Origin of the sequence: Pseudorhodobacter ferrugineus DSM 5888, assembly GCF_000420745.1 — a bacterium.
GTDB lineage: Bacteria > Pseudomonadota > Alphaproteobacteria > Rhodobacterales > Rhodobacteraceae > Pseudorhodobacter > Pseudorhodobacter ferrugineus.
In genome coordinates this window covers 1-51879 of record NZ_ATVN01000021.1, presented here as the reverse complement: position 1 = coordinate 51879, position 51879 = coordinate 1, and the positions used below count along the sequence as shown (strand labels likewise).

Here is a 51879-nt window from a genome sequence, read left to right as displayed (position 1 = left end):
ACGTTGACCACGGCAAAACGACGTTGACAGCTGCGATCACGAAGTATTTTGGCGAATTCCGCGCCTATGACCAGATCGACGGCGCACCCGAAGAAAAGGCACGCGGGATCACGATCTCGACTGCGCACGTGGAATATGAGTCGGAAGCCCGTCACTACGCCCACGTCGACTGCCCCGGCCACGCTGACTATGTGAAAAACATGATCACCGGTGCGGCGCAGATGGACGGCGCGATCTTGGTTGTGAGCGCGGCTGATGGCCCAATGCCACAGACCCGCGAGCACATCTTGCTCGGCCGCCAGGTAGGTATTCCCTACATGGTCGTTTACATGAACAAGGTTGACCAGGTCGACGACGAAGAGCTGCTGGAACTGGTGGAAATGGAAATCCGCGAGCTTCTGTCCAAGTACGATTACCCCGGTGATGACATTCCGATCATCCGTGGTTCGGCCTTGCACGCAATGAACGGCACGCGCCCAGAGATTGGTGAAGAGTCTATCCGCGCGCTGATCAAAGCGGTTGACGAGTATATCCCGACCCCTGCACGCGCTGTTGACCAGCCGTTCTTGATGCCAGTTGAAGACGTGTTCTCGATCTCGGGTCGTGGCACTGTTGCCACGGGTCGTATCGAGCGCGGCATCATCAAAGTCGGCGAAGAGATGGAAATCATCGGCATCCGCGACACCAAGAAAACCGTGTGTACCGGTGTTGAAATGTTCCGCAAGCTGCTGGATCAGGGTCAGGCTGGCGACAACGTGGGTCTTTTGCTGCGCGGTGTTGACCGTGAGGGCATCGAGCGCGGTCAGGTTCTGTGTAAGCCAGGTAGTGTTAAGCCGCACACCAAGTTTGAAGCAGAAGCCTATATTCTGACGAAAGAAGAAGGTGGCCGTCACACGCCATTCTTTGCGAACTACCGTCCACAGTTTTACTTCCGCACGACCGACGTGACGGGCACAGTAATGCTGCCGGAAGGCACTGAAATGGTTATGCCTGGCGACAACCTGAAGTTCGAAGTTGAACTGATCGCCCCAATCGCCATGGAAGAAAAACTGCGCTTCGCCATCCGTGAAGGCGGCCGTACGGTAGGGGCGGGGGTCGTTTCGAAGATCATCGCTTAATTTAAGCGAGAGCTTTCGGAGAAAGATCAGGGCGCGTGAGGGGAACCTTGCGCGCCTTTTTTGTTCGCGCGCGGACATTTTCGTAAACACTTGTTTCAAAACGATAACCTAAATAAAATTAACTAAATTTTAATGCAAACAACACGCGTTCGAGTCAGCGGGGATGACAATGCCCCTGCACCCCGTTTAAATTGCCACCAGGTTTTGGCGGGATCGGATGGGTCTTGCCAATACAATGCGTCGCGCCCGAGAACGTTTCGATATAAACTTGAAACACGGCGCGACATAGAACGCATTGACGTCTTTGAGGACTGGCAGCGTTATGTGGCTGAAGTTTATAGCAAAACGCTTTTGACAAGGAGGGTCTATGCCAAGCCCGGTTTTGACCGCCGATGGGCAGCACGCCATGCGTCTTGAGCAGGGGCGCGAAGGCCTTTGCATGGTGAATTTGGCCGCAGCGATTGATCGCCTGACAATTGCGCCGGACCGCCATCGCCGGGCGGTTGATTTCAACCCGCCCGGCGATGTGGCGGCCCTGATGCGGTTCAAAAGATGAGGGTTTTGGAGGGCCTGTGCTTTGCGCCCGAACATAGGTTGGTTTTGGATGCCTATTGCCCGACCGGACCGGCCCGCGCAGTGGTTTTGTACCTGCACGGCGGCGGGTTTTTAAAGGGAAGCCGGAATGAGCCGATGGTGCATGACTTGGCCAAAAGGCTGATCCCGCAAGGGGTGGCGGTGGTATCGCCCGACTACCGCCTGCGCACTGGATTGGCGGCGTTCTCAGTGCAAGACGCCAAGCAAATTGCCGCGATGCAGGCACGGTCAAAGGCCATTGGGTTGACACTGGCGGCGCGGCTGTGCGGGCCTGCGATGATAGCGGCGATGCGCGACATCGGGGCTGCGATGGCTGCGTTGCAGGCGGGTTTGGTGCCAGAAGTGGCGGGGCTACCGATGGTTTGTGTTGGTGTTTCGGCCGGCGGGATTGCAAGCCTGTCATTGGCCTATCCGCCGCCACACGAAACCTTGCCCCGCCCCGATGCTGTGCTGTCAATTGCGGGGGCGATGGTGCAACCGTGGCGGCTGGCCCCAAACGGGCCGCCTTGTGTCATGCTGCACGGCAGCAAGGACCGTGTTATCGGGCCGGAAAACCCGAGGTTTGCGGCGCAGCGCGCGCAAGGGCAGGGGGCAGACCTGCATCTGATCGAGACAGGTATCGAAGGGCACAATCCACAGATCTCGGCGTTTCTGAATGGGGTGGATGCGCAAGGGCAGCCCTATTTTGACCTTTTGACCAGCCTTTTGGCGCAGGTAACGGCAACGCATAAACCTGCATCCGATTGGACAGATGCCCCTTGATTTCACCAAGGCTTTGGCCTATTCCCCGCATCAGGCACAGGAGTTTAGCTCAGTTGGTAGAGCATCGGTCTCCAAAACCGAGGGTCGTGGGTTCGAGTCCCCCAACTCCTGCCAGCCTTTTCAATCACTTAGGTAGAAGATAGTCCCCGACCACCTCCGCAGTTGGGAGGTCAGTTGGGAGTTTTTGTTCTCGCATCAAGCGTTTCCCGCTTCCTCAAAGCCGATTCTGCCATGCGCGGATCACGGTGCAAATAGTGCGCATCAAGTATGCGGTCGATGTCTTCAAGGCTGTGGCCAGTGAAGCTTGCGATCTCGGCATTCGTACAGCCGCTGAGTGCCAAGCGTGTAACGGCGGTCCCCCGCAGATCGTGAAATGTCGGACCAGTGATCCCAGCGTTCTTCGCAGCCTTTCGCCAAGACGTTTTGAACCCATCCGTGGTCCAAGATGTCTTTTTCGTGGTGGTAAGAATGGTGATGGCTACTTTTGATGTTGCATCAAGGGCGGCCTTGAGAGGGGTAGCGACAGGGATTTTTATGCGGGCTTTGGTTTTGCTTTGTTTGAGGGTGATGTGAGTGCCGTCATAAGCGGCCCATGGTAGCCGTAGGAGGTCGCCTTGGCGTTGCCCAGTCCACACTGCAAGCAGATAGGCCAGGCGCAGCCTCTGGGGCGCTGTGGTGAGGAAGGCAGCCTCGTCCGCCTCGGACCAGATGATGTCTGCACGGTCGGCCTTATAGAGCCGCCCAGGGCGTTCACACGGGTTCAATGGCACCAAGCCACGATCATTGGCCCATGCCAGAATTGCCGCTAAGGTCGCATACACATAGTCAGCTTGACGGCGAGATTTTGCGGCAAGGCGATCACGCCAAGCAAAGAACTCTCCTCGGCAGCGGCGATCTGTCAGGGCCTCAATCGGAAATGCGCTGAATTCTGCTTCGATCTGGCGGATGTTGGGAATGTAGTCTTTGCGGGTGCGATCCGCCAAATCGGCGAATTTTGGGGATGCCTGATAGGTGTTCAATATGGATTGAAGTGTTCCCACTGGCTGTTCAGTTTGAGTGGCGATGGCCTCATTGTAAGCGGTGATGAATGCGGGGTCGCCGGGCTTTCCAGGAAGCCGTGGCCCACCTTTCCATGCGTAGTAGTAGGTGGCTTTGGTGCCATCAGCCAAACGCTTGGCAACCTTGTTGATGCCTTTAATTTTGACGCGCATGGTCCACCTTCCATTGGTCGAATGGTGAAGCTGAGGCAATTGCACCTGTATCAGCGACAACAACACGGATTGTCCCATCGGGCGTAATTTCAACGGTTCCAATGGCAAGCCCTGCGGCTTGGGCCGCCTTGACCGCTCGTGCCACATCAGATTGCCGAAATGTTGAAAGACGCCGTGTCATGGTTCAAGCTTCCTTGGGTTGGAATTGCAGAGGGTCGTTTATGTTGAGGTCTTCATCTGGTTCAAGCTCTGCCAAGAAGGCACGACACTCGTTTTCGCCAGTTGCGATGACCTCAAAACTGCGGCTGCTGTTGAAAGTGAAGACAACCTCGCTTTCATGTTCAAACCTCGCCAGCGTTTCGCTCTTGTCGCTGCGGGTGGACAGGATGAATGCATCACCCTTTTGCCCCATCCTGCGGTCAGCAAACCATGCCGCTAAGCCAAGGTCTTCAGTCCAGCACATGCCAGAGGCAAGTTTACTCGGTTCAGATGTGAACCCACCACGATATACGAGCTTATGGGAAGGCGTTTTCAGTAGTGGACTGGCCTTGGCCATACCATTTTTGCCAGAAGCCCGAAACATTTGTGTGGTAAAGTTAGGGCCGTAAATGGATATGCAACTGCCGCCGTGATTGCCAGCCTGGTGGGCCATAGCAACCAAAAAGCCCAAGACCTGTGGGCAACATGGTTTAAGCCTTTGCCAAGCATAATCGAGAAGTTCGATTTTCATCCAGTCATGCTCGATCAATTGACCGGACCAGAGTTTTTCGGTGGCTTTTACGCCACGGCAGGTATCGATAACGAGGTATGCATCCAGAATAGCTTGCGCTGAAAAGATAAGTTGAGTTGCTCGAATTCCCCAAGCCATCGCGTCATTTGGCCCATGCATCTGAGCCGCGCTTTGGCCACATGCGATCAGGATTTGATACTGGTCGAGCAGGGCAACATTGCGAAGTCTATCCACCGAGTTTGCCAGCAAGCTGAGCGAATGCGCTGACATCCCTGATCCTCTTTTAGTGAAAGTTTCAACAGCAAGGTCGGCAATCTTCTTAATCAGAGCAATGTCGCTGGAAACGGAAATAGGTGGCGTCTATGGTAGGGGGGCAGTCATGTTCATGGGGTAACCGCCCTGTTACTTGCCGATGCCCCTGAAGGTGTCGACCATATCAAGGGTGTATCTTGGGCGGTATTTGACGGGCAGGCCGTGGCATTCTGGGCAACAGGGCGCGCGGGCTTGGGTAACTTGCACCACTATCGCGGCGGCAAAGGCTGGCATGAGCAAAAGTTGGAGTTAGCGCAATGACCAAAGCAAAAACCACAATCGACCGCGCCTATAACCTTATGAGCCTTCTCAAGGTTCTATCATTGGCTGTTGATGGCGAGGACGTAGCGGCGGCAACCTTGGGCCACGTTGGCGGCGGGCGCGTTCTGGATATGGCGGCGGAATTGGCTTTTGACATTCTGGCCGATTTGGAGCGGGCGGAAACGGCAAGCGCGGGATAAGCGCGACACCCTAAGATTACCCTAAGGTCTAAACCGCCCAGATGCCCCGCCCAGCGCGGGGCTTTTACGTTGTGAGGGCCTATAAAGGCGCGCGGGCCGAAAATACGGACAGATACGGGCATAAAACTGAGTCGTGTTTCTGCAAGGTGGGGGAGGGAGTGGGGGGTGAATCTCAAGTAAAATTAAAAAATATAGCGTTTTCAATTACATAAGCGGTGTGGTTGGCGGAGGCGGTGGGATTCGAACCCACGGTACGGTTCCCCGTACGCTCAGTTAGCAACCGAGTGCTTTCGGCCTCTCAGCCACGCCTCCGACGTAGGTCATTTAACAATGCACAGGCGCGTGGGCAAGGGTGAAAACACGGGGATGCGGAATTAGCGTTGCATGGCCATGGTCAGGGTGTAGCGCAGGGTTTGGGTGACCTTCTCAGCATTTGTGACCATAGCTGCCGCGGCAGTGTTTATTTCCTTTAGGGCGTGCTCGTGTCTGGCTCGGCGCATCCCAATCAGTGATTTTCCCAAAGTTGTCGCTGGTCCGGCATCTAAGGCAGCGTTGTATTGCTTAGAGTTTTCGCTAAAACGCAGCACCACGATATCGGCGGCACCAATCGCATGGCGGGTGCGGTTTGCGCTCGGTTTGGCACATTTTTGGTTGTACCAAAATTTCGACGTGTCGGGGCCCAAAAGGGTGACGCCGCAATCACCTGAAGCCTCGTGGTCGGTGGGGTAAACGCTGAGAGACGTAAGCTGACGCATGAGATTGATCGGGTGGTCACCAAATACCCGTTGCCCGGGGGGCACATGCACGAGCGGGCAGTGGACAACATCTTCATCGAATGGCGCTGCGATGGCTGAAGTTGGAGGCCGTTTACCTGCATGAAGCCACCAACGGTGTCCAAGCAAACCGGAGTATCAATATCTGGATTGAGTTCTGGAATGCGGAGTAGCCGCATACGGGCCTTGATAAGCGAACACCAGACATTGCATACCGTGGCAAGGCGGAGACACGAAGCGCGGCACGAAACCGCACCAGAGGCATCTTAGACAGGCCGCAGGTCTGCCCTGAAATGCGCGGCCATCTCTCTTGGCGGGGTTGGTTCAACACTCTTGGCAGCAAAAGGAGGACGAATATGGGTTTTGCAGGGCAAACGGCGATTGTGACAGGGGGTGCCCAAGGCATTGGCCAAGCGGTCGCCGCGGCATTGGCGGGCGCGGGCGCGCGCGTGGCAATTTGGGACATGGATGTGGAGTTGGCCAGAACAACGGCGACGAATTTGGGCGGAGATGCCATTGCGGTGCAGGTTGATGTGGCCGATTGGGCCTCGGTTCAGGCAGGGTTTGCGCAAACCGCACAGGCCTTTGGTCGGGTTGATGTTTTGGTGAATGCGGCAGGGATTGCCGGTATGAATGCGCCCGTAGCTGAATATCCGGTTGATGAATTTGCGCGGATTGTGGCGATCAACCTGAATGGCACCTTTTTGGTTAACAAGGTGGTTGTGCCGATGATGACGGCGCAAAACTATGGCCGGATCGTCAACATCGCCTCGGTTGCGGGGAAAGAGGGCAACCCAAATGCCTCGGCCTATTCGGCGTCCAAAGCGGGGGTGATTGGCTTTACCAAATCGTTGGGCAAGGAACTTGCAGGCCTGAATATCGCGGTGAATTGTGTGACCCCTGCCGCCGCGAAAACCCGCATTTTTGATCAGATGAAGCAAGAGCATATCGACTATATGCTGTCAAAAATTCCGCGCGGGCGTTTTTTGGAGTTGGACGAGGCAGCGTCAATGATCTTGTGGCTTGTGTCAAACGAGAACAGTTTTACCACCGCAGGGGTCTTTGATCTTTCGGGAGGGCGCGCGACCTATTGAGCGGGTCAGTTGCCAACGGCCAAGCAGAGACTGTGGCACAGGGGGGCAGCGCTGCGCAGATCGTGCGAAAAATCAAAAGGCCGTTTGTGACGCGGCCGGTTTTGCTGTGGCGCATAAAACCGGTCTGATTGGGGGACTGATCGCTATACTGCAATATTGCGATCTGAAAAGCGAAAGCCCCCAAATTTGGGGTGGCGAACCGCAAAAATGACCGTCGAGGCGATGCAAATTGCTCTCCCGAGCCAGAGCCAGAGCCCGAGGACGGTCAAAACCCCGAGCGTTTCTGTGATGCGCCCAAGTGCGAGCTTTTGAGATGGCTGCAACGTGGCGATCGCGGTCAGTCTTCTGGTATGGTCGAAGCCGCGATCTGCACGCCGCGCGGACGTTGCACGCGCTGTCGAACGGTGTGGCGCTGGCCCCCGATATACTGGCCTCCGATATACTGGCCCCCGATATACTGGCCTCGGTATACGCCACACTTGCCCAAGGTGCAGACCTAACCCGTGACCAGATCGGCGTGGCTGTTTTTTGGGTTTTTCCAACAATCATGCTTTTTCCGTAGTCTGGTCGCGGCTATCCGCTGGCACAGAGCAACAGGGGACGGGCCATCGGCCGCACTGCCTGCAAACTGGTCTTAAATATGCGTTGCGTCTGGCCCTACGTCTGGGCTTGGCAAAGCGCGATTATTGGGCAGATATAAACGATCTTCATCCCTTACCGGCTGGCCTTGCCACAACCGGATTTCGCAAAAGGTGTTCCCATGGAAACGATGACCCATAGCAACGATATGTCCGGCGTGATTGAGGCGGACCGCGCCCATATGTGGCACCATTTGGTGCAGCACAAAGGGTTTGAGGTGAATGACCCGCGCATCATCGTTGAAGGCAAGGGCATGCGCGTTTGGGATGCCAAGGGCAAAGAGCATCTGGACGCCGTTGCAGGTGGGGTGTGGACGGTTAATGTCGGCTATGGCCGCGAAAGCATGGCGCGTGCGGTTTATGATGCCATTTTAAAGATGAACTTTTATGGTGGGTCCACGGGGACTGTCCCCAGCGCGATCTTTGCCGAGCGCCTGATCGAAAAGATGCCAGGCATGAGCCGCGTGTATTACGCCAACTCCGGCTCGGAGGCGAATGAGAAAGCCTTTAAGATGGTGCGCCAGCTTTCGGCCCGCCATCATGGGGGCCGGAAATATAAGATCCTGTACCGGAACCGTGATTACCATGGCGGCACCATCGCCACCATGTCGGCGGGTGGGCAGTTTGAGCGTAACGCCCAGTATGGCCCCTTCACACCCGGTTTTGTAGAGGTGCCGCATTGCCTTGAATATCGCAAGCAGTGGGACGTAGAGGATTATGGCCGCCGCGCTGCGGATGCGATTGAAGAGGTGATCTTGCGCGAAGGGCCCGATACTGTGGGCGCTCTGTGTCTGGAGCCGATCACGGCGGGGGGCGGGGTTATCGTGCCGCCTGCGGGGTATTGGGAGCGGGTGCAGGAAATTTGCACGAAGTACAACATTTTGCTGCATATCGACGAAGTCGTCTGCGGCATGGGGCGTACGGGAACATGGTTTGGCTATCAGCATTATGGGATCAAACCGGACTTCGTGACCATGGCGAAGGGCTTGGCCTCGGGCTATGCGGCGATTTCCTGCATGGTGACGACCGAGGCGGTGTTTGAGCAGTTCAAGGATGATGCCAACGACCCGCTGTCCTATTTCCGCGATATTTCGACCTTTGGTGGCTGCACGGCGGGGCCTGCGGCGGCGTTGGAGAATATGCGGATTTTGGAGGATGAGGACCTGCTGGGCAATACTGTCCGGATGGAGCAGCGGTTGATGGGGAACCTTTATAATCTGATGGACAAGCATCGGGTGATCGGGGACGTGCGGGGCAAGGGGTTGTTCTGCGGGGCCGAGCTGGTGGCGGACCGCGATACCAAAGAGCCTGCGGATGAAAAGAAGGTCGCGGCGGTGGTGGCCGATTGTGCGGCCCAAGGGGTCTTGATTGGCATGACAAACCGGAGCCTGACAGGGCTGAACAATACCTTGTGCCTGTCGCCTGCTTTGATTGCCACGGCGGATGATATTGATCAGATCACCCATGCGATTGACAAGGCGTTGACCAAGGTCTTTTCCTGATAGGGAAAGACCCCTTAAAAAGGTCTTTTCCTGATAGGGAAAGACCCCTTAAAAAGGTCTTTTCCTGATAGGGAAAGACCCCTTAGAAAGGTCTTTTTCTAGCTTCGGTTTTTGAAACCCGTGAAAACAGCCCGAATGTTCGCGCGCGGACATTCGGGCTGTTTTATTGAAAACAAAGACTTAAGAAATTCTGTTTACCAAATTTTAATGCGGACGCGGACTTTGGGGCGCGGTTCGGGGTGCATTCGGCTTGCCCCGCGCGCAAGCCGAAGCCGGAAAACTGCTCTTTTTTGAGACGGTTGGGGCCTGCATTGAAGCAGGGTTTCGCGCCTGCAAACGCTGCCACCCGATGGCCCCGATGGCCGAGGTGGACCCTGCGATCAAGACGCTGACCAGCTATGGCGGGGGTTTGTGGCGCAAACAATGAATGATTGAAATTAAGCGGCACTATGCGCGCTAACGGGAGAAAAAAATGATGAACGACAAGGCAAAGCAGTTTCACGCGTTGCATCAGCGGGGCAATCCGCTTGTGCTTTATAACATCTGGGACGCGGGCAGTGCCAAGGCTGTGGTCGATGCAGGGGCGGTGGCCGTTGCCACGGGCAGTTGGTCGGTTGCGGCGGCGCAAGGGTACAGTGACGGCGAGGCCATTCCGCTGGCGCTGTTGGTGCAGATTGTGGGCCGGATTGCGGCCAGTGTTGATGTGCCGTTGAGCGTAGATTTTGAAGGGGCCTATGCCGTGGACCCCGACCGCGTTGCGCAAAACGTGGCGCAGATTGCGGCTGCGGGGGCGGTTGGGATAAACCTTGAGGACCAGATTATCGGGGGCACGGGTTTGCATAGCATTGAGGTGCAGGTGGCGCGGATTGCGGCGGCCAAGCGCGGCGGGGACCTGTTTATCAACGCGCGCACGGATGTGTTTTTGCAAGAGCCGGACGTGGGGCGGCATGCGGGTTTGGTGGATGCGGCGATTGCGCGGGGCGTGGCCTATGCAGGCGCGGGGGCGGACGGGTTTTTCGTGCCCGGATTGACCGACAGCGCGCTGATTGGCCGGATTTGTGCGGCAGTTGACCTGCCCGTGAACGCGATGCGCAAGGGGGATATGCAGATCGCTGATTTGACCCGCGCAGGTGTGGGCCGGCTCAGCCACGGGCCAGGACCGTACCGCGAGGCGATGGGTGCGTTGACCGAGCGATGCACAGCGGCGGTTGGCTGAGGCGGTACTTGTTGGGGGGGGCTGCGTAGGTATTTAGGCCAAGATGAAATTAAAGCGTTTCGACTTAAATACGAATCACATATCGCTGCCTGAAATAAAAGATTTCAATGCGTTATGTGATGCGCACTGTTTCATGTTAACGTCGAAAAGCAATAGGCCGCTTGACAAGGCGGTTGGACGGGCGCGCTATAGGTCCAGATTTGTTTTGATTTGAGGCCAGAATGGCGATCCCCCCCGAAGCGTTTTTCTTGCATGGCAATTTGAACGGCACTTTGCAGCAGCGTATCCGGCAATTGGTGGCCGAGGGCATTGTGGCGGGGCGGTTTCGGGTGGGTGACAAGATGCCATCCAGCCGTGGCTTGGCGGCGCATCTGGGGGTCAGCCGGATCACGGTGACGCTGGCCTATACCGATTTGGTGGCGTCGGATTATCTGATGTCACGGGGGCGGTCGGGGTATTTTGTGTCCGAAAGCGCGCCGTTGCAGCCCGAGTTTGAGGTGGGGCCGCGTTTGCCTGCCGATCAGGTGGATTACGGGGCGTTGACGGGGCAGCGGTTTTCAAGTGCCGAGCATTTGCAGCGGCCTGCGAATTGGGCCAGCTTTCGCTATCCGTTCATTTACGGGCAGGCGGATGCCAGTTTGTTTGACCATCAGAATTGGCGGCAATGTGCGTTGCGGGCGCTGGGCAAGCGGGATTTCGAGGCGCTGACATCGGATTACTATGACCGCGATGACCCGTTGTTGATTGAATATATCCTGCGCAACATCCTGCCACGGCGCGGGATCGAGGCGCATGCGGGTGAGGTGTTGCTGACGATGGGGGCGCAGAATGCGCTGTGGTTGGCGGGGCAGGTTTTGACGGGGCCCGGCGTGCGGGCGGTGGTGGAAAACCCCGGCTATCCCAGTTTGCGCGGGATTTTGCAGCAGGCGGGGGCGGTCGTTGATTGGGTCGATGTGGATGCCGATGGCCTGCCGCCCGAGGCTTTGCCCGAGGGTGTGAGGGTGGTGTTTACCAGTGCCAGCCACCATTGCCCGACCAATGCGACCATGCCTATGGCGCGCAGGCGGGCGTTGTTGGAGGCGGCGAGCGCGCGGGATTTTGTGATTGTCGAGGATGATTACGAGTTCGAGATGTCGTTTCTGCGCGCCGTATCGCCTGCGCTAAAGTCGATGGATCCCGAGGGGCGGGTGATTTATGTGGGCTCCTTTTCCAAGTCGATTTTTCCGGGGTTGCGGTTGGGATATATCGTGGCACCTGAAGGCTTTATCCGCGAGGCACGGGCGCTGCGGGCGCTGACCTTGCGCCATCCGCCGGGGCATATTCAGCGCACGGCGGCGTATTTCCTGTCGCTTGGGCATTATGATGCCTTGGTGAACCGGATGAAGCAGGCGTTCAAGCGGCGGCGTTTGGCGATGGCCGAGGCGATAGAGGCGGAAGGTTTGGTGGTTGCGGGGCAAGGCGGGGTTGGCGGGTCGAGTTTTTGGATGGTGGCGCCGGAAGGGGTGGATACCGAAGTCTTGGCGCAGGATTTGCATGCCCAAGGCGTGCTGATCGAACCGGGCCGCGTGTTCTTTGACCCCGCCCGCGCGCCGCGCAATTATTACCGTTTGGCCTATTCCACCATCCCTGTGGGGCGGATTGCCGAAGGGGTGGGGTTGATCGCGGCGGCGATTGCAAAGGCTGGACCTAAGGCAGCGGGGTAACTGGCCCTACTAGGGGGAATATGTGCCAGCGTAATCTGGTGCCAACGCGGCGTGATTGCCGCCCCCCATTGCCGGAGTTTGCGCCATGAAGATGACCACCGAAGAAGCCTTTGTAAAAGTGTTGCAAATGCACGGAATCGAGGATGCCTTTGGCATTATCGGGTCGGCGATGATGCCGATTTCCGATCTGTTTCCGGTGGCGGGGATCAACTTTTGGGACTGCGCGCATGAATATACTGCGGGCATGATGGCCGATGGCTATGCCCGCGCGACGGGCAAGATGAGCATGATGGTGGCGCAAAACGGCCCCGGCATTACCAATTTTGTGACGCCTGTGAAAACCGCCTATTGGAACCATACGCCGCTGTTGCTGGTCACCCCGCAGGCCGCGAACAAAACCATCGGGATGGGCGGTTTTCAGGAAGTTGAACAGATGGCGCTGTTCAAGGACATGGTCGCCTATCAAGAAGAGGTGCGCGACCCAAGCCGTATGGCCGAGGTATTGAACCGCGTGATCCTGAAGGCCAAGCGGGCAAGCGCCCCTGCGCAAATCAACATTCCCCGCGATTTCTGGACGCAGGTGATTGATATAGACTTACCAAAGATCGTTGAATTTGAACGGCCTGCGGGCGGCGAGGATGCGATTGAGCGTGCCGCAAAGCTGCTGTCGAACGCCAAGTTTCCGGTCATTCTGAACGGCGCGGGCGTGGTGCTGGCGGGGGCTATTCCGGCGTCAATGGCCTTGGCGGAACGGCTGGATGCGCCCGTGTGCTGCGGCTATCAGCACAATGACGCGTTTCCGGGGTCGCACCCGCTGTTTGCCGGGCCGCTGGGGTACAACGGGTCCAAGGCCGGGATGGAGCTGATTTCACGCGCCGATGTTGTGCTGTGCCTTGGCACGCGGTTGAACCCGTTTTCGACCCTGCCGGGCTATGGCATCGACTATTGGCCGAAATCGGCGGCGATTATTCAGGTCGATCTGAACCCCGACCGCATTGGCCTGACCAAACCCGTGACCGTGGGCATTGTGGGGGATGCGAAAAAGGTGGCCACCGCGATTTTGGAGAAACTGGCGGCGGGCGCAGGCGATGAGGGTCGCAAGGACCGAAAAGCCACGATTGCGCAGACCAAATCGGCGTGGATGCAGCAGCTATCCTCGATGGACCACGAGGAAGATGACGTGGGCACCACGTGGAACCAGCGGGCGCGTGATGCGAAACCCGACTGGCTGTCGCCCCGCATGGCGTGGCGCGCGATCCAGTCGGCCCTGCCGAAAGAGGCGATTATCTCCTCCGACATCGGCAACAACTGTGCGATCGGCAATGCCTATCCCACGTTTGAGGAAGGGCGCAAATACCTTGCCCCCGGTCTGTTCGGGCCGTGCGGTTACGGCTTTCCCGCCATCATGGGCGCGAAAATCGGGCGGCCGGATGTGCCGGTGGTAGGCTTTGCCGGTGACGGGGCGTTCGGGATTTCGATGAATGACATGACAGCGATTGGCCGCGATGAATGGCCCGCGATCACGATGGTCATTTTCCGCAACTACCAATGGGGCGCGGAAAAGCGCAACACGACCTTGTGGTATTCGGACAATTTTGTCGGCACCGAGTTGGATGAAAAAGTGTCCTATGCGGGCATTGCCAAGGCCTGCGGGTTGGGCGGTATTGTTGTGCGCAGCATGGAGGAATTGACCACCACGCTGCACAAGGCGATTGCCGACCAAAAGGCAGGCAAAACCACGTTTATCGAGGTGATGATCAACCAAGAACTTGGCGAACCCTTCCGCCGCGATGCGATGAAGGCCCCTGTGGCTGTGGCAGGCATTTCCAAGGAAGACATGCGCCGCCAACCGCTTGCCGGATAACATCGGGTGTACCTGCCCTTTGATCTCACACCGCTGACCGCCGCCTATATGGCGGTGGTCTTGTTTGGGGCGGCCTTTGTGCGGGGCTATTCCGGCTTTGGCTTTGCCGCTCTGACGGTGACGGGGGCATCGCTTGTCACCAGCCCGCTGCATATGGTTGGCGTGGTGTTGATTTTGGATTTTCTGATGATTTTCCAACAATGGACCGGCATTTCGCGCGATGTGGATTGGCGGCGCGTTGGGCCATTGGTTGCGGGGGCAGCGGTGGGTGTGCCGATTGGCCTGTGGGCGATAACGCAGGTTCCCCCCGATGCGGCGCGGGCCGTCATGGCGGTTTATGTGCTGGTGATGTGTGCGGTTTTGCTGCGCGGTTTTGTCATTTCGCGGCCGCAGGGTGTGGGGCATCATGGTGGCATGGGGGTGATATCGGGCCTTGCCAATGCGGTGGGGATGGGCGGGCTGCCCGTGGCCACGTATTTCACCGCCCAAGGGCTGGGCGCGCGCGGGTTTCGCGCCACGCTGATTGCCTATTTCGCGCTGTTGGACGGGGTGACGGTGCCCTTGATGTGGTGGCACGGGCTGATCGGTTGGGATACGTTGGTTGCTGTGGCTGGGGGCCTGCCGATTGTGGTGCTGGGCGCGTGGCTGGGCGGGCGGCATTTCTTTGGCACTGATCCGCAGGAATTTCGGCGCTTTGCCATTGGGCTGCTGGCGGTGCTGGCGGTGCTGGCGCTGATCAAAGCGGCAGTGTGAAGGGGAACTATGCGCAAGATTTTGGTGGTCAATGCGGGGTCATCCTCGGTCAAATTCGCGGTGTTCGCGGATGGGGTTGAGGTGGCGGCAGGCGCTGTGGCCGAAGTGGGTGGTGCGGCGCGGTTAACCTTTGGCGGCGCGGTTGGGCCGGTGGATGCGCCCGATCACCGCGCGGCTGTGGCGGCGTGTTTGGTGGCCTTGGACAGCGCGGGGCACGGTGTTGGCACCCTGACGGCGGCGGCGCACCGCGTGGTGCATGGGGGGGCTGCGTTGGTGGCCCCGTGCCGGATTGACGATGCGGTTATCGCGGGAATCGAGGCCTGCGTACCGCTGGCCCCGCTCCATAACCCCGCCAATCTGGCCGCCATTCGCGCGCTTGGGGTTTTGGCACCGGATTTGCCGCAATTTGCCAGTTTCGACACCGCCTTTCATGCGGGCCAGCTGGATGTCGCCACGCGCTATGCCGTGCCGCAATCGGTGGCCGATCTGGGTATCCGGCGGTACGGCTTTCACGGGATTTCCTATGCCAGTCTGGTGCAGGCGGTGGCGGTGCGGGGGCCTTTGCCGCACCGTTTGCTGGCCTTGCATCTGGGCAATGGCGCGTCACTTTGTGCTATTCTGGATGGGCGGTCGGTGGCGACCACCATGGGCTATTCGCCGCTGGAAGGGTTGACGATGGGGACGCGCAGTGGCGGCATTGATGGCAACGCCGTGCTGCGTTTGGCCGAGGTGCATGGCATCGCGGGCGCGAGCCGGATCTTGAACAAAGAAAGCGGGTTGCTGGCCCTTGGCGGTGCGTCCGATATGCGGGCGCTGTCACAGGCGGGCACGGCGCAGGCGCGGTTTGCGCGGGACCATTTCGCCTATTGGGCGGTGCGCCATGCAGGGTCGATGATTGCGGCGATGGGGGGCATTGATGCACTGGCCTTTACCGGCGGGATCGGTGAACATGATACCGGAATGCGGGGGCAGATTATGGCGGGATTGGCCTTTACCGGGTTGGTGACGGGCGATGGTACAACGGGAGATTTCTTGCATGATTCCAAGTCTTTAGTATCCGCTTGGGTCATCCCCGCAGCCGAGGAAGCCTGGATCGCGGTTGAGGCCGCAGGCGTGATGGACAAAGGGGTTTAGGATGGCACAGCCACAGATTGATACATCGCCGAAAGTATCGGACGAGGTGCGCCAGACCACCTGCTACATGTGCGCCTGCCGCTGCGGGATCAATGTGCATCTGAAATCTGGCAAGGTTAGTTATATCGAGGGCAACCGCGCCCATCCGGTAAACAAGGGCGTTTTGTGTGCAAAGGGGGCCAGCGGCATCCGGCAAGTCAATGCGCCGTCGCGTCTGCGCGCGCCGTTGCGGCGTGTCGGCCCGCGCGGGTCGGGGGCGTTTGAAGAAATTTCTTGGGATGAGGCGCTGGGGATCGCGGTGGAATGGCTGGGGCCGCTACGGGATAAAGCGCCCGAAAAGCTGGCGTTTTTCACGGGGCGCGACCAAAGCCAGAGCCTCACCAGCTTTTGGGCGCAAAACTATGGCACGCCCAACTATGCAGCCCATGGCGGGTTTTGTTCTGTGAATATGGCGGCGGGCGGGATTTACACCGTGGGCGGTGCGTTTTGGGAATTTGGCCAACCCGATTGGGAACGCACCAAGCTGTTTATCCTGTTCGGCGTGGCCGAGGACCATGACAGCAACCCGATCAAAATGGGCCTTGGCCGGTTGAAAGAACGCGGCGCCAAGGTGATTGGCGTGAACCCCATTCGGACGGGCTATAACGCCATCGCGGATGACTGGTTTGGTGTGACACCCGGTGCCGATGGGTTGCTGATTTTGGCGCTGATCCATTGCTTGCTAGAGGCGGGCAAGGTTGATCTGGATTACCTTGCGCGGTTCACCAATGCGCCTTTATTGGTGCGGTCGGATGAGGGCGCGGAAAAGGGGCTGTTTTTGCGCGATGCTGACGGCAAGGCGCTGGTGATGTCGGGTGGCAAGCTGGTCCCGTTTGACGAGGCTGGTGTTGTGCCCGATCTGGGCGCGACCTTTGAAGGCCACCGCACGGTGTTTCAACATATGGCCGAACGGTATCTTTCCCCCGACTATGCCCCCGAAAAGATCGCAGGCCGCGTTGGCATCGACGCCACACGCATCCGCGCCTTGGCCGCCGAACTGGCCCGCGTGGCCTTTGACGAGGCGATTGAGATTAAGCAGGAATGGACCGATTTCAGGGGCGACCACCACGCCACAATGATCGGGCGGCCTGTGTCGTTCCATGCCATGCGCGGGATTTCGGCGCATTCCAACGGCTTTCAAACCGCCCGCGCGCTGCACTTGTTGCAGGTCATCCTTGGCACCGTGGAAACCCCCGGCGGATACCGTTTCAAACCGCCATACCCCAAACCACCCGAGGCGCACCCCGCGCCGCATTGCAAGGTGACACCGGGCAAGCCCTTGGACGGGCCGCATTTGGGCTATCCGCGCGGGCCGGAACACCTTTGCCTTGACGCAAACGGCAACCCTGCGCGGATCGACAAGGCGTTTTCATGGGAAAACCCGATGTCGGCGCATGGCGTGATGCATATGGTCATCGCCAATGCCCATGCGGGCGACCCCTATAAAATCGACACGCTTTTCCTTTATATGGCGAATATGGCGTGGAATTCGTCGATGAATACCACCCGTGTGATGGAGATGCTGACGGATAAGGACGCGGATGGCGAATACGTCATTCCCCGTATCATCTATTCCGATGCCTATGCGTCTGAAATGGTCGCCTATGCCGATCTGATTTTGCCCGACACGACCTATCTGGAACGGCATGATTGTATATCGTTGCTGGACCGCCCGATTTCCGAACCCGATGCGGCGGGCGACAGCATTCGCTGGCCTGTGATTGAACCCGACCGTGATGTGCGGGGCTTTCAATCCGTGCTGATCGACCTTGGCGCGCGGTTGGGCCTGCCGGGGTTTGTGACCCCCGACGGTGCGCCGCTCTACAAGGATTACGCCGATTATATCACCAACCACCAGCGCCGCCCCGGCGTGGGGCCGTTGATGGGCTTTCGTGGTGAGGATGGTGAAGGCGTGGGGCGCGGTGCGCCGAACCCGGACCAGTTGCAACGCTATATCGACAATGGCGCGTTTTATCAGGCGCATGTGCCAGACGGGGCCGATTTTTACAAACCGTGGAACAAGGCCTATCAGGATTGGGCGGTGAAAATTGGCCTTTATGACGCGCCGCAGCCGTATCTGTTTTCAATCTATTCCGAACCGATGCGCAAATTCCAACTTGCCGCCGAAGGGTTTGGCGACCGCCAACCACCCGAAGCTGCCCGCGCGCGGTTGCGCCACGCGATGGACCCGCTGCCGATTTGGTACGCGCCGTTTGGCGATGATGCCACCGATTATCCGGTCCATGCGCTGACCCAAAGGCCGATGGCGATGTACCATTCTTGGGGCAGCCAGAACGCGTGGTTGCGACAAATTCACGGGTATAACCCGCTCTATGTGCCGACCAAAATCTGGAACGCCAACGGGTTTACCGAAGGCGATTGGGCGCGGGTGACATCACCCAATGGTGAAATTGTGGTGCCCGTCGCGCATATGGCCGCGCTGAATGAAAATACGGTTTGGACATGGAACGCGATTGGCAAACGCAAGGGCACATGGGGGCTGGACGATGACGCGCCCGAGGCGACCAAGGGGTTTTTGCTGAACCACCTGATTTCCGAACTGCTGCCGGAAAAGGGCGACGGCATGCGGTGGAGCAATTCGGACCCCGTGACGGGGCAGGCGGCGTGGTTTGACTTGCGCGTGAAGATTGAAAAGGCCGATCCCCCGACCGAGGCGCAACCCGCCTTTGGGGCGCTGAATTTGAAAGGGGTGCAGGTATGACATGCCTTCCAGGACATACGGAAAAAAAGCTGGGGCTGGCCATTGATCTGGACACTTGCGTGGGCTGCCATGCCTGTGTCACGGCCTGCAAAGGCTGGAACGATCAGGGCTATGGCGCGCCATTGTCGGACCAAGATGCGTACGGCGCCGACCCTTCGGGCACCTTTCTGAACCGTGTGCATTCCTATTCTGTGCAACCCGATCAGGGTGCTGCGCAGATCATCAACTTCCCAAGGTCCTGCCTGCATTGCGAGGATGCGCCTTGCGTGACCGTTTGCCCGACGGGGGCGAGTTACAAGCGGGTCGAGGATGGGATCGTTCTGGTGAACGAGTCCGATTGCATCGGCTGCGGGCTGTGCGCCTGGGCCTGCCCTTATGGTGCGCGCGAGATGGACGTGGACGAAGGCGTGATGAAGAAATGCACCCTGTGTGTGGACCGGATTTACAACGAAAACCTGCCCGAGGAAGACCGCGAGCCTGCCTGCGTGCGTGGTTGCCCGACAGGCGCGCGGCATTTTGGTGATTTTGCGGACCCTGACAGCAAGGTCAGCCAATTGGCGGCGAAACGCGGCGGGTATGATTTGATGCCCGATATGGGCACAAAACCGACGAATAAATACCTGCCGCCACGGCCCAAAGACAAAAGGCTCGACGCGTCGCTTCTCGCGCCGCTGTTGGATATTGAGGCCAAGGGTTTTGCCGGTTGGCTTGACCGCGTATTGGGGAAAATCTGATGCATCCGGCACCGTCTGTTATAATCTTTTCCGTTCTGTCCGGTCTTGGGTTCGGGTTCATGTGCTTTATGGCGCTGGGCTTTCTGCCCCTGCGCGGGATGTGGGCGTTTTGGGCTTGGGGCATTGGCTATGCGCTGGCCGTGGGCGGGCTGTTGGCCGCCACGGCCCATTTGGGCAACCCGCAACGCGCGATCAAGGCGTTCAGCCAATGGCGCAGCAGTTGGTTAAGCCGTGAAGGTTGGGCCGCCGTCTTGGCGCTGTTGGCGATGGCCCCGATTGCGCTGGGCGATTGGTTGGGGTTTGGCGTGCCGTTTGTCTGGCGTGGCTTGGCGGCGGGTTTGGCGCTGGTGACGGTGATTTGCACGGCGATGATTTACACGCAGATCAAGGCGGTTCCGCGCTGGCACCATTGGTTGACGCCGGTTATGTTTACAGGTTTTGCGCTGGCGGGTGGGGCGCTTTTGGCTATGCAGGCCACGCTTGCTTTCGTGTTGCTCTTGGCGCTGGCGGTGGTGATGTTGGCGGGCAACTATATCGGTGACGGGCAGTTCGCCCGCGCAGGCCAGACGATGAACACGGCCACGGGCCTGCGGGGCGAGGTGTCGGTGTTTGAACAACCCCATACGGGTGGCAATTACCTGCTGCGCGAGATGATCTTTGTCGTGGGCCGCAAACATGCGCGCAAATTGCGGGTCATTGCGGTGCTATGTGCCGCCGTTTTGCCTGCGCTTATGGCGGCGGTGGGCGGTGTGGGGCTGATGCTGGCCGCCGTGGTCGTGCATCTGGTCGGTGCCTTTGCCGCGCGCTGGTTGTTCTTTGCGCAGGCCGAACATGTGGTGGGCCTGTATTACGGCAAAAGATAGACCGGCGTTGCGACCGCGAAAGCGATTGTTTGCGATAGATCAAGGTGACCGCCCGGCACATCTTCTAATCTTTGCATGTAAGCACTGATAGGAGGCCGCTATGACTCGTTTGATGTTGATTCTGTTTTCGATGATTTCGACCACGCTGATGGGGGTGGGCATGATCGCAGCCCTGACCATGGGTTATGACACGCTGAACCCGCTGTTGGTGGCAATTGCTATCGGGTTTGTCGTATCCATCCCGGCAAGTTGGTTTGTGGCCAAACAAATCACCGGCTGATCCGACGGAAACGAGCGGTTGCAGCGTTCAATCTGCAAAATCAATAACCGGAGGCCATGATGCGCCCTTATTCCAAAACCCAGATCATCCTGCATTGGGTCGTTGCCCTGCTTGTTGTGCTGCAATTTGTGTTGCATGAAGGCATCGCGGGCGCATGGGACGGGTTTCTTGACGGGCGTCCGGTGGTGTTTGACCCGCTGGTGTTGGCGCATGTGGCCGGCGGTGGCCTGATCTTGTTGCTGGTGGTCTGGCGCGTTGTGGCGCGGCGGCGGCAAGGGGATGTAGCACCCGTGGCGGGCACCAGCCCATTCATGGCGCGGGTAACGCATTTGGGGCATCTGGCGCTGTATGGTGTGTTGGTGCTGATGGCGCTGTCTGGCATGGGCGCGTGGTTTGGCGAAGTAGAACTGGCAGCCGAAGTGCACAGCTTGTTGCGGATTGTTATCTTGGCGCTGGTCGCAGGCCATACCGCTGCCGCCTTATACCACCAGTTTTACCTGAAAGACGGATTGCTGCGGCGCATGTCGCTGCGGGGGTAACGCGGGTCCGACGCTAGCGGGCCAGAAACACCCGCATGGTGTCTTCAAACTCGCGGGGTTTATCGGCATGCAGCCAATGACCCGCGCCAAGGATCTTGGCAAAGCGCGCGGTGGGAAACTGCGCGCGGATCGCGTTGCGATAGTCGGGCTGGACATAATGGCTGTCAGCCCCCGTCAGGAACAGTGTTGGCCCGCCGAACTTCCCTTCCGTGCCCGGCCAGCCGACAATTTTCGGCATCTCGGCTTCCAGCACATCCAAATTCAGCCGCCAGCGTGGCGGGGTGGCTTTCAAATCCAGCGATTGCAGGAAAAATGCACGCAAGGCGGGGTCGTCCATGTGCTGTGCCAAGCGGCGATCCGCCTCGGACCGCTGGGTCACGTCGGTCAGGTCCAGCCCGCGCATGGCCGCAATATGGTGGCTTTGGTCATGTGAATAGGCGACAGGGGCAATATCGGCCACGATCAGACGGTCTACCAAATCGCCATGCATAAGGGCCAGTTGCATCGCCGCTTTGCCGCCCATCGAATGCCCCACCACATCCATCGGCGCGCCGTGCTGTTCAATCACGGCAGCAAGATCGGCCGCCATATCGGGATAGGAATGGCTGGAAAACTGAGGGCTTTCGCCGTGGTTGCGCATATCGACCACCACGACATCGCGGTCGGCCGCCATGCGCCGCGCAATGACACCCCAATTGCGCGCAGACCCGAACAACCCGTGCACAATCAGCAGGGCAGGCAGGGATGTGGGCGCTGTTGCGGGGTATAAAACGGTGTTCAGCATACCCCAAGGCATAGCGCAGCACGGCCCGCAGTGCCAGAGCTGTTGAACAGGTCACGCCGCGCGCGTAAGCTGTCAGCAAACCAGAGAGGACGCAGCAGATGGGCGCGGTTACAATTCAGCAAATGGGAGAACGGATTTCGGCTTTGCTGACCGAGCGTTTGCAAATCAAAGGCCGCGATCTGGCGGACAAGTTGAAACGTGGCGGCGGGCGTTTGCCGCGCAAGGTGCGGGTTGCAGCCCAAGGCGTGGCCACCGCGACCGAGCAATCCTATAACCCCAAATTGCTGTTGCAGATCAACGAAGAAAAAGTCGCTGAAAATTACGATATTTGCATCAAACATCTGAACGGGTTGAACAAGGGCCACAAGCTGCGCGGTGTGCTTTTGGGGCTGTCGACGTCGATCCTGTTCAGCCTTGTGGCGGTTGCGGCGCTGGTTCTGGGCGTGCTGGTGTGGCGCGGGTTTTTGTAACCGCGTGCAGCGTTTCCAGTGTAAGGCGTGCGGGTGACAGGGCCGTGCGGCTGACCACGGTTACGGTCACAAAGGCCACATACAGCAGCAAATACCACGACCCGAGCTTGGCAAAACTAACCACATGCCCGGGCAATTGACCGGAATAGAGCCATGTTCCCGTAGCGGTGCCCACGTTTTCCGCCACCCACAGCGCCCCACTCGCCAGCAACGCCGCCATCTGCATCGGCATCCAGCGCGGTTTTTCGGTGTTGATGAACCAAACACGGGTGCGGGCATAAAGGATGATCGTGGCCGCAAACAGGACCAGCCGGATATCGGGTAAAAAGTGGTGGGCGAAAAAGTTGACGTAAATCGCCACGGCCAAAATCATCGTCATCCAGAACGGCGGATAGGGCGCAAAGCGCATCGAAAAAATGCGGATCACGCGGGCGATATAGCTGCCCACAGCGGCATACATGAACCCCGAAAACAGCGGCACGCCCATCAGCTTGAACAGCCCCGGTTCGGGGTATCCCCACGACCCCGCATGCACCTTGAACCATTCCATCGCCGTGCCGGTCAGGTGGAACAAAAGGATCACCCGCGCCTCTTCCCATGTTTCCAGCTTGAACCGCAGGAACAGGATTTGGGTTGTGATCGCGAACAGGAACAGAAAGTCATAGCGTTGAAACGCCCAATCGGGGTTCCACAGAAACTTTGAGGCGATAATCATGCCCAGCAGCAGCGCACCAAACAGGCAAGCCCAGGCTTGTTTGAACACAAACATCACCAACTCGCCCAGCACCCCCGGCAAGCGGGCGCGGGTGGCATCGCCAAGGCGGCGTTCGACGGTTAGGTTATGGTCGTTTAGGTGACGCATAGTTAACGGGATAGCGGTGGTTGGGGGGCTTGGCAATTCTTGGCAGGCCCGCAGGCATGAAAAAGCCGCGCCAAGGGGGCCTTGGCGCGGCGATTGTCATTTTGGCGGATTTACAGCCCCGGATAGATCGGAAAGCGTTGGCACAGCGCCTCGACCTTGGCCTTTACGGCCTCTTCGACCGCGCCGTTGCCGTCTTCGCCATTCGCGGCCAGACCGTCGACCACTTCGACAATCCAGTCACCGATCAGGCGGAATTCAGCCTCGCCAAAGCCGCGGGTCGTACCTGCGGGGGTGCCAAGACGGATGCCAGAGGTGATGGTCGGCTTTTCGGTATCAAAGGGGATACCGTTTTTGTTGCAGGTGATATGGGCGCGGCCAAGTGCCTTTTCAGTCGCATTGCCCTTCACGCCTTTGGGGCGCAGATCGACCAGCATCAAATGCGTATCGGTGCCGCCCGTGACGGTGCCAAGCCCGCCTTTCATCAGCTGATCGGCCAGCGCCTGCGCGTTTTTGATAACCTGTGCCTGATAGGCTTTGAATTCAGGCCGCAGCGCCTCACCAAAGGCTACCGCTTTGGCGGCGATGACATGCATCAAGGGGCCGCCTTGGATGCCGGGGAAAATGGCCGAGTTTACTTTTTTGGCAATCGCTTCGTCATTCGTCAAAATCATCCCACCGCGCGGGCCGCGCAGGGTTTTATGCGTGGTCGTGGTGGCCACATGCGCGTGCGGGAACGGGCTGGGGTACAGACCCGCCGCAACCAACCCCGCGAAATGTGCCATATCGACGAGGAAATAGGCACCCACCTTATCGGCAATCTCGCGGAAGCGTTTGAAATCGAGGATGCGCGGAATGGCCGAGCCGCCCGCGATGATCAGCGCGGGTTTATGTTCCAGCGCCAAGGCCTCGATCTGGTCATAATCGGGCAGCAAGGTGTCTTTGACAACGCCGTATTGCACCGCGTTGAACCATTTGCCCGATTGGTTAGGCGCCGCCCCGTGGGTCAAGTGGCCACCTGCATCCAAGGACATGCCCAAAATGGTATCGCCCGGTTTGATCAGCGCTTGGAACACGCCTTGGTTGGCTTGCGAACCCGAGTTCGGCTGGACGTTGGCGAAAGAGCAGCCAAAGATTTCGCAGGCGCGTTCAATCGCCAGATTTTCGGCAATATCGACATATTGGCAGCCACCATAATAGCGACGGCCCGGATAGCCCTCGGCGTATTTGTTGGTCATCACCGACCCTTGCGCCTCCATCACGGCGCGGGACACGATGTTCTCAGAGGCGATCAGCTCGATCTCGTCGCGCTGGCGGCCAAGTTCCAGCGTCATCGCGCCAAACAGTTCGGCATCGCGGGTGGCAAGCGTTTCGGTAAAGAAACCGGCGTCGCGGTGGGATGTATCGGCGGGGGCGTTCATGGGCGTCTCCTTGACTGGGCGCAGGTATTGGATTGGGGCTATGTAATGCAGCTTGGGCGCGCAAGAAAGGTTAGAATCCGCCGTGATGCCCTGTTTGGGCGACATTGCTGTTTCGGATGGGAAACTTTTAGCGCTAACGGTGCGGGTGGGGGTTGAGTTTGACCTTGCAGCCCCGCAAGACTGTGAAGGTTGGTGCAGAAAAGGGGACAGCGTGGGGCAAAAGATCGCATTTTTGGCAAGCAACGCGCCGGACGCGCAAGACGCGCTGGCCCGTTTGACCCGAACCTATGGCAACCATTCGCCCGAGACGGCAAGCCATATCGTGGCGCTGGGCGGGGACGGTTTCATGCTGCAAACCCTGCACGAGATGCAGCACCTTGAGATGCCGGTTTATGGAATGAACTGCGGCACCATCGGGTTTTTGATGAATGCCTATAGCGAAGAGAATTTGCCGCAACGATTGGACGAGGCGGGCGAGGAGGTTCTGAACCCTTTGGCCATGACGGCTGAAACTGTGAGCGGGGTGCCTGTGACGGGCCTTGCGATCAATGAGGTGAGCCTGCTGCGCGCGGGGCCACAAGCGGCCAAGCTGCGAATTTCGGTGGATGGCCGGGTGCGGATGGAGGAGTTGGTCTGCGATGGGGCGCTGGTCGCCACGCCTGCGGGATCGACCGCCTATAACTATTCCGCGCATGGGCCGATTGTACCGATCGGGTCGGAAGTTCTGACCTTGACCGCGATTGCAGCGTTTCGGCCCCGCCGTTGGCGTGGGGCGTTGTTACCCAAAGCCGCAGTGGTGCGGTTTGATGTGTTGGAGCCAGTCAAGCGGCCGGTCCTTGCGGCGGCTGACAGCCTGTCGGTGCCGGATGTTTTGTCGGTGGAAATTCGGTCCGAACCCGCCATCCGGCACCGGATTTTGTTTGATGAAGGGCATGGGTTGGAAGAGCGGTTGCTGCGCGAACAGTTTGCGTAACCGGCAGGGGAAGGGGGCTTTGCCCCCTCGCCGCGACGCGGCTCACCCCCAAGGTATTTTTGCCAAGATGATGTTAGGGGTCTGTTAGGATTTGGGCGTATTGGCCCAAAGTTCCAGCTTGCGGTAGATGGTCGAAGGGGACACGTCGAGGACGCGGGCGGCGCGCGGGACCGAGCCTGCGTGCATGTCTATCGTGGCCTCAATGATTTCGCGTTCCACCTCGGCCAAGGGGCGGCCCAAAAGCCCGTCGAGCGTCGGCGTGGCGGGGGCGGGCGCGGCGGCAGGGCTTACCACTTGCAAGGCGTCGGTCGTGATATCATCGGGCAGCATGTGGCGTTCGACGGTGGTGCCATCATAAAGCACGGCGACATTGCGCATCACATTCAGCACCTGCCGCACATTGCCCGGCCAAGGCATATCACGGAACATTTGGCGGACATCGGGTGCCAGGGCGGTAAAGGCGCGGCCCTCTTCGGCGGCAAAGCGTTGCAGCGCGGTTTCGGCGATTTCGATCACATCGTCGTGGCGGTCGCGCAATGGCGGCATATGGATGGGAACGACGTAAAGGCGGTAATACAGATCTTCGCGGAACTGGCCCCGGCGCACGGCATCGGCCGGATCGCGGTTGGTGGCGCAGACGATGCGGACGTTCACCTTGCGCGGGCGGGTGGCCCCCACGGGCTGCACGGTCGAGGTTTGCAAAAACCGCAGCAGTTTGGTTTGCAGGGCGGGCAGCATTTCGCAGACTTCGTCCAGAAACAGCGTGCCGCCATCAGCCGCCGCCGCCGCCCCCAGTTTATCGGAAATGGCGCCGGTGAACGAGCCTTTGACATGGCCGAACACTTCGGATTCCAGCAATTCTGCCGGTATTGCGCCACAGTTCAGCGCGATGAACGGACCTGCGCTGCGTGGCGATTGATGGTGGACGGCCAGTGCGCAAAGTTCCTTGCCTGTGCCGCTTTCGCCGGTGATGAACACGGTCGCCATGCTTTGCGCCACGGATGCGATTTTGCCTTGGATGCGCGCCATTGCAGGCGACGAGCCGATAAAGCCGCCATCGGGCAAGGGGTCCGGTTGGCGGATCGCGGTTCGGGGGCGGGCTGCGGGGGGGGCGGCGCCGCGTGAAGCCCCGCCTGAAACGCCGTGAACGGCCCCGCGCAAGGCATTATCGACAGCCGACAAAAACCGCCCTTCATCAAAGGGTTTGACCAAAAAGTCATGGGCCCCTGCGCGCATCGCCTCGACCGCTTTGTTGATCGACCCGTTGGCGGTGATCACGATGACGCAGGTTTCGGGGTGGCGGGCCAGCATATCTTGCATCAGGTCAAGCCCGTCACGGTCGGGCAAGGTTAGGTCCAGCAGCACAATGCGCGGTTGGTCCTGACAAAACAGCGCAAAGCCTTCAGTCGCGGTGGCGGCGGCGTTCACGCTGTGGCCCGCGTTGACCAGCGTGGCGCGGTACACCATTTGCAGCGAAACGGTGTCTTCGATCAGCAAGATGGCTGGCGGCTTTGTGGCCTTGGATTTGCTGCGGTGGGCTTGGTTCATCAGATGCGGTGCCGTTCCTGTTCAATCTGGTGCAGTAGTGTAAGCAGACCTGCCAGCCCGTCAAGGACAGCCTCTTTTTGCTGCGATACAGCGTTTGTGTCTTGGGCGTTGGCCGCTGTGTTAAAGGCGCGGGCGCTGTGTTCCAATGCCGTATCCCCTGCCGTGCCAGCAAGCGCTATCAGCACATGCGACGCGGCGCAAAGGGCTGGCCAATCCAAAGGGTGCAAGGCCATCTGCATCTTGGTTTGAACTGCCGTCAGATCGTTTTGATAACTGGCAAGAAGTTCGGCGGCCAAATCGGGGCCTGCCATATCCAGCAAGCGGTCAAAGCCGGTAGGGTCGCGGGGGGGAGGGGCGTTTGGCAGGGATTGGCCGAGGACATCGCATAAAGCTGCGGCCAGACTTTGCGCCGATGTGATGGGTTTGACCAGCACCTGTGCCGCCCCCGCTGCCAAAGCGGCATGATGAACCGCAGGCAAGTGATGCGCGGTCAACAGGACGATACGTAAGGGCGTGTCGCGCAAGGCCGTGCATATTTGCAACCCCGTACGGCCCGGCATTTCATGGTCAATCAGGGCCAAATCGAAATGTCCGGCCAAAAGGGCACGTTCTGCAGTGATGCCATCGCGCATAATTGTTGTTTCGGCGCCGCAATCGCGCAGAAACTTGTCCAACAGCAAAAGTTGCGGCGCGCTGTCATCGGCAATCAAAACGCGTTTGCCGGTCAGGCATTGGCTTTGCACGGGCGGGGTTGGTGTGGCTTGGGCGTCGGGTAAAAGGGGCAGCGTCAGGGCCGCAACCGCGCCGCCGTCTTGGTTGCGCAGATCCAATGTCGCCCCCATGCGCTGCGCCAGAATATGGGCAATGCGAAGGCCAAGCCCGTGGCCCTCGGATGTTTGCCACGCCGGAATGGCGCGGCTGTTTTGCATGCGGTCGCCAAGGTGGTCGGGAAACCCTGGTCCCTGATCGATGACAGAAAAACAAATTTGGTCAGAGGCAGGCCGGGCAATAACAAGACGAACAGTTTGGCCATCGGAATGGGTGATGGCATTGCTGATCAGGTTGGTCAAAATCCGGTCCAACGCGGTGCGGTTGCAGATAATCGTTGCAGGCAGATCGGCCGACGCCGTGATGACGGCATTTTGGTTTTGGCCTGTTGAATAGCAAAAACGGTGGGTTAGGTCCTGAACTAATTCGGCAATATGCGTTGGTGCTTGGTCCAGCTCTGGGGGCGCGTCCGCCAAAAGCGTGGTCAGCCCATCCTCAAGATAGCGCACAAGGCTGGCGGCGCTGACCCTGACTCGTGCCAGCTGCTGGCGGTCCGATTCCGTCAGATTTTGGTCATCGACCATCGCAAGCCCGGCCAACACATCCGTGACAGCCGAGCGGATATCATGGCCCAAAAGCGCCAGTTCCTCGGTCATCGAGGATGTCTGCGGGGTTGTATGCGGTCGCGCGCTGTTGGGCAGGCCAAGGCGCAGATTTTCGTTCATAATGTCTGCACCTTTGGGAAATCTGATCAAGGCTATAGTCCCCAAACCTCGACCTTCAATTGGGTAAAGGTTACGCCTCACACCGCAAAAGTCTAGCGGGTAAAAGAGATCAGGTTTCCCCCTAAGAGGGCGTGCGGATGCCCGCCTACACGTTAAGCGTGCTCATGCCTGTGCCAAGCCCAAGGTTTGCAGGGCTGTACGGATTTCGTCCAGCACGGCGGGGTCTTCGATCGTGGCGGGGGCTTTGAACGGTTCGCTGTCGGCGATTTTCACCATTGTCGACCGCAGGATTTTACCCGACCGCGTTTTGGGCAGGCGGTTGACCACCAGCGCGCGTTTGAAATCGGCCACGGGGCCGATTTTGTCACGCATCAGTTTCACGCATTCCTTGACCACGTCCGCCTCATCCCGATCGGAACCCGAATTCAGGCACAAGAAACCCAAGGGCGACTGGCCTTTCAACGCATCTGCCACGCCGATCACGGCGCATTCGGCCACATCGGGGTGGCCTGCCAACACCTCTTCCATTGCACCTGTCGACAAGCGGTGGCCCGCGACGTTGATCACGTCATCGGTGCGCGCCATGATGTACAGATAGCCGTCTTCGTCGATATAGCCCGCATCGCCGGTTTCATAAAATCCGGGGAAGGTGGTGAGGTAGGATTTTTTGAACCGGTCTTCGGCGTTCCACAGGGTTGGCAAGGTGCCGGGGGGCAAGGGCAGTTTCACCGCAATCGCGCCCAAGGTTCCGGCGGGCACAGGGTGGCCGCCTTCATCCAAGACCTGCACGTCATAGCCGGGCATCGGCACGGATGGCGACCCGATTTTGATCGGCAGTGCCTCGATCCCCATCGGGTTGGCGGCAATCGCCCAGCCGGTTTCGGTCTGCCACCAATGGTCGATGACGGGGATGTTCAATGCATTCATGGCCCAGTTGATGGTGTCGGGGTCGGCGCGCTCGCCCGCAAGGTACAGTGCCTGAAGGTTGCTCAGGTCGTAATTGGCCATCAGCTTTGCCTGCGGGTCATCGCGCTTGATGGCGCGCAAGGCGGTGGGGGCGGTGAAAAAGGATTTGACCTTATGTTCCGCAATCACCCGCCAAAAGGTGCCTGCATCGGGGGTGCCCACGGGTTTGCCTTCAAACACCACGGTCGTGCAGCCCGCGATCAACGGGCCATAGCAGATATAGGAATGCCCCACGACCCAGCCCACATCGGACGCGGCCCAAAACACATCACCCGCGCCCACGTTATAGACGTTTTTCATGGTCCAGTTCAGCGCAACCAAATGCCCGCCCGTGGCCCGCACCACGCCTTTGGGCGCGCCTGTGGTGCCCGAGGTATAGAGGATATAGGCCGGATGGTCGCCGCTGACGGGCACACAATCGGCGGGCTCGACGCCGTATTGAAAGCCGTGCCAGTTAAAATCGCGACCCTCGATCAGTTTTGCAACCTCTTGTTCACGCTGGAAAATGACACAGAAATCGGGTTTGTGCGTGGCCATATCAATGGCGCCGTCCAACAGCGGTTTGTAATGGATCACGCGGTTGGGTTCGATCCCGCAGGATGCCGCGATAATGGCCTTTGGTTTGCAATCGTCGATCCGCACGGCCAGTTCGCTTGCCGCGAACCCGCCAAATACCACCGAATGCACAGCGCCAAGCCGCGCACAGGCCAACATAGCCTCCAGCGCCTCGGGGACCATCGGCATGTAAATCAAAACGCGGTCGCCTTTTTCCACGCCTTTGGCGCGCAAGGCCCCTGCCAGCGATGCCACGCGGTTGCGGAGTTCATCGAAGGTGATGGAATGTTTGGTGCGGGTGACGGGGCTGTCGTGGATAATGGCGATCTGGCTGCCGCGCCCAGCCTCGACGTGGCGGTCCACGGCGTTCCAGCAGGTGTTGACCATGCCGTCGGTGAACCATTCGTAAAACGGCGCGCGGGTGGCGTTCAGGGCGTGTGTCGGCGCGCGGTCCCAGTCGATGCTGTCTGCGGCTTGCATCCAGAACGCTTCGGGATCGGCCTTCCAGCCTGCGTAGGTGTTTGAGTATGCGCCGCCGCTTTCACCAATGTGTGCCATAGTATACCCTCCTGCCGGTTTGCGCCTTGTTACGCTGCGGCAGCTTGTCTGGCAAGATTGTTGCGGGGGTGTTTTGGCAAAGAGTGTGCGCTTTATGGTCACGTTTAGCGCAAACGGCGGGACAGGCGCGCGAATTTTCGATGAAATTCGGATAGGGGGCGCTCGCGCCCCCTCGGTGCTGTCGCACCTCACCCCCTGAGGATATTTGGGCCGGAAAGAATGCGGATCAGAGTTGCAGGTGGATGTGGTCGTCATGGCGGGCGGCGCGGGTGCGGTCCAATTGGCAATTCTGCCCAGCGTTTGGCGCAATCGCTTTGGCTGTCGGCATAGCCCCAATATCCAAGCAATGATTTGCTGCGGCTTTGTTGGTATTGGCCGGATCGGTCTTGCCAATAAAGCGCGAGGTCCAGCTTTCCCCCGTCATCATGGCTGAGATGGGGCAACAGGGGCAGGTTGGTAAAGGGAAAGCCCGCATCAAGCGCGAGCGTGACCGTACCCGGGAATTGCCGGGCCATATCTTTTGCCAGATCATCGGCCAAGGCGGCAAGGTCTGGTGTGACGAAATTGCGGTTTAACGCACAGTAAAGCAGGCTTTGGCTGCGCAACGGCCCATCGCCACCGCAGGGCAAGGCCACGCGCCCCGAAAAGGGTGCCAGCCGCGACGCCGCGATCCAAAGCAGGCCGTAGGCCAGAACGAAAGCCGACACAAAGGCAAGACGCTTGCGGCGAAACAGCAAGGCGGCGCACCACGCCACCCCGCCCAGTTGCGAGATCAGGGTCAGGGCCAGCACCGCCAGCCCATGCCCGATGACCCTAGCCGTAATGCGCAACCGGTGTGCCCGCCAGCGCCGACATGTTCAGCAAACCGCGCGCCGTGATGGACGGCGTGACGATATGCGCCTTGTTGCCCATCCCCATCAGAATTGGCCCGACCTCTAGCCCGCCGCCGCGCATTTTCAGGATATTGCGCACCCCGCCAGCCGCGTCGGTATTGGCATAAACCAGCACATTCGCGGCCCCGTTATAGCGCCCGCCGGGGAAAATCCGGTCGCGCAGGCCTTGGTCGAGTGCGGCATCGGTGTGCATTTCGCCCTCATACAGAAAATCGCGCGGGGCCGAATCCAAAATCGCCAAGGCCGCGCGCATCCGCCGCCCCGTGTCACAGTCCAGATTGCCAAATTGCGACCCGGAACACAGGGCGATTTTTGGTGTCAGGCCAAAGCGTTTCACATGCCGCGCCGCGCCGATCACCGATTGGGCAATCTGTTCGGGCGTGGGTTCGTGGTGGACATGGGTGTCTGCGATGAACAGCGGGCCATCCTCGAGGATCATCAGCGACAGCGCACCGACCGGACGGCGCACATCATTGCCCAAGACCTGACGCACATAGTTCAGGTGCCACAGGTATTGGCCAAAGGTGCCGCAGATCATGCTGTCCGCTTCATCCCGTTGGACCATGACGGCCCCAATCGCGGTGGTATTGGTGCGCATCACCGCGCGGGCGATGTCGGGAGACACACCTTTGCGGGCCATAACCTCGTGATAGGTTTCCCAGTAATCGCGATAGCGCGGGTCGTTTTCGGGGTTCACAAGGTCAAAATCGCGGCCGGGGCGGATGGGCAGGCCCGCGCGTTCACAACGGCTTTCCACCACTTCGGGGCGGCCGATCAGGATCGGTTTGTCGGTGGTTTCCTCAATCATCGCATTTGCGGCGCGCAGCACGCGCTCGTCCTCGCCCTCGGCAAATACAATCCGGCGGGTGACGGTGGCCGCGACCTGAAACACCGGCCGCATGATAAGGGCGGAGCGGAAGACAGACCCATCCAGTTTGCGCCGGTAGGCATCAAAATCGTCGATCTGTTTGGTGGCAACCCCCGTCTCAATCGCCGCGCGCGCCACGGCACTGGCCACAACGCCAATCAGGCGCGGATCGAACGGTTTCGGGATCAGGTAATCGGCCCCAAAGGTCAGCTGTTCGCCCTTATAGGCCGCCGCCGCCTCGGCACTTGTGGTGGCGCGGGCCAATGCGGCAATACCGTCAATACAGGCCAGCTCCATCTCGTCATTGATGGTGGTCGCCCCCACATCCAGCGCACCACGGAAAATAAAGGGGAAACACAGCACGTTATTGACCTGATTGGGGTAATCAGACCGCCCCGTGGCCATGATCACATCGGGCACCACGGCGCGCGCGTCATCGGGGGTGATTTCGGGCGAGGGGTTGGCAAGCGCAAACACGATGGGGCGCTTGGCCATCCGCGCCACCATATCGGGTTTCAAAACGCCGGGGCCCGACAGGCCAAGGAACAGATCTGCACCCTCAATCACCTCGGCCAGCGTGCGCTTATCGGATTTCTGCGCATATTCGGCCTTTTGCGGCGTCATATCCTCGGTTCGGCCCTCATAGACCAAGCCTTTGATATCGCACAGCCAGACGTTCTCGCGCTTGACCCCCAGCTTCAGCAACATGTTCAGACAGGCAATCCCCGCCGCCCCGCCACCGGTTGACACGATCTTGATATCTTCAAACTTTTTGCCTGCCACAAACAGCGCATTGGTGGCCGCAGCGCCCACCACAATTGCGGTGCCGTGCTGGTCATCATGAAACACGGGAATGCCCATGCGCTCACGACAAATCGCCTCAACGATAAAACAATCCGGCGCCTTGATATCCTCAAGGTTAATCGCTCCAAAGGTCGGCTCCAGCGCGCACACAATATCGGCCAGCTTATAGGGATCGGGTTCATTCACCTCGATGTCAAAGCAATCAATATTGGCGAATTTCTTGAACAGAACCGCCTTGCCTTCCATCACCGGTTTTGACGCCAGCGCGCCGATATTGCCAAGGCCCAAAACAGCCGTGCCGTTTGATACCACAGCCACAAGATTGCCCTTGGAGGTATAGCGCGTGGCGGTGGTTGGGTCGGCCTTGATTTCCAAACAGGCCTCGGCCACGCCGGGGCTATAGGCAAGGGCCAGATCGCGACCATTGGCCAGCGGCTTTGTCGCCCTGATCTCCAGCTTTCCGGGTTTGGGAAATTCGTGATAATCCAGCGCCGCTTGCCGCGTGTTGTCCTGCCGTGTCTCGTCCATCATGCCTCTCCCGAAATACAGTTTAACACTAAACTATTTTGCTATGCCCGCAAGCCTGCCGCTTTTTGCAGGTGTTTCATTTTACGATTGAAAAGCGACCTCGATTGGTTTCACCTTGCCGCAAACCAAAGGTGGAGCCACGACATGCCCGAAACCCGCGCCGAAACCCGCGCCGAAATTCGCCTGCCGACGAACGAACTGCGGGATGACCTGCCGTTTTACACCAAAACGCTGGGGATGCGGCTGGACATGATCTATCCCGCCGATGATCCCGAGGTGGCGGTGCTGTCGGGCCACGGCTTGCGCATCCGTATCCAAAAGGGCGCGCCGGAACAGCCGGGCACGATCCGTATCCTTACCGATACGCCAAACGCCTTTCCCGCCCGCGATATGACCGCCCCCAACGGCACGCGGGTGGAAATTGATGACCTCAACCCACCCCTTGTGATGCCCGCCACCCAGCACGCTTTTGTCGTACGCCGTCTGGCCGATCAGGCCCCGTGGGTGATCGGCCGCGCAGGCATGCAGTACCGCGATCTGGTCCCCTCGCGGCTTGGCGGGGCGATCATCGCCAGCCACATCCGTATCCCCGATGGCGGCCCCGTCCCCGATATGGTGCATTTCCACAAAGTCGGATTCCAGCTGATTTTCTGCGTCAAGGGCTGGGTGGATGTGGTGTATGAAGATCAAGGCGAAAAGATCCGCCTGACCGCAGGCGATTGCTTTATCCAGCCCCCCGAAATCCGCCACCGTGTTTTGGAGGCATCTGACGGCATCGAGGTGATCGAAATCGGCGTGCCCGCCGAACATGTTACAGAAATTGACCATCATATGCAGCTGCCAACCCCGCATCTGCGCCCAACCCGCGAATGGCAAGGCCAGCGCTTTGTGCATAATATCGGTGCAAAATCGCCCTTCCACCCTTTCCGCATCCCAGGGTTTGATGCCCGCGACACAACCATCAACGCCAATACCAAAGGCGTCGCCTCCGTCATGGTCGCGCGCCCCAACGGCCAACCCGCGCCCCCAACCACACATGACACCGATATCCTCTTTACCTATGTCATGTCCGGCGAAATGACCCTGCAGGGCACTGGCAAAGACCCCTACCGCCTGACAACAGGCGACGCCTTCGTCATCCCGCCCGGTTTCCAAACCCAATACAAAGACACCACCCCCGACTTGCAACTCCTCGAAGTCACCCTGCCAGGCAGCTTCAACACCGAAATTCTCTAACCCCTTTCTTTTCGGCCCAAATATCCCACAGGGGGTCCGGGGGACGTGAAGTCCCCCGGCCTGTCCCCCCGCCCCCCTCTTGCAAACCAAGCGCCCCAACCCCAAACTACCCAAAACACCCCTTCGGAGGCCGATATGTCCCTGCTCAAAGCTGCAACCGCTGTCCGCGAAAACGCCTATGCGCCCTATTCCCGCTTCAAGGTTGGCGCGGCCCTGCGCAGCACCTCGGGCAATACCTATGTTGGCGTAAACGCCGAAAACGTCGCCTATCCCGAAGGCACCTGCGCCGAGGCGGGGGCGATTGCGGCCATGTGCGCGGGCGGCGATTACCAAATTGCCGAACTGGTGGTGATCTCGGACAGCCCCACCCCCGTCACCCCTTGCGGCGGTTGCCGCCAGAAAATCGCGGAATTTGCGGGGCCGGATGTGACTGTCACGATGGTCAATCTGCAAGGCGTCACTGCCGTGGTCACTGTGGCCGACCTGCTTCCAGGCTCCTTCAGTGCCGCCCATATGGCCAATGTCGATGCCAAATGACCAAGGCGCCCCCCATGATGCCCGCACTATAATCGCGGGCTTGCGGGCAGGCCTGCCGCCTGCACCCGCAGCGCTGGATTGGTTCGCGGCAGGTCTTGCTTCGGGTGAGGTATCGGATGCCCAAGCGGGCGCCTTTGCCATGGCGATTTGTCTGAACGGGCTGGGGCCTGCAGGCCGCGTGGCTTTGACCCGCGCGATGCAAAACAGCGGCGAACAGCTGCACTGGGATCTCCCGGGTCCGGTGGTCGACAAGCATTCCACAGGCGGTATCGGCGATTGCACCTCGCTTTTGCTCGCCCCCGCACTGGCCGCTTGCGGGGCTTACGTTCCGATGATTTCGGGGCGCGGCTTGGGCCATACGGGCGGCACGCTGGACAAGCTGGAATCCATCCCTGGCCTGCGCACCGACCGCACGACCGACCAACTGCGCAGCCAGTTGGCCCAAACCCGCTGCGCCATCATCGCCGCCTCACCACAAATCGCCCCTGCCGACCGCCGCCTTTACGCCATCCGCGATGTCACGGCGACCGTGGACAGTATCGACCTTATCACCGCCTCGATCCTGTCGAAAAAGCTGGCGGCGGGGCTCGAAGGGTTGGTGCTGGATGTAAAATTCGGCTCCGGTGCCTTCATGAAAACCGAACAACAGGCGCGTGCGCTGGCGCAGGCACTGGTGTCCACCGCCCAAGGCGCGGGCTGCATGACAACCGCCCTTATCACCGATATGTCGCAACCCCTCGCCCCCGCCGCAGGCAACGCGCTCGAGGTGATTGCGGTTATGGAAACCCTGACCGGCACAGCCGTAAATGCCGCCCTGTGGGATCTGACCGCCGCCTTGGGCGGCGAGGCGCTGGCGCTGGGCGGGTTGGCCGCCGATGCGGCAGACGGGGCCGCGCGCATTGAACAGGCCTTGCAAAGCGGGGCCGCCGCCGAGTATTTTGGCCACATGATCGCAGCCCAAGGTGGCCCCGCCGACTTTGTTGATCGCTGGCCCGACCGCTTGCCATCCGCCCCTGTGACGCTTGATTTCAACAGCCCGCTTGACGGGTTCATTGGCGCGATTGATACCGAAAGCCTTGGCCATATCGTCGTGCAACTGGGCGGCGGGCGGCTGCGCCAAGGCGCGCCGATCAACCCCTCGGTTGGCCTTTCAAACCTTGCGGCGATTGGCACGACGGTGGAACCGGGCCAACCCCTTGCGCGGGTTCATGCCGCAACCAAGGCCCAAGCCGAGGCGGCGTTGAAACAGCTTGCCGCAGCCTATACGATCACGGATCAGGCACCAGATTTGCCGCCCTTGATTATCGGAAGAATAACATGACCCAAAACCGCGCCTTTCTGATTGTGATGGATTCCGTGGGCTGTGGCGGCGCGCCCGATGCCGCCGATTTTGGCGATGCGGGGGCCAATACGCTGGGCCATATCGCCGCCGAATGTGCGGCAGGCCGCGCCAATCTGGGTCGCGAAGGGCCGCTGCTGCTTCCGGTCTTGGGCCGTCTTGGCGTGGCAAACGCGATGGAGCTTTCGGTGCCGGGATCATCCGACGCCCTTGGCACAGCGCAATCCTTGGCCCGCAGCACGGCGTCCGGCCTTTGGGGGGCGGCGACCGAGGTGTCGCGCGGCAAAGACACCCCTTCGGGCCATTGGGAACTCGCAGGTGTGCCCGTGCCGTGGGATTGGACCTATTTCCCCGATCAAAATCCTGCTTTTGATGCGGATCTCGTGGCCGAGGTCTGCCGCCTTGCTGGCACTGCGGGCATCTTGGGCAATTGCCATGCCTCGGGTGTGCCCATCATCAACGCCCATTGCGACGAACACCTGCGCACGGGTTGGCCGATCTGCTATACCTCCGCCGATAGCGTGTTCCAGATCGCCGCACATGAAGAGGCATTCGGCCTTGATCGCCTGCTGAAACTTTGTGCCGATCTTGCGCCCTATCTGCATGCCCGCAAGGTTGGCCGTGTCATTGCGCGCCCTTTTACCGGCACCTGTGACAATTTCAAACGCACCCCCAACCGCCATGATTTCGCGATTGATCCACCCAGCCCGACCTTGCTCGATTGGGTTCAAGATGCTGGCCGCGCGACCCATGCCGTCGGCAAAATCGGCGATATCTTTTCGGGCAAAGGCATCGGTACGCAGCACAAAGGCAAATCCGATGCCGACCTGTTTGACCAGCTTTTGGCCCTGCAAGAGACCGCCGAGCCGGGGTCTTTGACCTTTGCCAATTTCGTCGAATTTGACAGCCTTTATGGTCACCCCCGCGATGTGGCCGGCTATGCCCGCGCGCTGGAATGGTTTGATGCCCGCGTTGGCGCCTTTATGGCCCGGATGCGCCCCGGTGATCTCGCTATTTTCACTGCCGACCACGGCAACGACCCCACATGGCGCGGCACCGAACACACCCGCGAACGTGTGCCGGTGCTCTGTGCTGGCCTGCCGCGCGGAGAGATTGGGCTGTGTGCCTTTACCGATGTAGCCGCCTCGGTCGCGGCGCATTTGGGTGTTGAAAATCAAGGGCCGGGGACCAGTTTTATATGAGCTATCTGTCGCACACCAACCGCCCAAAGCTGGAACTGCATCTGCACCTTGAAGGGGCCGCGCCGCCTGCCTTTATCCGCGGGCTGGCACGTGAAAAACATCTTGATATATCAGGCATTTTTGACGCCGATGGCCATTATAAATACACCGATTTTTGGGATTTCCTGCGTGTGTATGAGGCGGCCACCGCCGCCCTGAAAACCCCACAAGATTACCACCGCCTGACCCTTGCCGTGCTGGAAGAAAGCGCCAAGTCGGGCGTGATCTATACCGAGGCGTTTATCAGCCCCGATTTCTGCGGGGGCCGCGATGTGACCGCATGGCGCGAATACCTGCACGCGATCCGTGAGGCGGCAGATATTGCACAGGCGACAATGGGCATCACCCTGCGCGGCATCGTCACCCCGATCCGCCATTTCGGCCCTGAAAAGGCGCGTGAAACCGCCCTATGTGCGGCGGAAACGGCGGGCGACTGGATTGTCGGCCTTGGCATCGGCGGCGATGAAAAATCGGGGCATCTGTCCGATTTCAAATGGTCGTTCGATTGCGCGCAGGAGGCGGGTCTGCACCTGACCGCCCATGCGGGCGAATGGGGCGGGCCGGACTCTGTGCGCTCGGCCATGAACGACCTGAATGTCACCCGCATCGGCCACGGCGTTCGCGCCATCGAAGACCTTGCGCTGGTGGATGAACTGGCCGAAAAAGGCGTGGTGCTAGAGGCCTGCCCCGGGTCAAACGTGGCGCTGGGCCTGTATCTCAGCATCCGCAAACACCCGATCAACGACCTTTACAAACGCGGCGTCAAAGTCACCGTGTCCACCGATGACCCGCCGTTTTTCCACACCACCATGCAAAAAGAATACGAAAACCTGCACGCCGCCTTTGACTGGGACGACGCGTTCTTTGATCAAATGGCAAAAGCGGCACTTGACGCGGCCTTTTGTGATGCCGATACCAAAACGCGACTGGATAAAATACTGGAGCAAGCCAATGCGTGACCATCTTACCGTCGTGTCCCACCCGTTGGTGCAGCATAAATTGTCACTGATGCGCGACAAAACCGCCTCGACCGCCAGCTTCCGTCGCCTTCTGCGCGAGATCAGCTTGCTCTTGGCCTATGAGGTCACGCGCGATCTGGCCATGACCACGATGCGCATTGAAACGCCGATGCAGCCGATGGATGCGCCGGTGCTGGAAGGCAAGAAACTGGCGCTGATTTCGATTCTGCGGGCGGGCAACGGGCTGCTGGATGGGATTTTGGAGCTGATCCCTGCCGCGCGCGTTGGGTTCGTTGGCCTTTACCGCGATCCTGAAACCTTAAAACCCGTGCAATATTATTGCAAAGTGCCCGATGCGCTGGAAAGCCGGATGACGATTGTGGTTGATCCCATGCTGGCCACAGGCAATTCATCGGTGGCAGCGATCGACCTGCTCAAGGCGCAAGGGGCCACGAACATTCAGTTTTTGTGCCTGCTTGCGGCCCCCGAAGGCGTTGCGCGTATGCGTGAGGCACACCCCGATGTGCCCATCGTAACGGCTTCGCTCGACAGCCACTTGAACGATCATGGGTATATCGTGCCAGGACTAGGGGATGCGGGTGATCGCATGTTTGGTACAAAATAACGGGCTTTTGGCCTTTACTCGGAAACAATGATGATTCATCATCGCCCCACGCTACATGGGGGTAGTAATGTTGTTCAAAGTACTCGCGGTTGCCGCTTGGGCAGCCGTATCTGTTGTATCCGCTGCATCGGCCCAATCTTTGCGCGGACCTGCCGAAAATCCGCCCGCCGGCTTCAAGGGCTCGCAATATGTTGACAGTCGGGGCTGCGTGTTTTTGCGCGCAGGCATCGGCGGTCGCGTAAACTGGGTGCCGCGCATTTCGCGTGACCGCAAGGCGCTGTGTGGGCAGTCGCGGTCTTCGGCCGCGCGTGACGCTGCTGTCGCCGAAGCTGCACCAGTACCTGCGCCGCGCACTGCGCAACCCAGCACATCCGGCAGCACCAAGCCGATGGAAACCATCGCCAGCCTGCGCCCGACCGCCCCGCCTGTCATGGCAAAACCTGCTCCCCAACCCGTGCTGCGCGCGCCCGCCGTGGCCGCCATTGTGCCCAAAGCCGTGCAGCCACGTCTGGCGTCTGGCGTGGAACGCCAAAGCGGTTGCCCGCGCACGTCACCCTTTGGCGCGCGTGTTACTTTGGCCGATGGCCGCCGCACCTTGCTGTGTTCGGCCGATGCCGGGTTCGATGTTCAGGCCGCAGCCAGCCGCATTCAGGTTGCCCGCAGCGCGCCGCAGCCCGCTTTGCAACCTGCGCCCGCCTACACGCCCCGCGCAACGTCGGGGATCGAAGCTGGCGTATCGGCCGGGGGTGGTTATCGCTGCCCGCCCGATGCCCCGGTTGCTCGGCGTTATGACATTCGTGGCGGTGGCTCCACCGTCATGTGTACGGCTTTGAACGGCGGCATCGACAGCGCGACCCCGCCCCTTGCGTTGGGCAATCGGTCCCAAATGACCGTTCCCGATGGCTACAAACCTGCGTGGAACGATGACCGCCTGAACCCGAATCGTGCCCGTGGCACGGCGCGCGGTCAGGCCCAGCAAGATCAGGTCTGGACCCGCGATATTCCGGCCCAGTTGGCCACGAACCAGACCGTGCGCAAAACGGTCAAGCGCACAGTCTACGCCACCTCGACCAGCAACGCCCCCCGCGCGACCAAGGGTGGGCGGTATTACGTACAAGTCGGCACCTTTGGCGAACCCGCCAATGCGGCACGGTCAGCGGCCCGTCTGCAAGGGCTTGGCCTGCCAGTTGCGAAATCACGGATCACCAGCAAAGGGCGCAATTTGCAAATCGTTATGGCGGGCCCGTTCGGCGATGCAGGCGCGGCAAATGCCGCCTTGGCTGCCGCGCGGCGGTCCGGTTTTGGCGACGCCTTCATCCGTTAACCTACAGGTATCCACGCCCCATACGGGGGCGCGGCAAGAAGTCGGGCAGAATAAACCTCACCCCCTTTGGCGCAAGCTGAAGGGGGTTTTTCTTATGTAGTGGAAGCGGGGAAGTCATAAGGCGAGAACCCTGTACAGCCCCCCGGTTTCGCCGTACCGTTGCCACATCCCGCGACCCCGTCGCGCAACCTTAAAGGAGCCAGTCATGGCAAAGAAGTCCTCGGCCAAAGCGCTGAAAAAAGAGATCAAGGACCGCAAGGCCAAGATCGTAAAACAGTTGGGCAAGATGAAAAAGGCCGTGAAGGCACTCAGAAAAGCCTAAACGCGTTTGGGGGGGCAAATTGCCCCCCTTTTTATTGATGTTTTTGCTTCCCTTGAATTTACTTAAATACAAAGCGTTAAGCGCAGCCTTCGGCTGTTCACCCGACGGCCCCAAATGTTTCTGTGACGGAAAATCCCCTTATTCCCGTTCTACTCCTAACCGCGCCTATGTTTGCGGGCCCTGAAGTAAAATCGATATCCAAGGATTTTTGTCATGCCGCCTCAAAATCTCTGTGCGGGTCTCGTGCTTGCAGTGGCCTTGTCGCCAGTCTCGGCGTTTGCCCACAGTAATGCCGTCCCCTTGGGCGATGGCAATGTGTCCTCCTCGCCCAAGCGCGACAATGTCTTTGCGTGCCAAACCCGTTTCAAATCGCGCCCGGGTGCGGCAGCGCCTTCGGGCCCGTGGATCAAAGGCGATGTCTGGTATCCCGATCAAAAGCCGTTTCTGGCGGGGAACGTGACCTATAACGGCGGCGGCCTTACGGTCACCACCCAAGGCGCCACCCGCCGCCTGTCGGGCAAATCCCTGCCCAATCATGGCACTGGCGCCTTCCCGATAGACCGCAGCGACCCGCTGTATCAATACGACCGTAACCCCAACGGCATTTCCGCACAGTCGATCACCTTTGACCTGCCCGCAAACCCATCGGTCGCCGCCAGCCCCTCGTGCCTGCCAATGGGCCCCATCGGCGTGGCCCTGACGGGAGCGTTAATTTATAATGCTTTGGATGCGATCGGGCTGGATGCCGCCGCGCATGAGATCCAAGATAAATGCAACGGCCACCCCCAAGGGCGCGGCCAGTACCATTATCATTCCGCATCCGATTGTATGGAAGAGCTGGGCAAGGGCACCGATGGCCATTCCGGCCTTGTGGCCTATGCGCTGGATGGCTTTGGCATTTACGGCATGGCGGGGGCAGGCGGCACGCATCTGTCCAACGCCGATCTGGATGCCTGCCACGGCCATACGGAAACGGTGATGTGGGATGGTAAAAGCGTTCAGATGTACCACTACCACCTGACCGACGAATACCCCTACACGCTTGGTTGCTTTGCGGGGACAGCGGTGCGGCGCTGATCGCATCTTGACATAAAAAACCAAGATCACGGGGCGGGAAGCAAAACGGGCATCCCGCGCCTTGCAAGACCCCTTTCCGAGGCCGCAAAGACAGGCTATATGCCCCTCTATGACCGATCTAGATCTCATCCGCAATTTCTCCATCGTGGCGCATATTGACCACGGCAAATCCACCCTTGCGGATCGTTTGATCCAGATGACAGGGACGGTGGCCGAACGCGATATGAAGGCACAGATGCTCGACTCGATGGATATCGAGCGCGAGCGTGGCATCACGATCAAGGCCAACACGGTCCGCATCGAATATCCGGCAAAGGATGGCAAACGCTATATCCTGAACCTGATCGACACCCCCGGCCACGTCGATTTCGCCTATGAGGTGTCGCGGTCGATGCGCGCCGTCGAAGGGTCTCTTCTGGTCGTCGACGCCTCCCAAGGGGTCGAGGCGCAGACGCTGGCCAACGTCTATCACGCGCTGGACGCGGGGCATGAAATCGTGCCCGTGCTGAACAAAATCGACCTTCCAGCCGCCGAACCAGCCCGCGTCAAACAGCAGATCGAGGATGTGATCGGGCTTGATGCGTCCGACGCGGTAGAGATTTCTGCCAAATCCGGCCTCGGTATCCCCGACGTGCTGGAAGCCATCATCACCCGCCTGCCACCGCCCAAAGGCGACCGCAATGCGCCGCTTAAGGCGATGCTGGTCGACAGCTGGTATGACAGTTACCTCGGCGTGGTCGTCATGATCCGCGTGATTGATGGCGTGATCCGCAAAGGCGACCGCATCAAGATGATGCAGACCAACGCGGTCTATGGCGTGGATAAACTGGCGGTTCTCAAACCCCAGATGGTTGATATCGCCGAACTTGGGCCCGGTGAAATCGGCATCTGGACCGGCTCCATCAAACAGGTCCGCGATACCCGCGTGGGCGATACGATCACATCCGAGAAGAAGGGCTGCGAGACCCCTTTGCCGGGCTTCAAACCCGCGCAACCCGTGGTGTTCTGCGGCCTCTTCCCCGTCGATGCCAATGATTTCGACGACCTGCGCGATGCCATCGAAAAGCTGCAACTGAACGACGCCAGTTTCAGCAGTGAAATGGAAACCTCTGCCGCCCTCGGTTTCGGTTTCCGCTGCGGTTTCCTCGGCCTTCTCCACCTCGAAGTAATCCGCGACCGTCTGGAACGCGAATATGACCTCGACCTGATTACCACGGCCCCCTCGGTCGTGTTCCACCTCCATATGAAAGACGGCGAGGTGCGCGACCTGCACAACCCCGCCGACATGCCCGACCTGACGCTGGTCGACCATATCGACGAGCCGCGCATCAAGGCCACCATCCTTGTTCCGGATGAGTATCTGGGCGATGTGTTAAAACTTTGCCAAGATCGCCGCGGCATCCAGATGGACCTGTCCTACGCCGGCCCCCGCGCGATGGTCGTCTATGACTTGCCGCTGGCCGAGGTGGTGTTCGACTTCTACGACCGCCTCAAATCGGTGTCCAAAGGCTATGCCAGCTTTGACTATGTGATTTCCGAATACCGCGAAGATCACCTCGTCAAAATGTCGATCCTTGTGAACGACGAACCCGTCGATGCCTTGTCGATGATGGTCCACCGCGACCGCGCCGATATGCGGGGCCGCGCGATGGTGGAAAAGCTGAAAGACCTGATCCCCCGCCACATGTTCAAAATCCCGATCCAAGCCGCGATTGGCGGCCGCGTGATTGCCCGCGAAACCCTGTCCGCGATGCGCAAAGACGTGACCGCGAAATGCTATGGCGGCGACGCCAGCCGGAAAAAGAAGCTGCTGGAAAAGCAGAAAGCCGGTAAAAAGCGGATGCGTCAGTTCGGTAAAGTCGAAATCCCACAAGAGGCGTTTATTAGCGCCCTAAAAATGGACAGCTAAGGCTGTCCAGTTTCAGGGCGGGTGGGCGAAAGCGATTGGCCAAAGGCCAAACGCGTGCCCACGCGGTGGGGAATTGGGAGTGGTTTGAAAATGGCTGACAGATCGGCTGAGGAAATTGCTAACGATTATACTTCCGAGTTCGGTTTGGAAGATGGCCAGATCATTCTTAAGTTGACAAATAGCGTTTCTCAGCTTTCGCTTGAATGGCGAGCCTTTTTGTACTTTTTCTGCGGCCCCAAAGAACGCGTTGCGGTTCTAAATCAGGCTTCTGGATTAACTGCTCAATTGTTGCAAAACCTTCTTTGGGACAATGCCCTACTTAAGATCAGAAAGCTAACAGATCCGGCGATCCAATCAGGCAAGGCAAACTTGTCTTTAGAACAGATGGTCAGAATTGCAAAAGGCTACAAACAATTAGACACTTCTTCTTCTTTTGCTGGGTTGAAACTGGCCTGTAAAACATCGCGTCTATATGCAGACAAATACATAGCTCATACTGACTTGGCGCATGCAATTGGCGACGACACCGTGATGGTTGTTCGGCGTGACACCACCGCGGCCGTAAAAGCAATTATGGAGTTCGTTCATGAGTTTCACTCGCGCGTGCGAGATGTCCATTGTAAACTGTTGCCTCTGACATCGGTTGATGATGAGCAACAGTTTTTGGAGCGAATTTTCCTCGGAAACAATGCGGCCAACGAAATAGAAGCCGGAAAATTAGCAAAAGCTAAGGCGGGTGATTGGCAAGCCTTCAACGAGCCGTTGGTCCCTTGTTGGATTTGGGATTCAGGCTTTCGTGATGATCCATTTTAACTGAAAAGATTTCTCCTCCCCCCTGCCAAATCTTCGATTTGGCAGGGCCCGAACCGCCCCCGTCGCGCTGAAAGCGCGCCCTTGGCGCGACGCGGGCGCTAACGCACCCACCCCTCGGTTCGGGCGCGGTGTCCTGCCAATAGGAACGGTACGTCGCGCATTCTGTAGGGTGCGCTTCAGCGCACCACCCCCACCCCCGTAGGTCGGGGTTTCACCCCGACTCCCCACCCCTCACGCGGTGGGTTGCACCCACCCTACGCCACCCCCTCGGCGCCGCCCTCACCCCTCGCACCCATCCAAACCCAAAAACACGCCTGTATGTACGGATGGCATACGCATAACATACGCATGGCATACGCCCCAATCCGCCCAAAATTAACCCAAACTTAACTCTGATCCGGCATGATCAGCCCCATGCGTATCCTCGCCCTCCTCCTCGCCCTCACCGCTTGCGGTGCCCAGCCTGCCCCGCAGATGTGGGGGGCCACGCGCACCGATGTGACCCGTGACGGGCGCCAATACACGGTGTTTCAAAAGGGCAAACAGGTCGAAATTATCCGCCTCGGCTGGGCCGCGCGGGGGCAGCATCAGGCCATTCGCGCCACGATGATTGACATGATCCCCGAGGTGACGGGATGCCGTTTGGTCGCCAGCACCTTGCAAGGCGACAGCGGCGAAATGCGCGGCCGCGTCACCTGCCCCAAGAAGGCTGGTTAAGCACGCTTATGCGTGGCGCGCGCCGGTAAACCGGCGTTTTGCGCGGGTTTGAGTTGATCACCTAAGGGGCTGAAAAACAAAGATTATTCAACCCCTTGGGTGGTCTGGCTTAGATGCTGTCCAACCGCACGGGCGCGCCGGTTTTGACCGACATGGTCGCCGCCCCGGCCATCGCAAGGGCGGCAACACCGTCGTCCAATGTCACGGGCATTGCGGTCCCATTCGCCAAGGCTGCAACAAAACCCGCCCATTCTGCCGTGAAAGCCGCCGTATAGCGCTGCAAGAAGAAATAGGTCGGTTTTGCCCCCGTCACGCCATCAACCGTCGACTTTACAACCGTGTTTTCCAATACGTTTTGCGCTTGCAGCATCCCTTTGGACCCCAGCAATTCCACCCGTTGGTCATAGCCATAGGCCGCGCGGCGGGAATTTTTGATGACGGCGATCCGCCCGTCAGCGTAAGTCATTGTAACAACAGCAGTATCCACGTCACCCGCCAGCCCGATGTCGGGATCAACGATCGACGTTCCAACGGCGTTAATCGTCTCCGGTGCCGTGCCCATGATGAAATTCGCCATGTCAAAATCATGGATCATCATATCGCGGAACAACCCGCCCGACACTTTGACATAGGCCACAGGTGGCGGTGTCGGGTCGAAAGAGGTGATGGACAGCAGCTCTGCCTTCCCAATCTCACCTGCGTCAAGCGCGGCTTTTAGCGCGCCAAAGTTGGGGTCAAAGCGGCGGTTAAAACCGATCATTACGGGCCGGCCACTTGCGCTGGCCAGTTTTTGGCAAGCCTGTGCGCGGGCCAACGACAGATCGACGGGTTTCTCACAAAACACCGCTTTGCCCGCTGCCGTTGCCGCCTCAATAAACCCCGAATGGGTGTCGGTCGACGTGGCTATCAGCACTGCGTCGATGGTGGGATCGTTCAAGATGGCGTCATTCGTGCGCGCCTCACAGCCGTATTGGGCGGCCAGCTTTTCGGCATTGGCCGGAATGAAATCGGATACCGCAACCAGCGTGCTGCCGGAATGCGCGGTGATTGCAGCGGCATGGACGCCAGCAATGCGACCTGCGCCAAGTATACCAACTTTCAACATCTGGGCTTCCTTCAGGATAAGGGGGTATGGAAAAGTGTTTGGAAAGCATTGCCGCAGTGCCAATGGAACCGCAAGGGGCCGAAGCGCGTTAGATCTGGAATGTTTGGATCACGCGCATTTTCCTGCCCAATAAGGGGTGCTGCGCAGGGTCTATCCTTGACACGCGCGCCATCAATGGAAAGAAACAGGCAAGCCAACAGATTGGCCGGGTCACTCCTTTTCATCCCGTTCGCGGCTTGCCCGCTTGGAGACTTCTCATGAAATTTCGCTTTCCCATCGTCATCATTGACGAAGATTTCCGTTCCGAAAACTCGTCCGGTTCCAGCATCCGTGCGATGGCTGAGGCTATTGAGAAGGAGGGTTTCGAGGTGCTGGGTGTCACCAGCTATGGTGATTTGTCCAAGTTCGCGCAGCAACAATCGCGCGCCAGTGCCTTTGTTTTGTCGATTGACGATGAAGAGTTCAGCCCCGGCCCCGACCTTGACCCTGCCGTGTTGAACCTGCGCAGTTTCATCGAGGAAGTCCGCTGGAAAAATGCCGATGTGCCGATTTATGTCTACGGCGAAACCAAAACCAGCCGCCATTTGCCCAATGATATTCTGCGCGAACTCCACGGCTTTATCCATATGTTCGAGGATACGCCCGAATTTGTGGCTCGCCATATCATCCGCGAGGCCAAGACCTATCTGGATGGGATCCAGCCGCCATTCTTCAAGGCGCTTTTGAACTATGCCGAGGATGGTTCTTATTCTTGGCACTGCCCCGGCCATTCCGGTGGTGTGGCGTTTTTGAAAAGCCCGATTGGCCAGATGTATCACCAGTTTTACGGCGAAAACATGCTGCGCGCCGATGTGTGCAACTCGGTTGAGGAGCTGGGCCAGCTGTTGGACCATAACGGCGCGATTGGCGCGTCTGAACGCAACGCGGCCAGAATTTTCAACGCGGACCATTGCTTTTTCGTAACCAATGGCACGTCGACATCGAATAAAATGGTGTGGCATCATACGGTTGCCCCTGGTGATGTGGTTGTGGTGGACCGCAACTGCCACAAATCCATCCTGCACAGCATCATCATGACCGGCGCCATTCCGGTGTTTTTGAAACCCACACGCAACCATTACGGCATCATCGGCCCGATCCCGCGCGCCGAGTTTGAGATTGAGGCGATCAAGGCCAAAATCCGCGCCAACCCGCTGCTCAAGGGGGTGGATGCCGATACGGTAAAGCCGCGGATCATGACGCTGACGCAATCGACCTATGATGGCGTGCTGTACAACACCGAAACCATCAAGGACGTGCTGGACGGCTATATCGACAACCTGCATTTCGATGAGGCGTGGCTGCCACATGCGGGGTTCCACCCGTTCTACGGCACCTTCCATTCGATGGGCCGCAAGCGCGACCGGCCCCGCCATTCGGTGACCTATGCCACGCAATCCATTCACAAACTGCTGGCCGGGATTTCCCAAGCCAGCCATGTTTTGGTGCAAGACAGCCAGACCACCAAACTGGACAGGCATTTGTTTAACGAGGCCTATCTGATGCACACCTCGACCAGCCCGCAGTACAGCATTATCGCTAGCTGTGATGTGGCGGCTGCGATGATGGAACCCCCCGGCGGCACGGCGCTGGTTGAAGAAAGCATCATGGAGGCGCTCGATTTCCGCCGCGCGATGCGCAAGGTGGATGAGGAATACGGCAACGACTGGTGGTTCCAGGTTTGGGGCCCCGAGGCGCTGGAAGATGAAGGTATTGGCCGCGCCAAGGATTGGGTGCTGAAGCGCACCGATGCCGAAGGCGTGCAGGCGTCCGATGGCGCGGATTCGTGGCACGGCTTTGGTGACATGGCGCCGGGGTTCAACATGTTGGACCCGATCAAGGCCACGATCATCACACCCGGTTTGAACCTTGACGGCCGGTTTGAAGATGAGGGTATTCCCGCCTCCATCGTCACCAAATATCTGGCCGAACATGGCGTTGTGGTTGAAAAAACAGGGCTTTACAGCTTTTTCATCATGTTCACGATTGGCATCACCAAAGGCCGTTGGAATTCGCTGCTGACCGCTTTGCAGCAGTTCAAGGATGACTATGCCAAGAACCAGCCGATGTGGCGGACCATGCCGGAATTTTGTGCCAAATATCCGCGCTATGAAAAGATGGGGTTGGCCGATTTGTGCCAGCATGTGCACAAGCTTTATGCCAAATATGATGTGGCGATCCTGTCGACCGAGATGTATTTGAGCGATCATACCCCCGCCATGACGCCTACAGATGCGTTTTCGCATATCGCCAAACGTACGACCCAGCGGGTGCCGATTGACGCGCTGGAAGGTCGGATCACGACCAGCCTTGTAACCCCCTATCCGCCCGGTATTCCACTGTTGATTCCGGGCGAGGTGTTCAACACCAAGATCGTGGAGTATCTGAAGTTCAATCGTGAGTTTGCCCGCGAATGCCCGGGGTTTGAAACCGATATTCACGGCTTGGTGCAAGAAGCCGACGATATGGGCGTTGTCCATTATTTTGCCGATTGCGTGGCAAAGTGAGGCGGGAACCTGCACAAGCAGCTGCAAAACGATCTATAAGTCAGGTGGGGGTCTAAGGCTGAAAATGCCTTAGACCCGCGAAAGCCAAAGCTGCGCCGCTGGATGCCGCCAAACAGGTGCCCTCCAACTTATTTCACGCCAAAACCGCATTCATGCGTCATATCAGGGATGCGAAATCTCTTTATTGTCGCGATGTGGTAACGTATGCCCGTGAAAGTAGGACGGTAGGAGTTAATCAGTCATGAAGATCGCAGTCATCGGGACAGGATATGTCGGCCTCGTGTCCGGGGTTTGTTTTTCGGATTTTGGCCATGATGTGGTTTGTGTCGACAAATCTGCGGCCAAGATTGAGCAGCTTTTGCGCGGCGAGGTTCCGATTTATGAGCCCGGTCTTGATGTTGTCATGACCCGCAACGTTGACGCGGGCCGTCTGAGCTTTACCACCGATCTTGCCGCCGCGGTGCAAGGGGCCAAGGCAATTTTTATCGCCGTAGGCACCCCGTCGCGTCGCGGTGATGGCCATGCCGATCTGACCTACGTCATGGCCGCCGCCGCCGAAATTGCGGCCGAGCTGACCGAATATGCCGTCGTGGTCACCAAATCCACCGTGCCGGTTGGCACCAACCGCAAGGTGGCCGAGGTTATTCGTCAAACCGCGCCGAATGCGGATTTTGATGTGGCATCCAACCCCGAATTTCTGCGCGAAGGTGCGGCGATTGACGACTTTATGAAACCCGACCGCGTGGTTGTGGGCGTCGAAACCGACCGGGCGAAACAGGTGATCGGTGAGGTGTACCGCCCGCTGTTCTTGCGCGATTTCCCGATTGTTTACACAGGTTTGGAAACTGCCGAGATGATCAAATATGCGGCCAACGCGTTTTTGGCCACCAAGATCAGCTTTATCAACGAAATTGCGGGCCTGTGCGAACGTGTGGGCGCCGATGTTAAGGATGTGTCGCGCGGTATCGGGCTTGATGGCCGGATCGGGCGCAACTTTTTGCACGCGGGTCCGGGCTATGGCGGATCGTGCTTTCCGAAAGATACCAAGGCCTTGGCGCGGATCGGGCAGGAACACGGCTATCCCATGCGGATCACCGAAACGGTGATCGAGGTGAATGATGGGGTCAAACGCCGGATGATCGACAAGATTGTCGACCTTTGCGATGACACGGTGAATGGCCGCACGGTTGTGGTGTTGGGCGTGACATTCAAACCCGAAACGGATGATATGCGTGACGCACCCAGCCTGACTATCGTGCCCGCGCTCGTTGGCGGGGGTGCGAAAGTGCGGGTGGTCGATCCGCAAGGCCTGCGCGAAGGCAAAGCAATGCTGCCGGGTGTCGAGTGGTTCGAAGACCCCTACGCCGCGGCTGAAGGGGCTGATTTGGTCATCATTCTGACCGAATGGAACGAGTTCCGCGCGCTGAACCTGAAGCGCCTTGCGGGGGCGATGAGGGTTCCACGCTTGGCCGATTTGCGCAATATCTACAGCCGCCAAACCGCGATCGAGGCAGGTTTCACCGCCTATGAAGGCGTTGGCCGATAATTCGTTAACAAAAACGCCCCAAAGGTAAATGTATCGGGTCCCCCCGCCGCAAATTCGTAAGCTCTCCTTCCTAACGTCTTGTTGATATTACAGATGTAAGGGGAGTCCGATGCCTGAAGACCTATCTGCCAACCTGTCGATGCCGTTGTTGATGCCGTCGCAGGCGCAAAAACACGTGACCCATAACGAGGCCCTTTTGGTGCTGGACGCGTTGGTCCAGTTGACCGTTGTTGACCGTGATTTGGCGGTTCCACCGTCAAGCCCGGTGAATGGCGACCGTCACATTGTCGCCCCCGCTGCGGCAGGGTTGTGGGGGGCGCCCGCCCATTCCATTGCCGTTTTTGTAAACAATACTTGGGTGTTTTACGAACCGCGCCCCGGTTGGCAGGCCTATGTGCTGTCAGAGAACCGCAACGTGGTTTGGCAAGATGGGGCATGGCAAGGCAGTTTGTCGTCACTGGAAGCCCTTGGAATGTTGATTGTCACTGAGAACTGACCCGGCAACAGCAAAAATTGTCACTGAGAACTGACCCATGTGCAACCTTGCCTCAGCTTGAATCAGCTGGGGGCACTTGGAGTGATAGACATGAGTTTTTTAAAAGTTATCCGGGGATGGGCGCTGCGAGAGAAGATGCCCATTCGCGAGATCGCGCGGCGCACGGGCATCTCGCGCAACACGATCAAGAAGTATTTGCGGGAGGGGATTGTTGAGCCAGCGTTTCAGACGCCGGATCGTCCGAGCAAGCTGGATCCGTATGTCACTCAGCTGACAGCATGGCTTGTTTCGGATCAGCGCAAATCACGCAAAGAGCGCCGGACTG

At 59.0% G+C, this 51879-nt stretch carries 48 protein-coding genes, 2 tRNA genes and 1 pseudogene; 37 read left to right on the top strand and 14 right to left on the bottom strand.

Annotated elements, in window-relative coordinates; all coding sequences use genetic code 11:
• The 4 genes from tuf to G560_RS0115920 form a co-directional block, all read left to right on the top strand.
• Nucleotides 1–1118: elongation factor Tu (gene tuf, locus G560_RS0115935; RefSeq protein WP_022705294.1), on the top strand; the 1118-nt coding region annotated here is incomplete at its 5' end.
• A gap of 367 nt (nucleotides 1119–1485) precedes the next feature.
• Nucleotides 1486–1674, top strand: coding sequence for a hypothetical protein (locus G560_RS0115930; RefSeq protein ID WP_022705293.1), 189 nt, complete (start codon nucleotides 1486–1488; stop codon nucleotides 1672–1674).
• Nucleotides 1671–2474 (top strand): alpha/beta hydrolase, encoded by an 804-nt coding sequence (locus G560_RS0115925; protein WP_022705292.1) that lies wholly within the window; start codon nucleotides 1671–1673, stop codon nucleotides 2472–2474. The genes G560_RS0115930 and G560_RS0115925 overlap by 4 nt, the downstream gene beginning before the upstream one ends.
• 38 nt (nucleotides 2475–2512) lie before the next feature.
• Nucleotides 2513–2588: transfer RNA gene (locus tag G560_RS0115920), tRNA-Trp, on the top strand.
• Between the two features lie 56 nt (nucleotides 2589–2644).
• Here G560_RS0115920 and G560_RS0115915 read toward each other — a convergent pair.
• The 3 genes from G560_RS0115915 to G560_RS0115905 are packed head-to-tail and all read right to left on the bottom strand — an operon-like array spanning nucleotide 2645 to nucleotide 4685.
• Entirely contained in the window at nucleotides 2645–3685 is a 1041-nt protein-coding gene (locus G560_RS0115915; protein ID WP_022705291.1) for a tyrosine-type recombinase/integrase, read from the bottom strand.
• Nucleotides 3669–3866 (bottom strand): hypothetical protein, encoded by a 198-nt coding sequence (locus G560_RS0115910; protein WP_022705290.1) that lies wholly within the window; start codon nucleotides 3864–3866, stop codon nucleotides 3669–3671. Before G560_RS0115910 ends, G560_RS0115915 begins: the two co-directional genes overlap by 17 nt.
• Nucleotides 3867–3869: 3 nt before the next feature.
• Nucleotides 3870–4685, bottom strand: coding sequence for a hypothetical protein (locus G560_RS0115905; protein WP_022705289.1), 816 nt, complete (start codon nucleotides 4683–4685; stop codon nucleotides 3870–3872).
• 299 nt (nucleotides 4686–4984) lie between these two features.
• On the opposite strand from G560_RS0115905, the gene G560_RS0115900 reads away from it, so the two are divergent.
• Nucleotides 4985–5188: a hypothetical protein gene (locus G560_RS0115900; RefSeq protein ID WP_022705288.1), complete on the top strand. Its 204-nt coding sequence runs from the start codon at nucleotides 4985–4987 to the stop codon at nucleotides 5186–5188.
• A 222-nt stretch (nucleotides 5189–5410) separates the two neighbouring features.
• Here G560_RS0115900 and G560_RS0115895 read toward each other — a convergent pair.
• Together G560_RS0115895 and G560_RS19525 are read right to left on the bottom strand one after the other, a co-directional pair.
• Nucleotides 5411–5500: transfer RNA gene (locus tag G560_RS0115895), tRNA-Ser, on the bottom strand.
• A 62-nt stretch (nucleotides 5501–5562) separates the two neighbouring features.
• On the bottom strand, nucleotides 5563–6090 hold the full coding sequence (locus G560_RS19525) for a YtoQ family protein (protein WP_211215451.1): 528 nt from the start codon (nucleotides 6088–6090) through the stop codon (nucleotides 5563–5565).
• Nucleotides 6091–6317: 227 nt separating this feature from the next.
• Here G560_RS19525 and G560_RS0115880 point away from each other — a divergent pair, with 227 nt between their 5' ends.
• From G560_RS0115880 to G560_RS0115810, 15 genes and pseudogenes are all read left to right on the top strand, one after another.
• Complete coding sequence (locus G560_RS0115880) at nucleotides 6318–7055, top strand: SDR family NAD(P)-dependent oxidoreductase (RefSeq protein WP_028914179.1); 738 nt, start codon at nucleotides 6318–6320, stop codon at nucleotides 7053–7055.
• A 313-nt stretch (nucleotides 7056–7368) separates the two neighbouring features.
• Nucleotides 7369–7617 carry a hypothetical protein gene (locus tag G560_RS0115870; protein ID WP_022705285.1) on the top strand — a complete coding sequence of 83 codons (249 nt, stop codon included), beginning with the start codon at nucleotides 7369–7371 and terminating at the stop codon, nucleotides 7615–7617.
• A 198-nt stretch (nucleotides 7618–7815) separates the two neighbouring features.
• On the top strand, nucleotides 7816–9195 hold the full coding sequence (locus tag G560_RS0115865; RefSeq protein ID WP_022705284.1) for an aminotransferase family protein: 1380 nt from the start codon (nucleotides 7816–7818) through the stop codon (nucleotides 9193–9195).
• A 239-nt stretch (nucleotides 9196–9434) separates the two neighbouring features.
• Nucleotides 9435–9491 (top strand): annotated as a pseudogene (locus G560_RS21790) (hypothetical protein); the annotation flags it as partial.
• A complete protein-coding gene (locus G560_RS20780; protein ID WP_425311428.1) occupies nucleotides 9476–9622 on the top strand; it encodes an Ada metal-binding domain-containing protein in 147 nt (48 codons plus the stop codon). The pseudogene G560_RS21790 and the gene G560_RS20780, both read left to right, overlap by 16 nt.
• A gap of 45 nt (nucleotides 9623–9667) precedes the next feature.
• Complete coding sequence (locus G560_RS0115855; RefSeq protein ID WP_022705282.1) at nucleotides 9668–10411, top strand: isocitrate lyase/phosphoenolpyruvate mutase family protein; 744 nt, start codon at nucleotides 9668–9670, stop codon at nucleotides 10409–10411.
• Nucleotides 10412–10632: 221 nt separating this feature from the next.
• Entirely contained in the window at nucleotides 10633–12114 is a 1482-nt protein-coding gene (locus tag G560_RS0115850; protein ID WP_022705281.1) for an aminotransferase-like domain-containing protein, read from the top strand.
• A gap of 85 nt (nucleotides 12115–12199) precedes the next feature.
• Entirely contained in the window at nucleotides 12200–13978 is a 1779-nt protein-coding gene (xsc, locus tag G560_RS0115845) for a sulfoacetaldehyde acetyltransferase (protein ID WP_022705280.1), read from the top strand.
• A gap of 6 nt (nucleotides 13979–13984) precedes the next feature.
• Nucleotides 13985–14731, top strand: a complete 747-nt coding sequence (locus G560_RS0115840; protein WP_022705279.1) for a sulfite exporter TauE/SafE family protein — start codon at nucleotides 13985–13987, stop codon at nucleotides 14729–14731.
• Nucleotides 14732–14740: 9 nt separating this feature from the next.
• Nucleotides 14741–15865, top strand: a complete 1125-nt coding sequence (locus tag G560_RS0115835; RefSeq protein WP_022705278.1) for an acetate/propionate family kinase — start codon at nucleotides 14741–14743, stop codon at nucleotides 15863–15865.
• Nucleotide 15866: 1 nt separating this feature from the next.
• Nucleotides 15867–18626 (top strand): molybdopterin oxidoreductase family protein, encoded by a 2760-nt coding sequence (locus tag G560_RS0115830; protein ID WP_022705277.1) that lies wholly within the window; start codon nucleotides 15867–15869, stop codon nucleotides 18624–18626.
• Nucleotides 18623–19360 (top strand): 4Fe-4S dicluster domain-containing protein, encoded by a 738-nt coding sequence (locus G560_RS0115825; protein WP_022705276.1) that lies wholly within the window; start codon nucleotides 18623–18625, stop codon nucleotides 19358–19360. Before G560_RS0115830 ends, G560_RS0115825 begins: the two co-directional genes overlap by 4 nt.
• On the top strand, nucleotides 19360–20223 hold the full coding sequence (locus G560_RS0115820) for a dimethyl sulfoxide reductase anchor subunit family protein (RefSeq protein ID WP_022705275.1): 864 nt from the start codon (nucleotides 19360–19362) through the stop codon (nucleotides 20221–20223). The genes G560_RS0115825 and G560_RS0115820 overlap by 1 nt, the downstream gene beginning before the upstream one ends.
• Nucleotides 20224–20323: 100 nt before the next feature.
• Nucleotides 20324–20503 (top strand): hypothetical protein, encoded by a 180-nt coding sequence (locus G560_RS0115815; RefSeq protein WP_022705274.1) that lies wholly within the window; start codon nucleotides 20324–20326, stop codon nucleotides 20501–20503.
• A 56-nt stretch (nucleotides 20504–20559) separates the two neighbouring features.
• Nucleotides 20560–21042: a cytochrome b gene (locus G560_RS0115810; protein ID WP_022705273.1), complete on the top strand. Its 483-nt coding sequence runs from the start codon at nucleotides 20560–20562 to the stop codon at nucleotides 21040–21042.
• Between the two features lie 13 nt (nucleotides 21043–21055).
• Here the strand turns inward: G560_RS0115810 and G560_RS0115805 are convergent, their stop codons facing one another.
• Entirely contained in the window at nucleotides 21056–21826 is a 771-nt protein-coding gene (locus tag G560_RS0115805; protein ID WP_022705272.1) for an alpha/beta fold hydrolase, read from the bottom strand.
• A gap of 98 nt (nucleotides 21827–21924) precedes the next feature.
• Here G560_RS0115805 and G560_RS19520 point away from each other — a divergent pair, with 98 nt between their 5' ends.
• Complete coding sequence (locus tag G560_RS19520) at nucleotides 21925–22296, top strand: hypothetical protein (RefSeq protein WP_022705271.1); 372 nt, start codon at nucleotides 21925–21927, stop codon at nucleotides 22294–22296.
• Here the strand turns inward: G560_RS19520 and G560_RS0115795 are convergent.
• A complete protein-coding gene (locus G560_RS0115795; protein WP_022705270.1) occupies nucleotides 22235–23158 on the bottom strand; it encodes a DUF817 domain-containing protein in 924 nt (307 codons plus the stop codon). The two genes, G560_RS19520 and G560_RS0115795, sit on opposite strands and share 62 nt — an antisense overlap.
• Nucleotides 23159–23268: 110 nt before the next feature.
• Complete coding sequence (gene glyA, locus G560_RS0115790) at nucleotides 23269–24576, bottom strand: serine hydroxymethyltransferase (protein ID WP_022705269.1); 1308 nt, start codon at nucleotides 24574–24576, stop codon at nucleotides 23269–23271.
• Between the two features lie 211 nt (nucleotides 24577–24787).
• On the opposite strand from glyA, the gene G560_RS0115785 reads away from it, so the two are divergent.
• Nucleotides 24788–25549: an NAD kinase gene (locus G560_RS0115785; protein WP_028914177.1), complete on the top strand. Its 762-nt coding sequence runs from the start codon at nucleotides 24788–24790 to the stop codon at nucleotides 25547–25549.
• 84 nt (nucleotides 25550–25633) lie between these two features.
• On the opposite strand, the gene G560_RS0115780 is transcribed toward G560_RS0115785, so the two are convergent.
• The 5 genes from G560_RS0115780 to G560_RS0115760 all read right to left on the bottom strand — a co-directional run bounded on the left by G560_RS0115780 (nucleotide 25634) and on the right by G560_RS0115760 (nucleotide 33762).
• On the bottom strand, nucleotides 25634–27097 hold the full coding sequence (locus G560_RS0115780; RefSeq protein WP_022705267.1) for a sigma-54-dependent transcriptional regulator: 1464 nt from the start codon (nucleotides 27095–27097) through the stop codon (nucleotides 25634–25636).
• Nucleotides 27097–28590: a hybrid sensor histidine kinase/response regulator gene (locus tag G560_RS0115775; RefSeq protein WP_022705266.1), complete on the bottom strand. Its 1494-nt coding sequence runs from the start codon at nucleotides 28588–28590 to the stop codon at nucleotides 27097–27099. The genes G560_RS0115780 and G560_RS0115775 overlap by 1 nt, the downstream gene beginning before the upstream one ends.
• Nucleotides 28591–28752: 162 nt before the next feature.
• Nucleotides 28753–30669 carry a propionate-CoA ligase PrpE gene (gene prpE / locus G560_RS0115770; protein ID WP_022705265.1) on the bottom strand — a complete coding sequence of 639 codons (1917 nt, stop codon included), beginning with the start codon at nucleotides 30667–30669 and terminating at the stop codon, nucleotides 28753–28755.
• A 251-nt stretch (nucleotides 30670–30920) separates the two neighbouring features.
• Complete coding sequence (locus tag G560_RS19515) at nucleotides 30921–31499, bottom strand: hypothetical protein (protein WP_155947335.1); 579 nt, start codon at nucleotides 31497–31499, stop codon at nucleotides 30921–30923.
• A complete protein-coding gene (locus G560_RS0115760) occupies nucleotides 31483–33762 on the bottom strand; it encodes an NADP-dependent malic enzyme (RefSeq protein ID WP_028914175.1) in 2280 nt (759 codons plus the stop codon). The genes G560_RS19515 and G560_RS0115760 overlap by 17 nt, the downstream gene beginning before the upstream one ends.
• A gap of 144 nt (nucleotides 33763–33906) precedes the next feature.
• Between G560_RS0115760 and G560_RS0115755 the strand changes: the two genes are divergently transcribed.
• The 11 genes from G560_RS0115755 (at nucleotide 33907) to G560_RS0115700 (ending at nucleotide 45861) form a co-directional block, all read left to right on the top strand.
• The gene (locus tag G560_RS0115755; protein ID WP_022705263.1) at nucleotides 33907–34998 is read left to right on the top strand and encodes a cupin domain-containing protein; all 1092 of its coding nucleotides are present in this window, start codon (nucleotides 33907–33909) and stop codon (nucleotides 34996–34998) included.
• Nucleotides 34999–35058: 60 nt separating this feature from the next.
• Complete coding sequence (gene cdd / locus G560_RS0115750) at nucleotides 35059–35535, top strand: cytidine deaminase (RefSeq protein ID WP_081647684.1); 477 nt, start codon at nucleotides 35059–35061, stop codon at nucleotides 35533–35535.
• A complete protein-coding gene (locus tag G560_RS0115745; RefSeq protein ID WP_244870045.1) occupies nucleotides 35519–36856 on the top strand; it encodes a thymidine phosphorylase in 1338 nt (445 codons plus the stop codon). The genes cdd and G560_RS0115745 overlap by 17 nt, the downstream gene beginning before the upstream one ends.
• Entirely contained in the window at nucleotides 36853–38076 is a 1224-nt protein-coding gene (locus G560_RS0115740; protein ID WP_022705260.1) for a phosphopentomutase, read from the top strand. Before G560_RS0115745 ends, G560_RS0115740 begins: the two co-directional genes overlap by 4 nt.
• A complete protein-coding gene (locus G560_RS0115735; protein ID WP_022705259.1) occupies nucleotides 38073–39074 on the top strand; it encodes an adenosine deaminase in 1002 nt (333 codons plus the stop codon). Before G560_RS0115740 ends, G560_RS0115735 begins: the two co-directional genes overlap by 4 nt.
• Nucleotides 39067–39699, top strand: coding sequence for a uracil phosphoribosyltransferase (upp, locus tag G560_RS0115730; protein ID WP_022705258.1), 633 nt, complete (start codon nucleotides 39067–39069; stop codon nucleotides 39697–39699). Before G560_RS0115735 ends, upp begins: the two co-directional genes overlap by 8 nt.
• Nucleotides 39700–39766: 67 nt before the next feature.
• On the top strand, nucleotides 39767–41023 hold the full coding sequence (locus tag G560_RS20395; protein WP_022705257.1) for an SPOR domain-containing protein: 1257 nt from the start codon (nucleotides 39767–39769) through the stop codon (nucleotides 41021–41023).
• 535 nt (nucleotides 41024–41558) lie between these two features.
• On the top strand, nucleotides 41559–42422 hold the full coding sequence (locus tag G560_RS19505; RefSeq protein WP_081647682.1) for a YHYH protein: 864 nt from the start codon (nucleotides 41559–41561) through the stop codon (nucleotides 42420–42422).
• A 109-nt stretch (nucleotides 42423–42531) separates the two neighbouring features.
• The gene (gene lepA / locus G560_RS0115710) at nucleotides 42532–44331 is read left to right on the top strand and encodes a translation elongation factor 4 (RefSeq protein WP_022705254.1); all 1800 of its coding nucleotides are present in this window, start codon (nucleotides 42532–42534) and stop codon (nucleotides 44329–44331) included.
• Between the two features lie 90 nt (nucleotides 44332–44421).
• On the top strand, nucleotides 44422–45144 hold the full coding sequence (locus G560_RS0115705) for an AbiU2 domain-containing protein (RefSeq protein WP_155947333.1): 723 nt from the start codon (nucleotides 44422–44424) through the stop codon (nucleotides 45142–45144).
• A 402-nt stretch (nucleotides 45145–45546) separates the two neighbouring features.
• A complete protein-coding gene (locus G560_RS0115700) occupies nucleotides 45547–45861 on the top strand; it encodes a hypothetical protein (RefSeq protein WP_022705252.1) in 315 nt (104 codons plus the stop codon).
• 109 nt (nucleotides 45862–45970) lie between these two features.
• Here the strand turns inward: G560_RS0115700 and iolG are convergent, their stop codons facing one another.
• On the bottom strand, nucleotides 45971–46966 hold the full coding sequence (gene iolG / locus G560_RS0115695) for an inositol 2-dehydrogenase (RefSeq protein WP_022705251.1): 996 nt from the start codon (nucleotides 46964–46966) through the stop codon (nucleotides 45971–45973).
• A gap of 257 nt (nucleotides 46967–47223) precedes the next feature.
• Here iolG and G560_RS0115690 point away from each other — a divergent pair, with 257 nt between their 5' ends.
• The 4 genes from G560_RS0115690 to G560_RS0115675 form a co-directional block, all read left to right on the top strand.
• On the top strand, nucleotides 47224–49512 hold the full coding sequence (locus tag G560_RS0115690; RefSeq protein ID WP_022705250.1) for an arginine/lysine/ornithine decarboxylase: 2289 nt from the start codon (nucleotides 47224–47226) through the stop codon (nucleotides 49510–49512).
• Between the two features lie 241 nt (nucleotides 49513–49753).
• A complete protein-coding gene (locus G560_RS0115685; protein WP_022705249.1) occupies nucleotides 49754–51058 on the top strand; it encodes a UDP-glucose dehydrogenase family protein in 1305 nt (434 codons plus the stop codon).
• A gap of 109 nt (nucleotides 51059–51167) precedes the next feature.
• Nucleotides 51168–51554 carry a DUF2793 domain-containing protein gene (locus G560_RS0115680; protein ID WP_022705248.1) on the top strand — a complete coding sequence of 129 codons (387 nt, stop codon included), beginning with the start codon at nucleotides 51168–51170 and terminating at the stop codon, nucleotides 51552–51554.
• An 81-nt stretch (nucleotides 51555–51635) separates the two neighbouring features.
• On the top strand, nucleotides 51636–51879 hold a 244-nt coding region (locus tag G560_RS0115675), incomplete at its 3' end, for a helix-turn-helix domain-containing protein (RefSeq protein WP_244870044.1).

Excerpts from the sequence above, each read along its gene's own strand:
- G560_RS0115830 (WP_022705277.1), top strand. The coding sequence starts at position 15,867 with ATGGCACAGCCACAGATTGATACATCGCCGAAAGTATCGGACGAGGTG.
- G560_RS0115780 (WP_022705267.1), bottom strand. The coding sequence starts at position 27,097 with ATGAACCAAGCCCACCGCAGCAAATCCAAGGCCACAAAGCCGCCAGCC.
- G560_RS0115865 (WP_022705284.1), top strand. The coding sequence starts at position 7,816 with ATGGAAACGATGACCCATAGCAACGATATGTCCGGCGTGATTGAGGCG.
- glyA (WP_022705269.1), bottom strand. The coding sequence starts at position 24,576 with ATGAACGCCCCCGCCGATACATCCCACCGCGACGCCGGTTTCTTTACC.
- G560_RS0115880 (WP_028914179.1), top strand. The coding sequence starts at position 6,318 with ATGGGTTTTGCAGGGCAAACGGCGATTGTGACAGGGGGTGCCCAAGGC.
- G560_RS0115795 (WP_022705270.1), bottom strand. The coding sequence starts at position 23,158 with ATGCGTCACCTAAACGACCATAACCTAACCGTCGAACGCCGCCTTGGC.
- G560_RS0115690 (WP_022705250.1), top strand. The coding sequence starts at position 47,224 with ATGAAATTTCGCTTTCCCATCGTCATCATTGACGAAGATTTCCGTTCC.
- upp (WP_022705258.1), top strand. The coding sequence starts at position 39,067 with ATGCGTGACCATCTTACCGTCGTGTCCCACCCGTTGGTGCAGCATAAA.
- iolG (WP_022705251.1), bottom strand. The coding sequence starts at position 46,966 with ATGTTGAAAGTTGGTATACTTGGCGCAGGTCGCATTGCTGGCGTCCAT.
- prpE (WP_022705265.1), bottom strand. The coding sequence starts at position 30,669 with ATGGCACACATTGGTGAAAGCGGCGGCGCATACTCAAACACCTACGCA.
- G560_RS0115815 (WP_022705274.1), top strand. The coding sequence starts at position 20,324 with ATGACTCGTTTGATGTTGATTCTGTTTTCGATGATTTCGACCACGCTG.
- G560_RS0115915 (WP_022705291.1), bottom strand. The coding sequence starts at position 3,685 with ATGCGCGTCAAAATTAAAGGCATCAACAAGGTTGCCAAGCGTTTGGCT.
- G560_RS0115760 (WP_028914175.1), bottom strand. The coding sequence starts at position 33,762 with ATGGACGAGACACGGCAGGACAACACGCGGCAAGCGGCGCTGGATTAT.
- G560_RS0115825 (WP_022705276.1), top strand. The coding sequence starts at position 18,623 with ATGACATGCCTTCCAGGACATACGGAAAAAAAGCTGGGGCTGGCCATT.
- G560_RS0115745 (WP_244870045.1), top strand. The coding sequence starts at position 35,519 with ATGTCGATGCCAAATGACCAAGGCGCCCCCCATGATGCCCGCACTATA.
- G560_RS0115930 (WP_022705293.1), top strand. The coding sequence starts at position 1,486 with ATGCCAAGCCCGGTTTTGACCGCCGATGGGCAGCACGCCATGCGTCTT.
- G560_RS0115850 (WP_022705281.1), top strand. The coding sequence starts at position 10,633 with ATGGCGATCCCCCCCGAAGCGTTTTTCTTGCATGGCAATTTGAACGGC.
- xsc (WP_022705280.1), top strand. The coding sequence starts at position 12,200 with ATGAAGATGACCACCGAAGAAGCCTTTGTAAAAGTGTTGCAAATGCAC.
- G560_RS19505 (WP_081647682.1), top strand. The coding sequence starts at position 41,559 with ATGCCGCCTCAAAATCTCTGTGCGGGTCTCGTGCTTGCAGTGGCCTTG.
- G560_RS0115910 (WP_022705290.1), bottom strand. The coding sequence starts at position 3,866 with ATGACACGGCGTCTTTCAACATTTCGGCAATCTGATGTGGCACGAGCG.
- G560_RS0115705 (WP_155947333.1), top strand. The coding sequence starts at position 44,422 with ATGGCTGACAGATCGGCTGAGGAAATTGCTAACGATTATACTTCCGAG.
- G560_RS0115835 (WP_022705278.1), top strand. The coding sequence starts at position 14,741 with ATGCGCAAGATTTTGGTGGTCAATGCGGGGTCATCCTCGGTCAAATTC.
- G560_RS19520 (WP_022705271.1), top strand. The coding sequence starts at position 21,925 with ATGGGCGCGGTTACAATTCAGCAAATGGGAGAACGGATTTCGGCTTTG.
- G560_RS0115755 (WP_022705263.1), top strand. The coding sequence starts at position 33,907 with ATGCCCGAAACCCGCGCCGAAACCCGCGCCGAAATTCGCCTGCCGACG.
- G560_RS0115900 (WP_022705288.1), top strand. The coding sequence starts at position 4,985 with ATGACCAAAGCAAAAACCACAATCGACCGCGCCTATAACCTTATGAGC.
- G560_RS0115820 (WP_022705275.1), top strand. The coding sequence starts at position 19,360 with ATGCATCCGGCACCGTCTGTTATAATCTTTTCCGTTCTGTCCGGTCTT.
- G560_RS0115905 (WP_022705289.1), bottom strand. The coding sequence starts at position 4,685 with ATGTCAGCGCATTCGCTCAGCTTGCTGGCAAACTCGGTGGATAGACTT.
- G560_RS0115805 (WP_022705272.1), bottom strand. The coding sequence starts at position 21,826 with ATGCTGAACACCGTTTTATACCCCGCAACAGCGCCCACATCCCTGCCT.
- G560_RS0115735 (WP_022705259.1), top strand. The coding sequence starts at position 38,073 with ATGAGCTATCTGTCGCACACCAACCGCCCAAAGCTGGAACTGCATCTG.
- G560_RS0115870 (WP_022705285.1), top strand. The coding sequence starts at position 7,369 with ATGGCTGCAACGTGGCGATCGCGGTCAGTCTTCTGGTATGGTCGAAGC.
- G560_RS0115685 (WP_022705249.1), top strand. The coding sequence starts at position 49,754 with ATGAAGATCGCAGTCATCGGGACAGGATATGTCGGCCTCGTGTCCGGG.
- G560_RS0115925 (WP_022705292.1), top strand. The coding sequence starts at position 1,671 with ATGAGGGTTTTGGAGGGCCTGTGCTTTGCGCCCGAACATAGGTTGGTT.
- G560_RS0115740 (WP_022705260.1), top strand. The coding sequence starts at position 36,853 with ATGACCCAAAACCGCGCCTTTCTGATTGTGATGGATTCCGTGGGCTGT.
- G560_RS0115680 (WP_022705248.1), top strand. The coding sequence starts at position 51,168 with ATGCCTGAAGACCTATCTGCCAACCTGTCGATGCCGTTGTTGATGCCG.
- G560_RS0115855 (WP_022705282.1), top strand. The coding sequence starts at position 9,668 with ATGATGAACGACAAGGCAAAGCAGTTTCACGCGTTGCATCAGCGGGGC.
- G560_RS20395 (WP_022705257.1), top strand. The coding sequence starts at position 39,767 with ATGTTGTTCAAAGTACTCGCGGTTGCCGCTTGGGCAGCCGTATCTGTT.
- G560_RS0115775 (WP_022705266.1), bottom strand. The coding sequence starts at position 28,590 with ATGAACGAAAATCTGCGCCTTGGCCTGCCCAACAGCGCGCGACCGCAT.
- G560_RS0115700 (WP_022705252.1), top strand. The coding sequence starts at position 45,547 with ATGATCAGCCCCATGCGTATCCTCGCCCTCCTCCTCGCCCTCACCGCT.
- lepA (WP_022705254.1), top strand. The coding sequence starts at position 42,532 with ATGACCGATCTAGATCTCATCCGCAATTTCTCCATCGTGGCGCATATT.
- G560_RS0115810 (WP_022705273.1), top strand. The coding sequence starts at position 20,560 with ATGATGCGCCCTTATTCCAAAACCCAGATCATCCTGCATTGGGTCGTT.